Below are 55,611 nucleotides of genomic sequence, written 5' to 3'. Positions count from 1 at the left end.
CCGACGAAGTCGAACGGCAGATGGCGCGCCGGGTCGTGGACCTGGTGGCGATGGCGCGCAAGGCGGGCTTGGCCGTCTGCGGCTTCGAGAAGGTGAAGGGCTGGCTGGCCGGGGGCGCGCGGGTGCGGGTCCTCATGCAGGCCTCCGACGGGTCGGAGCGCGGCAAGACCAAGCTCTGGACGCCCGAGGGGGCGCGATATTTCGGTTGTCTGACCGGGGCCGAACTTGGTTTGGCCTTCGGGCGGCAAAGTGTGATACACGGCGCGCTCGCCGCTGGCGGATTGAGCGACCGTGTAGTAATGGAGGCCGCAAGACTGCGCGGCCTGCGCGAGATTGACGACAGCGATCCGGCTGTCGGGAAGGATATGTAGCTAGATGAGCGATAACGACGGCAAGAAACCCCTCGGCCTTGGTGGCTCTCGTCCCAGCAACGTGAAGCAGAGCTTCAGCCACGGACGGACGAAGAACGTCGCGGTGGAGGTCAAGCGCAAGCGCGTCGTGGTCCCCAAGCCGGGTGCCGCGAAAGCCTCCGGCGGGGCCAACCCCAAGCTGGGCGGCGATCCGTCCAAGCGGCCGGCGGGGATCTCGGACGTCGAGCTGGAGCGCCGGATGAAGGCGCTCGCGATGTCCAAGGCCCGCGAGGTCGAGGATGCCGCCAAGCGCGAAGCCGAGGAGAAGGCCCGCGCCGAGGAGCGCGAGCGTCGCCGCGCGGAGATCGAGGCCAAGGAAGCCGAGGACCGCGCCCGCGAGGAGCGCGCCAAGGCCAAGGCCGCCGAGGAAGAGGAAAAGCGCCGCCGCGAGGAAGCCGCGAAGAACGCGCCGCCCGAGCAGCCCGCCGCGGCCGCCGTCCCGGGCGAGGCCGCCGTGTCGCGCCCCACGTCCGCACCGCGCAAGACCGATCGCGACCGCGATCAGAAACCGCGCGACAACAAGCCCGGTCGGGGCGACGACGGACGCCGCAGCGGCAAGCTGACGGTGAACGATGCCCTGCGCGGTGGGGCCGGCGGACGCCAGAAGTCCATGGCCTCGATGAAGCGCAAGCAGGAACGCAACCGCCAGAAGGCGATGGGCGGCCAGGTCGAGCGTGAGAAGGTCGTGCGCGACGTGCAGCTGCCCGAGGCGATCACCGTGGGCGAACTGGCCAACCGGATGGCCGAACGCGTCTCGGACGTCGTGAAGCAGTTGATGACCAACGGCATCATGGCGACGCAGACGCAGACCATCGACGCCGACACCGCCGAACTGGTGATCGAGGAATTCGGCCACCGCGTCGTCCGCGTCTCGGACGCCGACGTCGAACAGGTGATCGAACAGACCGAGGACAAGCCGGCCGATCTGAAGCCGCGTGCACCGATCATCACGGTCATGGGTCACGTCGACCACGGCAAGACCTCGATCCTGGACGCGATCCGCAACGCGCGGGTCACCGCCGGAGAGGCCGGCGGGATCACCCAGCACATCGGCGCCTACCAGGTGACGACGAAGGGTGGCCAGGTGCTGAGCTTCCTCGACACGCCGGGCCACGCGGCCTTCACCTCCATGCGGTCGCGCGGGGCGCAGGTCACCGACATCGTGGTGCTGGTCGTGGCCGCCGACGACGCGGTCATGCCGCAGACGATCGAGGCGATCAATCACGCCAAGGCCGCCAAGGTCCCGATGATCGTGGCGATCAACAAGATGGACAAGCCCTCGGCCAATCCCGACAAGGTCCGCACCGATCTGCTTCAACACGAAGTCATCGTGGAGAAGCTCTCGGGCGACGTGCAGGACGTGGAAGTCTCGGCCCAGACGGGCGCGGGTCTGGAAGAACTGCTGGAAGCGATCTCGCTTCAGGCGGAAATCCTGGAGTTGAAGGCCAACCCCGACCGCGCCGCCATGGGTGCCGTGATCGAGGCGCAGCTCGACGTGGGTCGCGGTCCCGTGGCCACCGTGCTGGTGCAGAACGGCACCCTGCGGCAAGGCGACATCTTCGTCGTCGGCGAACAATGGGGCAAGGTCCGTGCCCTGATCGACGACAAGGGCGACCGGGTGAAGGAAGCCGGACCGTCCGTCCCCGTCGAGGTGCTGGGCCTGAACGGCACGCCCGAAGCGGGCGACGTGCTGAACGTGACCGAGACCGAGGCGCAGGCGCGCGAGATCGCCGATTACCGTGCGCAATCGGCCAAGGACAAGCGCGCAGCACTCGGTGCCGCCACGACGCTGGAACAGCTGATGGCGAACGCCAAGGCCAACGAAAGCCTGTCGGAACTGCCCATCGTGGTGAAGGCCGACGTCCAGGGCTCCGCCGAGGCGATCGTCCAGGCGATGGAGAAAATCGGCAACGAGGAAGTGCGCGTCCGCGTGCTGCACTCGGGCGTCGGTGCCATCACCGAGACGGACATCGGCCTGGCCGAAGCCTCCGGCGCGCCGGTTTTCGGTTTCAATGTGCGGGCCAATGCCAGCGCGCGAAACACGGCGAACCAGAAGGGTGTCGAGATCCGGTATTATTCGGTGATCTACGACCTCGTGGACGACGTGAAGGCGGCGGCTTCCGGCCTGTTGTCGGCGGAGATCCGCGAGAAGTTCATCGGCTACGCCAACATCAAGGAGGTCTTCAAGGTCACCGGTGTCGGCAAGGTCGCGGGCTGTCTGGTCACCGAAGGGGTCGCGCGCCGCTCCGCCGGTGTCCGCCTGCTGCGCGACAACGTGGTGATCCACGAAGGCACGCTGAAGACGCTCAAGCGCTTCAAGGACGAAGTATCCGAGGTGCAGTCGGGCCAGGAATGCGGCATGGCCTTCGAGAACTACGAGGACGTGCGCGAAGGCGACGTGATCGAGATCTTCGAGCGCGAGGAGGTCGAGCGCACGCTCTGATCCGAATGCCCTGAATTGGAACGGCCCGCGGGAGAGATCCTGCGGGCCGTTTTGCGTTTACCGGGCCGACCGCATTCGGCTGGCGTTGCGTCGTGAGTTTATCTTGCCAGATGAAGGGGGAGGTAGCGCATCATGGCCCGCGGTGGGCCTGCGACGGGCGTCGTGTTCAAGTACTTGGAAAAAAGCGAGGAGGGGCGGCGCGCTTCTAGAGCCAGTCGCGCAGAATGGGGATCAGGGGGATGTCGGCGGGGGGCATCGGGTAGTCCTTGAGGTCGCGCGCGTGGACCCATTTGAGGGTCTGACCTTCCCGGGGCTGCGGCGTGCCTTCCCACTTGCGGCAGGCGTAGAGCGGCATCAGCAGGTGGAAGTCGTCGTAGGTGTGGCTTGCGAAGGTCAGCGGTGCGAGGCAGGACGCCCAGGTGTCGATGCCCAACTCTTCCTGAAGTTCGCGGATCAGCGCGACCTCCGGGGTTTCGCCGGGATCGACCTTGCCGCCGGGAAACTCCCACAGGCCGGCGAGGGATTTTCCCTCGGGGCGTTGCGCCAGCAGGATGCGGCCGTCGACGTCGATCAGGGCGACGGCGCTGACGAGTAGCAGCTTCATGGAGTCTCCGACGAAAGGTGACCCCGGCGCGGGGCCGGGGCGGGGCGTTTCAGGACCGGTAGTCCGCGTTGATGCGGATGTACTCATGGGTCAGGTCGCAGGTCCAGACGGTGCAGGCCCCGTCGCCCAAGCCGAGGTCGATGCCCAAGATCAGGTCCTGCTGCTTCATGTAGGCGGCGCAGGCCTCTTCCGAGTAGTCGGGGTCACGCCAGCCGTCGCGGGCCAGCGTGAGGTCCCCCAGCTTGATCGTCAGGCGATCCCGGTCGGCTTGCGCGCCGGACTTGCCGACGGCCATGACAACGCGTCCCCAGTTGGGGTCCTCTCCGGCGATGGCGGTCTTGACCAGCGGAGAGTTCGCGGTGGCCATCGCGACGAGACGCGCGTCGGCGTCGCTCGCCGCCCCGGTCACGGCGACGGTGACGAACTTGGTCGCCCCTTCGCCGTCGCGCACGACCTGGTGGGCGAGGTCCAGCATGACGGAGTGGAGCGCCTCCTCGAACGCCGCGTTGTCCGCCACGTCGACCCCGGATGCTCCGGTCGCGGCCAGCAGCAGCGAGTCCGAGGTCGAGGTGTCGCTGTCCACGGTGATGTTGTTGAACGTCCGGTCCGTCAAGCGCGCGAGCATCGGCTGCAGCGCGGCGTGTTCGCAGACGGCGTCGGTGAAGATGTAGACCAGCATCGTCGCCATGTCGGGCGCGATCATGCCGGAGCCCTTGGCGATGCCCGCGATGTTCACCGCCTTGCCATCGACCTCGATCGTGCGGGTGGCGCCCTTGGGGAAGGTGTCGGTCGTCATGATGGCACGGGCGGCGGAGGCGAGGCCCGTTTCGGCCTGGGCGTCGCGCAACTCTTCCAGTTTCGCGACGATCCGGTCATGGGGCAGCGGTTCGCCGATCACCCCGGTGGAGGCGGTGAAGACACGGGCCGCGTCGATGCCCGTCGCCCGGGCCACCGCGTCGCAGATCGCCTTGACGGAAACCTCGCCCGCGCGCCCGGTGAAGGCGTTGGAATTGCCCGAGTTCACCACGATCGCCGCCGGATCGGTGCCGGAGCCAAGCTTGGCCTGGCAATCCAGCACGTTGGCCGAGCGCGTGGCGGAGCGCGTGAAGACGCCCGCCACGGTCGTGCCTGCGGCCAGCAAGGCCAGCATCACGTCGGTGCGGCCCTTGTACTTGATCCCCGCTTGCGCCGCCGCGAAGGTGACGCCCGCGATCACGGGCAGGTCGGGAAAGCTGGCCGGCGCCAGCGGGGAGAGGGCCATGGCTCAGTCTTCCAGAAGCGTGAGGTCGTTGACCAGCGCGGGATCGAGGTCCTCGGTCACGGTGACCTCGGTTTCGGCGCGCAATTCCTCGATCCGGGCGTTGATCGCTTCCTGCTGAAGGGTGGCCGCGATCTCGTCGCTGACCTCGGCCAGCTCGGGCGGGGCGACGGGGCGCGTCTCGTTCAGCTTGATGATGTGCCAGCCGAACTGGGTCTGCACCGGCTCGGAGATGGCACCCACCTCCATTTCTGCGACGGCGGTTTCGAACTCGGGCACCATCATGCCCGCGCCGAACCAGCCCAGCTCTCCGCCATTGGGGGCGGAAGGACCGGTGGAGACTTCGGTCGCGACGGCGGCGAAATCCTCGCCGCCCTCGATGCGCTCGGCGGCGGCCTGCGCCTCTTCCTCGGTTTCGACCAGCAGGTGGCTGGCGTTGTATTCGGTGGCGGGCTCGGCCTCGCCCCCGGCGGTCATCTCGTCGAAGCGGGTCTGGATCGCCTCTTCGGTGACGGCGGCCTCGGACAGGTCGGTGACGACCTCGCCGGCCTTCAGCGACCGTTCCTCGTTGGCGAGTGCGAGATCCACGCGGGCGGGCACGTCTTCCAGCGTCTCTGCCAGAAGTTGCTGCTGCACCAGCTGGTCGATCAGCCCCTGCAGCAGGACGTCGTCGGGCAACTGGGCGTATTGCTGCGGCAGCTGGGCGCGGGCGATGATCAGCTCGCCCAGGGTGATGTCGGTATCGCCCACGGTGACGACGACGGTGGAGGCATCCTGTGCCTGGGCCGTGCCGGCCGTCAGCGCGATGGCGGATGCGCCGAGAAGGGTGGTCAATCGGGTCATGTCTTTGTCCTTGTGCGAAGCAGCCCGGGGGGCCTGCGTTGACTTGGCTTACCTGCGCCCTTACATCGGCTGCTCAAAGCCCGGAGAGGCAGGTCTTGGTTCCTAACTAGGGGCGCAAGCCGTGGCCGACAAGCAGCCTCCTTGGACGACGGATCATACGAGCGGAAGTGCTCTGAGCGGGGAAGTTATGCTGGGTCTTGGAACCATCGCGAAAAAGGTCTTCGGGACCGCCAACGACCGGAAGGTGAAATCGGTCCGCTCCCTGATCGAGAAGATCAACGCGCTGGAGCCCGAGTTCGAGGCGCTGTCGGACGACGAGATCAAGGCGCGCACAGGCGATCTGCAGGGGCGCGCGCGCACCGGGGAAAGCCTGGACGACCTGCTGCCGGAAGCCTTCGCCAACTGCCGCGAGGCCGCGCGCCGCGCGCTGGGTCTGCGCGCTTTCGACACGCAGCTGATGGGCGGGATCTTCCTGCATCAGGGCAACATCGCCGAAATGAAGACCGGCGAAGGCAAGACGCTCGTCGCGACCTTTCCAGCCTACCTGAACGCGCTGTCTGGCAAGGGCGTGCATATCGTCACCGTGAACGACTACCTGGCCCGCCGCGACGCGGAATGGATGGCCAAGGTCTACGGTGCGCTGGGTCTGACCACCGGCGTCGTGGTGCCTCAGCAGCCCGATGACGAGAAGAAGCAGGCCTACCAGTGCGACGTGACCTACGCCACGAACAACGAGCTGGGCTTCGACTACCTGCGCGACAACATGAAATCCGAGCTGAACCAGATGTATCAGCGCCCCCATAACTTCGCGATCGTAGACGAGGTGGACTCCATCCTCATCGACGAGGCGCGGACGCCGCTCATCATCTCGGGCCCCGCGCAGGACCGCAGCCAGATGTATCGCGACATCAACGAGATCATCCCCGGCGTGCAGGACGATCACTTCACGCTGGACGAGAAGACCCGGCAGGCGACCTTCACGGAGGAAGGCAACGACTACCTCGAAGAGGTGCTGGCGCAGCGCGGGCTGCTGCCCGAGGGGCAGACGCTCTACGATCCCGAAAGCGCCACGCTGGTCCACCACGTGAGCCAGGGGCTGCGGGCGCACAAGCTGTTCACCCGCGACAAGGACTATATCGTGCGCGGCGACGAGGTCGTGCTGATCGACGAATTCACGGGGCGCATGATGACGGGCCGCCGCCTGTCGGACGGTCTGCACCAGGCGTTGGAGGCCAAGGAAGGCGTGGCGATCCGCCCCGAGAACGTGACCTTGGCCAGCGTGACCTTCCAGAACTATTTCCGCCTCTACGACAAGCTTGCCGGCATGACCGGCACGGCGCTGACCGAAGCCGAGGAATTCGACCAGATCTACGGCCTGGGCGTGGTCGAGGTGCCCACCAACCGGCCCATCGCCCGCCAGGACGAGCACGACCAGGTCTACCGCACCGCGGGCGAGAAGTTCGTCGGCGTGGTCGAGGAGATCAAGCAGGCCAACGCCAAGGGCCAGCCGGTGCTGGTCGGCACCACCTCGATCGAGAAATCCGAGTTCTTGTCGCAACTGCTGACCAAGGAAGGCATCGCGCACAACGTGTTGAACGCCCGCCAGCACGAGCAGGAAGCGCAGATCATCGCCGACGCCGGCAAGTTCGGCGCGGTCACGATCGCCACCAACATGGCCGGTCGCGGCACCGACATCCAGCTGGGCGGCAACGTCGAGATGAAGGTGCAGGACGCCCTAGCCGCCGACGAGGCCGCCGACCCCGAGGACCTACGGGCCCGCATCACCGCCGAACACGAGGGCGAAAAGAACCGCGTTCTCGAAGCGGGCGGCCTGTTCGTCCTTGCCACCGAGCGCCACGAATCCCGCCGCATCGACAACCAGTTGCGCGGCCGGTCGGGCCGTCAGGGCGATCCGGGGCGGTCGGTCTTCTTCCTCAGCCTTGAGGACGACCTGATGCGGATCTTCGGGTCCGAGCGTCTGGACAAGGTGCTCTCCACCCTTGGCATGAAGGACGGCGAGGCGATCGTGCACCCTTGGGTGAACAAGTCGCTCGAACGCGCGCAGGCCAAGGTCGAGGGGCGCAACTTCGACATCCGCAAGCAGCTTTTGAAGTTCGACGACGTGATGAACGAACAGCGCAAGGTGATCTTCGGCCAGCGCCGCGAGATCATGGAGGCGCAGGACCTGTCGGAAATCGCCAGCGACATGCGCCACCAGGTCATCGACGATATGGTCGACGCGCATATGCCGCCGAAATCCTACGCCGACCAATGGGACACCGAAGGCCTTTACGCCGAGGCGATCCGCGTCCTCGGCATCGACGAACCGATCATGGCCTGGGGCGAGGAAGAGGGCGTCGACAACGCCACCATGCGTGAACGCCTGGAAGAGGCGAGCGACAAGGCCATGGCCGAGAAGGAAAGCTCCTTCGGGGCCGAGACCATGCGCAACGTCGAAAAGCAGATCCTGCTGCAGACCATCGATGGCAAGTGGCGCGAGCATCTGCTGACGCTGGAACACTTGCGTTCGGTCGTCGGCTTTAGGGGCTATGCGCAGCGCGATCCGCTGAACGAATACAAGACCGAAGGTTTCCAGTTGTTCGAGCGTCTGCTGGACGGTCTGCGCATCGACGTGACCGAGAAGCTGTCGCAGATCAAGCCGATGGACCCCGAACAGCAGGCCGAGATGCTGGCGCGCCTGAAAGCGCAGGCCAAGGCGCAGCAGGACGCGGCGACGGAGCGCGCGACATCGGCCCGGACGCCGGGGGATGCCTCTCCGCGCGAGGGGTTCGTCGAGGACGATCCCTCCACCTGGGGCAACCCGGGCCGCAACGATCCCTGTCCCTGCGGGTCCGGCAAGAAGTTCAAGCACTGCCACGGGCAGGTCTGACGCGCGCCGGGGCGGGAGGGCCTTGACCATGCCCCGCCCCAATTCGGTCATAGGATGACCTTGCGCGCGTCCCGGCGCCGACACGGGCAGGTGGCACGATCCGCCTGATCGCACTTGTGACGAGGGATCTGCCGTGAAGCCGAAGACCAGAAAATTCCTGACCGCCGGGACCACCTTCTGCGTGGCGCTCGGGATCGGGTCGGTGATGCAATACGGCGATGCCCTCGCCGACCGGATCGGGTACGACGCCGAGGCCGCGCCGCAGCCCGCGACCGGCTCTCCGCAGCTTTCCGTCGCGGGTGGGCCGCTGAAGGGGGAGGGGGTCTCCACCTTCGCACCTGCCGCGCGCGTGCCTGTGGCCGACACCGGAGCGACCGAGGTCCAACTGCCGGGCGATCCCGCCGCGCCACGGCTGGACGCGCCGGTGCCGGAGGCCATGACCGTCGCCTACACCGAAGCGCCCGCCCCGCAGGACACCGCACGGATCCCGCGGCCCGTGACGATCACGACGCCCGCGCCTGCGAAGACGGCTCCCCCGGTCTGCAAGGCGCGGATGACGGCCGAACCGCAACCGCTTGCCATGGTGCAGGTCACCGTCGAGGACGGCTGCCGCGCGGAGGCCGTCGTGACGATCCATCACCAGGGCATGATGTTCCAGGGGATCACCGATGCCGAAGGCGTGTTCACCGCCCGCGTGCCGGCCCTGTCGGAGGATGCGCTGTTCCTGGCGGATTTCGGTGAAGGTTCCGGCGCGGTCGCGACCGCCTCGGTCCCCGAAGTGGCAGAGGTCGACCGCGCGGTCCTGCAGTGGCAGGGCGATGCGGGCGTCGAGTTGCACGCGCTTGAATTCGGGGCGGCGTATTTCGGTGAAGGACACCTTTGGGCGGAAACGCCCGGCGACACGCAGGACGCTCTGGCGGGGACCGGCGGCGTCATCACGCGACTGGGTGACGGCGCCATCAGCGACGGATTGATGGCAGAGGTCTATACCTATCCCAGCGGCACCTCGCAGCGCGACGGAACAGTCGCCCTGTCGGTCGAGGCCGCGGTGACGTCCGGCAACTGCGGTCGCGAAGTGGCGGCGCAGAGCATCCAGGTGAATGTCGGTGCCGAGGCCGAGGCGGTCGATCTGGTGATGACAATGCCGGGATGCGAGGCGCAGGGCGAATATCTGGTGTTGAAAAACATGTTCGAGGACCTGACACTCGCTGCCAAATGAAACGCGCTTTGACACGCTGGTTACGGATCGGTGCGGCAACCCTGGTTGTCGCATCTTTTCTGTTGGGCGGGACCGCCCGCGCGCAGGAGATCACGCTGACCTCCCGGCAGGGGGACCTCGTGCTGACCGGCCGACTGGTCAGCTTCGACGGACGCTTCGTGCGGATCGAATCGGACTATGGCCCGCTGACGGTGGATTACGACGATGTCGCCTGCGCGGGCGACGGGTGCCCGGATGCCGCGGACTACGTGCCGACCTTGCGTGTCTCTGGCACGCCGCGGATTGCGCAGGTGCTTTTCCCGGCGCTTCTGGACGGGTTTGCACGCGCCCGAGGATGGTCGACCCTGCAGCAGGAGACGGACCTGACGCACCAGACGTTCCGGCTGATGGACGAGGCGGAGGTGGCGCAATTGATCGTCTCGATCCGGGCGTCGAGCAGTTCGGAGGGTTTCGCGGATCTCGTCAGTTTCGAGGCGGACGCCGCCCTGTCCTACCGCGAGGCCAGCGCCGACGAACGCGCCCGCGTGCAAGAGGTGGGCCTGGGCGATCTGCGCGGGTTGGGGCAAACGGCGATCCTCGGCATCGACGCGCTGGTGCCGATCGTCTCGCCGCTGAACCCGGTGCGCACGATCGATCCCGCATTGCTCGACGCGGCCTTCACGGGGGCGCGCACGGCGTGGGAGGACGGTACGCCGATCACGCTGCATCTTGGCCCCTCCGGCGACGGGCAGGCGCAGGCGTTCATCACGGCCCTGTCGGACGAGGTGGCGGGCGTGACGCGGCACGCGGACCCCGATGCGCTGGCGGCGGCCGTGGCGGCGGACCCCGGTGCGCTGGGCCTGACGGCACTGGGCGACACGGGCGTGGCCCAGCCCCTGAGCTTGCGCGACAGTTGCGGGCTGACCGCCGCGCCCTTGCTGACGGGGATCAAGACGCAGGATTATCCACTGACCACCCCGGTCTTCGTCACGCTGTCGCAAACCCGGCAGGCCCCCGTGGTGCGGGAATTCCTGCGCTTCCTGCGCGAGCCCGAAGCGCATCTGATCATCCGCCGCGCGGGGCTGGTGGACCTGGGCGTCGTGCCGATCCCGCTGGATGCGCAAGGTGGGCGATTGGCCCATGCGATCGGCATCGCCGGTACGGACACGCCGCTGAGAGAGTTGCAGCGCATGGTGCGCCTGATGCGGGCCCATGCCCGCGCGTCCCTGACCTTCCGGTTCGAGATCGGGCAATCGACGCTGGATCCCGTCTCCTCGGCCAACCTGCTGACCTTGGCCCATGACATCCGGGCGGGGAATTATGCCGGGCGCGATATCCTGCTGATCGGCTTTTCCGACGGGGCGGGACCGGCGGATGCGAACCTGGATCTGTCGCGTGACCGTGCGGCGCGCATCCGCGAGCGCCTGATGGAGTTGCTGGGGGCCGTGCCGGAGGACGTGCGCCTGCGAACGGCCGCCTTCGGGGAGGCCTTGCCGATGGGTTGCGACGACACCGCCTGGGGGCGGCAGATGAACCGCCGGGTCGAAGTCTGGATCGGCGATTAAAGCAGCCCTTCGGCGCGGAACGACAGTTCCTGCGACTTGCCGATGATCAGGTGGTCGTGCACCTGCACCGACAGGGCATTGGCGGCGGCCTCGATCTGGCGGGTCATGGCGATGTCGGCCTCGCTGGGGGTGGGATCGCCGGAGGGGTGGTTGTGCACCAGGATGATCGCCGCGGCGTTGAGTTCCAGCGCGCGCTTGACGACCTCGCGCGGGTAGACGGGCACGTGGTCGATGGTGCCCGTGGCCTGCGCTTCGTCGGCGATGAGGGTGTTCCGGGTGTCGAGAAAAAGGATGCGGAACTGTTCGGTGTCGCGATGCGCCATCACGGTATGGCAATAGTCGATCAGCGCGTCCCAGCTCGAGACGACCTGCCGTCGTAGCACGCGACCGCGGGCCATGCGGTGGGTCGCGGCCTCCACCAGCTTGAAATCGAGCGCGACGCCCTCGCCCACCCCCTCGACCGCGCAAAGCTTGTCGATCGGGGCAGAGAGGACGCCCGCGAAATCCCCGAACCGGTCGATGAGGGCCCGCGCGAGCGGTTTGACGTCCTTGCGGGGGATCGAGCGGAACAGCAGAAGTTCCAGCATCTCGTAGTCGGGCAGGGCGTCGGCGCCGCCGTGCCGGAACCGGTCGCGAAGCCGGGCGCGATGGTCGCGGATATAGGACGGCAGGCGCCCCGCGACCGGCACCTCCGGCGCTTCGTCGGTCTGGCCGAACATCGGAAGGCTGTCCTGGAAACCCTGGCTCATGCACAAGCCTAGACTCGCCATGGTGAACGAAAGATTAACCTGATATCGGCGTGAGGAGCCACGTAACCCCTTCTCGGGGTGCGGCTTGGCTGGGAGGCCCGAATGCAAGGTGTCACGCGATATTTTCTGTGGTCGTTCATCGTCACGGCGGTGGGCCTAGTGCTTGCCGCCTGGCTTGGGTTCACGATGGAAGGCGGCACCGCGGGGATGTTGTCCTTCCTGCTGATCGGCGCCCTGCTGGCGGTGCTGGAAATCAGCCTGTCCTTCGACAATGCCATCGTGAACGCAAACACGCTCAAGACCATGTCGGAGGTCTGGCAACGCCGGTTCCTGACCTGGGGCATCCTGATCGCCGTCTTCGGCATGCGGCTGGTCTTTCCGCTGCTGATCGTCGTACTCGCCGCCGGCGTCGGCCCGTGGGAGGCGCTGCGCCTCGCCGCGACCGAGCCCGCGCAATACGCGCAGATCATCGAAGGCGCGCACCTGTCCATCGTGGGCTTTGGCGGGGCCTTCCTGATGATGGTGGGCCTGAAATTCTTCATCGACGCCGAGAAGGACGTGCACTGGATCGGAGTCGTTGAGCGTCCGCTGGCCCGCTTGGGGCAATACGAGGGGATCCCCTCGGCCGTCACGCTGATCGCGATCCTGACCGTGGCCACGATCCTGCCCGGCGCGGCGGTCGCGACCTTCCTCTATGCCGCCGTCGCGGGACTTGTGACCTACATGGCCGTCCACGTGCTGGGCAGCGTGCTGGACAACCCCGCGAAGCTCGCCACGGGGGCGGCCAAGGCGGGGCTGGGGGCGTTCCTCTACCTCGAGGTGCTGGATGCGTCCTTCAGTTTCGACGGTGTCATCGGGGCCTTCGCGCTGACGCAGAACCTGTTCCTGATCGGCATCGGCCTGGGGATCGGCGCGATGTACGTCCGGTCGATGACGATCATGCTGGTCGAGAAGGGGACGCTGACGGAGTTCGCCTATCTCGAACACGGCGCGTTCTGGTCGATCGTCACGCTGTCGATCATCATGTTCGCGCAAACGATGGTGCACGTGCCGGAATACGTGACCGGCCTGCTGGGGGCCGCGTTCATCGGTCTGGCCTTACGGTCGTCGCTGAAGGCCAGACGGACGATCGGCGCCCACGGTCGGGCGCCGATCAAGGACGTCGGGTTGAGCCGGGACGAGCCGATCTGAGGCGCGGGCGCGTCAGCCCTTCATCGAATCCCAGAATCCCTTGACGCTCTTGAAGAAGGACGAGCCCTGCGGATTGTTGTCCTTCGACAGGGTGTCGAATTCGCGCAGGATCTCCTTCTGGCGGGAGGTCAGGTTCACGGGTGTCTCGACCGCGAGTTCGATGAACATGTCACCGGTCGCGCCGCCGCGCAGGGCGGGCATTCCCTTGGAGCGCAGGCGCATCTGGCGGCCCGATTGCGATCCTTCGGGGATCTTCACGCGGCTGCGTCCGCCGTCGATGGTCGGCACCTCGATCTCGCCGCCCAGGGCGGCGGAGGCGATGGAGACCGGCACGCGGCAGAAGAGGTTCGTCGACTCCCGCTCGAAGATCTTGTGATCCTCCACCTCGATGAAGATGTATAGATCGCCCGCGGGACCGCCACGCATACCGGCCTCTCCTTCGCCGGCAAGACGGATGCGGGTGCCGGTCTCGACCCCGGCGGGGATGTTGACCGACAGGGATTTCTCCTTCTCGACCCGGCCCGCGCCGTGGCAGACGTGGCAGGGGTTCTTGACCGTCTGGCCCGCGCCGTTGCAGGTCGGGCAGGTGCGTTCGACGGTGAAGAATCCTTGCTGCGCGCGCACCTTGCCCATGCCCGAGCAGGTGGGGCAGGTCACCGCCTCCGACCCGTCGTCGGCGCCGGTGCCGTGGCAATTGCCGCAGGTGACGGCGGTGGGCACGGTGATGGTCTTCTGCAGACCGGAGTAGGCGTCCTCGAGCTTCACGCGCAAATTGAAGCGCAGATCGGCGCCGCGGGCCGCGCGGGTGCGCCCGCCGCCCGCCCGTTGTCCGCCCATGAAGTCGCCGAACAGATCGTCGAACACGTCGGAGAAGGCCGAGGCGAAGTCACCCTGACCCTGGGGGCCGCGCGGTCCACCGCCGCCGCCGCCCATGCCTCCTTCGAAGGCCGCATGGCCATACCGGTCGTAGGCGGCCTTCTTGTCGGCGTCCTTGAGAACCTCGTAGGCCTCGTTGGCTTCCTTGAACTGTTCCTCGGCGCGCGGGTTGTCGGTGTTGCGGTCGGGATGCAGTTCCTTGGCCTTCTGCCGGTAGGCCTTCTTGATCGCTGCCGCGTCGGCCCCTTTGGCAAGGCCGAGCGTTTCGTAATAATCGCGTTTTGCCATGGTGTCCCCCTTGGGAAAGGAAAAAGACCGGCCCGGTTAAGGGGCCGGTCCATGTTCCGAAGGCGGATGCCTCAGTTACGCTTCTGGTCGTCGTCCAGGTCCTCGAAGTCGGCGTCGAGGATGTCGTCGTCGCCCCCTTCGTCGGCGGGTTTCGCCTGCGGTTCCGCGTCACCCTCTTCCTGGCTGGCCTTGTAGATCGCCTCACCCAGTTTCATGGACGCCTCGGTCACGTTCTGGATGCCCGACTTGATCTTGGCGCTGTCGTCCTTCTCGAGATCGTCCTTGAGCGCGGCGATGGCCAGTTCGATGGCTTCGACCGTGGTCGGGTCAACCTTGTCGGAATGCTCTTCCAGCGACTTCTCGGTCGAGTGGATGAGGCTTTCCGCCTGGTTCTTCGCCTCGACCAGCTCGCGACGGTCGCGGTCGGCGTCGGCGTTGGCTTCCGCGTCCTTCACCATCGCTTCGATGTCCTCGTCGGACAGACCGCCGGAGGCCTGGATGGTGATCGTCTGCTCCTTGCCGGTGCCCTTGTCCTTGGCACCCACCGACACGATGCCGTTGGCGTCGATGTCGAAGGTCACCTCGATCTGTGGCATGCCGCGCGGTGCGGGCGGGATGCCTTCAAGGTTGAACTGGCCCAGCATCTTGTTGTCCGACGCCATCTCGCGCTCGCCCTGGAAGACCCGCAGGGTCACGGCGTTCTGGTTGTCCTCGGCGGTGGAGAACGTCTGACTCTTCTTCGTCGGGATCGTCGTGTTGCGGTCGATCAGGCGGGTGAAGACACCGCCGAGCGTCTCGATGCCCAGCGAAAGCGGGGTCACGTCGAGCAGGACCACATCCTTGACGTCGCCTTGCAGCACGCCGGCCTGAATGGCCGCACCCATGGCCACGACCTCGTCGGGGTTCACGCCCTGATGCGCGTCCTTGCCGAAGAACTTGGCGACCTCTTCCTTGACCTTGGGCATGCGGGTCATGCCGCCGACGAGGACGACCTCGTCGATGTCACCGACCGACAGGCCGGCATCCTTCAGCGCTTCCTTGCAGGGCTTGATCGAGTTCTTGATCAGGTCGCCCACGAGGCTTTCCAGCTTCGCGCGGGTCAGCTTCATGACCATGTGCAGCGGCTGGCCGTTGGAGCCCATCGAGATGAACGGCTGGTTGATCTCGGTCGAGGAGGAGCTGGAAAGCTCGATCTTCGCCTTCTCGGCCGCCTCCTTCAGACGCTGCAGGGCCATCTTGTCCTGCGTCAGGTCGACCTGGTGCTCTTTCTTGAACTCGTCGGCGAGGTAGTTGACGATGCGCATGTCGAAGTCTTCGCCGCCCAGGAACGTGTCCCCGTTGGTGGATTTCACTTCGAAGAGGCCGTCGTCGATCTCGAGGATCGTGACGTCGAAGGTGCCGCCGCCAAGGTCATAGACGGCGATGGTCTTCGTGTCCTTCTTGTCCAGACCGTAGGCAAGGGCGGCCGCGGTCGGCTCGTTGATGATGCGCAGTACTTCGAGGCCCGCGATCTTGCCCGCGTCCTTGGTGGCCTGGCGCTGGGCGTCGTTGAAGTAGGCGGGCACGGTGATGACGGCCTGCGTCACTTCCTCGCCGAGGTAGCTTTCGGCGGTTTCCTTCATCTTGCCCAGGATGACGGCGCTGATCTGGCTGGGGGAGTACTTCTCACCCTTGGCCTGGACCCAGGCGTCGCCGTTGCCGCCGTCGACGACGGCGAAAGGCATGTTCTTCTTGTCCTTGGCCAGGTCCTGGTCGTCGAACCGGCGACCGATCAGGCGCTTGACGGCGAAGATGGTGTTTTCGGGGTTGGTGACGGCCTGGCGTTTCGCCGGCTGGCCCACAAGGCGCTCGTCATCGGTGAAGGCGACGATAGACGGCGTGGTGCGGGCACCTTCGCTGTTTTCCACGACGCGCGGTTTGGAGCCATCCATGATGGCGATGCAGGAGTTCGTCGTACCGAGGTCGATACCGATCACTTTTGCCATTGATCAAATCCCTTTAGCTTCAGGCGGTTTGAAAGGCGCAGACCCGTTCCGGCACCCGCGCCCAGATTGATGAATAGGGTGCGACGATCTGGCCCTCGCACCGACTGGCCTCATATAGGGAGGGGTTCTGAGGGCTGCAACAGGGGCGTGAACCCCTTTTTGGCCGAATCAGCGGGTGGCGTTCCACGAGGCCGAGGCGTGGCGGCGGGTGTAGAATTCGCCCAGCATGCCCAGCACCAGAAGCACAAGCGCGACCTTCAATGGGTACCAGACGTTCGAGTTGTAGGGCACGTAGTTGAGGAAGACGAAGCCGCGGGTCTGGTCGATGATGTGGAACAGGGGGTTCCAGTCGAACATCATCAGCATCGAGGCGGGCAGCGTATTGGCCAGGAACATCTTGCCGCTGGCGATCATGTTGACCCGCCCGTAGATCGAACTGCCGATCTTGGCGAATTCGGGAAACCACGGCTTGATCGCAAGGAAGATCGTGCCGACGGCACAGCCCGAGAACCACGCCAGCACCAGCATGCCCATCGCCCCCACGGGATCGTCGATGGTCACGGGGTTGAAGCCCACGTGGTAGATGAAGAGCACCACGAAGATCGACAGCACCTGCAGGTAGAGCGCCGACAGCGCCGCGGCCGAGATCGCGACGGCCGTGTTCATCGGCGCGTGCTGCATCATCGGGCTGGCCGGCCCTTCGGAGTTGACGATCGCCATCATCGACTTGGTGTGGCAGATATAAAGGAAGATGCCCGACATCAGGTAGAGCAGGAAATCCCCCCGCACCGAATTTCCGCGCATGCCGAGGATCGCGTACATGGCATAGAAGCTCATGACGAACAGCACCGTCTGGAAGATGTTCAGCAGCAGGCCGATCAGGGCGTTTCGGTGGCTCTTGCGGATATCGCGGACGGCGGAGTGATAGATCAGTTCGACCAGCCCCAGGAACGAGCGCGCGCGCGACTGGTTGAGGTTCGGGTGATACATCCGTCGGAATCCGTTTCGCCTGGGGTCGCGCATTTTCTTGCCCATGCGCCACGGTGCCAGCATAAGGGCTGCGATGCAGGGCGACAATGACATCGACGTGTGCCCGATGATTGAGATGAAAGTATGACCATGGACTTCGACAAGCTGACACAGGTGATGCGCCGCCTCGCGCTGGAAGCGGGCGACCGGATCATGGAGATCTACGACAGTCCCGATTTCGAGGTCCGCTCGAAATCCGACGACAGCCCGGTGACCGCCGCCGACGAGGCGGCCGACGCCATCATCAGCGAAGGCCTCCGCCGCGCCTTTCCGGACGTGGCGCTCGTCACCGAGGAACAGTCGGGCACCCACGCCGAGACGGCGAATACCTTCCTGATCGTCGATCCGCTGGACGGCACCAAGGAGTTCATCAAGCGGCGCGGCGATTTCACCGTGAACATCGCCTACGTCGTGGACGGCGAACCCGTGCGCGGCGTGGTCTACGCCCCCGCCAGAAGCCGCATGTTCTTCACCCGTGCCGACGGCGCCTCGGTCGAGGAGCAGGGGCCGTTCGACAAGGACAACCTGGGCACGCTCGAGGAGATCTCGGTCTCGCGTCCCGACAACAACGCGCTTCTGGTCGTGGCGTCGAAGTCCCACAGGGATCAGACGACGGACGATTACATCGACCTCTACTCGGTGAAGGACATGAAGTCGGCCGGCTCCTCGCTGAAGTTCTGCCTGATCGCCACCGGCGAGGCCGATCTCTACCCGCGCCTGGGGCGGACGATGGAATGGGATACGGCGGCTGGCCATGCCGTCCTGAACGGGGCAGGGGGCCGGGTGGTGCGCTTCGACGATCACAACCCGCTGACCTACGGCAAGGACGGTTTCGCCAACCCGTTCTTCATCGCCTATTCGCCCGAAGTCGACTTGCTGCGCGAATGAGCGTCGCCATCGTCATCCCCGCCCGCTACGCGTCCCAGCGGTACCCCGGCAAGCCGCTGGTGAACCTGCGCGGCGCCTCGGGCGTGTCGCGCAGCCTGATCCAGCGAAGCTGGGAGGCCGCGATCGAGGTCGGTGGCGTCGACCGGGTGGTCGTGGCCACCGACGACGACCGCATCCGCGATGCCGCCGAAGGTTTCGGCGCGGAGGTCGTGATGACGCCTGACACCTGCCGCAACGGGACCGAACGCTGTGCCGCCGCGCTGGACGCGCTGGGCAACCCCGAGATCGTCGTCAATCTGCAGGGCGACGCGCCGCTGACCCCTTCGTGGTTCGTCGAGGATTTGATTGCGGGCCTGCGCGCCGCCCCGGACGCAGGCATGGCGACCCCGGTGCTGCAGACCGAAGGGGTCGCCTTGCGCGGGTTCCTCGAGGATCGCGCCGCGGGCCGTGTCGGCGGGACGACCGTCGTGTTCGGCTCCGAGATGAACGCGCTTTACTTCTCGAAGGAGGTGATCCCGTTCCGCCCCGGGACCTACGCCGACGATGCGATGACCCCGGTCTGGCACCACGTGGGCGTCTATGCCTACCGCCCAGAGGCGTTGCGGGCCTACAACGAATGGCCGATGGGGCCGCTGGAACAGCTCGAAGGGCTCGAACAGCTGCGCTTTCTCGAACGCGGCGAACGGGTGCTTTGCGTCGAGGTCGACGCGCGTGGACGCCAGTTCTGGGAGCTGAACAACCCCGAGGACGTGCCCCGGATCGAGGCGATGCTGCAAGCGATGGGCGCGGACTGATGCGCCCCGCCAGCGTCGTCGTCGTGAGCCAGGGCCGCGCCGAGATGCTGGAGCGCTGCCTGAAGGGCCTCGCCCAGATCGATCACCCCGATGTCGAGGTCGTTGTGGTGGCCGATGCCGCTTCCACCCCTGCGGTGGCGCGCTCCGGGCTGGGGGATGTGGTGAAACTCGTGCCCTGCGAGGTGCCCAACATCTCGGCCGCGCGCAACGCGGGTATCGCGCAGGCCAGTGGCGAGATCGTGGCCTTCATCGACGACGACGCGGTGCCGGAGCCACGCTGGCTGAGCCACCTGACCGCCCCCTTTGCGGACGATGACGTGCAGGCGGCGGGGGGCTTCGTGCGCGGGCGCAACGGGATCGGCTTCCAGTGGCGCGGGCGCATGGTTTTCGATGACGCGGAGACGGCGGATCTTCCGATCGACGGTGATGCGCCGGTGAAGCTGCAGGGGGCCAAGGGCCGCGCGGTCAAGACGGAGGGCACTAACATGGCGGTTCGGCGGGACACGCTGGTGGCGCTGGGCGGCTTCGACGAGGCCTTTGCCTTCTACCTCGACGAGACCGACCTGAACATGCGCCTGGCCGCGCGGGGGGCGGTGACGGCGCTGGTGCCGCTCGCGCAGGTCCATCACGGCTATGCGGCGAGTGCGCGGCGCACCGGGGACCGCGTGCCGCGCACGCTGTTCGAGATCGGCGCCAGCCTCGCGGTGTTCCTGCGCAAGCACCACGGGAGGGCGGTGAAGGGTGCGCATCGCGCGGCCCAGCGCAGGCGGCTGCTTCGACACATGATCGCGGGGCGGCTCATGCCGGGCGACGTGGGTCGCCTTTTGTCCACCTTCGACGCGGGCTGGAACGACGGCCTGTCGCGCAGCCCGCGTCTGGCCGGGGATCTGGGCACCGTGCCGGACCGGCTGATCTTTCCGACGAAGGTCCGACCGCACGAAATCGTCTTCGGTCGCTCCTTTGAGCGCAAGGCGGCGATGGAGCGCGCCCGGGCAAAGGTGCGCGAGGGGGCGGTCACCACGCTTTACCTGTGGTCCTTCACGGCGCTCTATCACCGGGTGCGCTTCACGAAGGACGGGGTCTGGGTGCAGTCCGGCGGCCAGTTCGGCCGCGCCGAGCGGTCCGAGCCCCTGTTCCGGGTGATCCCGGGCGGGGCGCGTGTCCAGGCCGAGGCGCTGCGCGTACGTGCGCTTCGTGTGCCACGCCCAACGCCCGGTTGAGTCGATCATGCGTATCGTCTTGGTTTTTTAACCATCGTGGCTTAGGACGAAGCAAGTTCGAGAAACACTCAGTCGAGGCAGCAATGCGCAACAAAGTCAGCAAGGCCATCTTTCCCGTCGCAGGCATGGGCACCCGTTTCCTGCCGGCCACTAAGGCCGTCCCGAAGGAGATCATGACCCTGGTCGACCGTCCGCTCGTGCAATACGCGATCGACGAGGCGCGCGAGGCCGGGATCAAGGAATTCATCTTCGTCACCGCGCGCGGCAAGAACGCGCTGGAGGACTACTTCGACAACGCGCCCGAACTCGAGACAAAGCTGCGCAAGGACGGCAAGACCGAGTTGCTCGAGACCCTGAAGTCGACCAATATGGAAAGCGGGGCGATCGCCTACATCCGTCAGCACAAGGCGATGGGCCTGGGTCACGCGGTCTGGTGCGCGCGCCGTCTCGTCGGCAACGAGCCCTTCGCCGTCATGCTGCCCGACGACGTGATCGCCGGCGACCGGTCCTGCCTCGCGCAGATGGTCGAAGCCTACGAGGAATCGGGCGGCTCCATGGTGGCCACGATGGAAGTGAGCCCCGAGCAGACCAAGTCCTACGGCGTGCTGGACATCGACGAAAGCGATCCGACCGGCGACGACCGGCTGATGCGCGCGAAGGGAATGGTCGAGAAACCCAATCCCGGAGAAGCGCCCTCGAACCTCGCCGTCATCGGGCGCTACATCCTGACACCCAACGTGATGCAGAACCTCAACAAGATCGGTCGCGGCGCCGGAAACGAGATCCAGCTGACCGACGCCATCGCCGCCGAGATCGGACAGGACCGCCCGGTCTATGGCTACAAGTTCGACGGCAAGCGCTACGATTGCGGGTCGAAAGCGGGCTACCTGGAAGCGACGGTCGCCTTCGCGCTGGCCAACCCGGAGCTGGGCGACGGTTTCCGCGACTACCTGCGGCAGGTCGTGGCCAACGATTGACAGGCGTGTCGCGGGCGCGATTGCTCGATGTCACGCGTCTGACCTCCCGGGCGGGGCTGAAGCCGACCGGGGTGGACCGGGTCGAATTCGCCTACCTCGACGGGTTCGTTCGGGACAGCTCGGCAGAGCCTTTTGGGCTTTGCCGGACCGCGCTGGGCTTCGTCCTGATGGACCGCGCGGGCCTGATCGCGCTGCGCGACGCGATCGAAGCGGGCCCGTTCCTCCCGCCCGACATCCTCAGCCGGTGGAACGCGCGCCTGTCGCCCGCCGCCCGGCGCGGCCAGAGTTTTGCGCGACGGCACGCCGCGGCGCGGGCGCGTCCGCGCGCGCTGGGCCAGCTGCTGGGACGCCTGCCGCGGGGGTTCGTCTATTTCAACGTGGGCCACAGCAACCTGACCGGGCGGGTGTTTCGCGCGATGAACGAGGCCGGCGCGTCGGACATTGCCGTGCTGATCCACGACACGATTCCGCTGGACTGGCCGGACATGCAAAGGCCGGGCACCGTGCCCCGGTTCCGCAAAATGCTGACGGTGGCGACCCGTCATGCGACGGTGCTGATCTGCTCGACCCGGGCCGTGGCCGCGGACATTGGACGCCATACCGGCACCACCCCCAACGCCCCGCGCCGGGTGATCGCCCCGCTGGGGATCGCGCCGCTGACGCCGACCCCCGAGGCGCTGGCCCCCGGTGCGATCCCGCTCAGGCCCTTCTTCGTCGTTCTGGGCACGATCGAGCCGCGCAAGAACCACGCGCTCTTGCTGGATATCTGGGAGGATTGGGGCCCCGGCGCACCGGAACTGCTGATCTTGGGCCGCCGGGGCTGGCGCAACGAGGAGGTCTTTGCCAGGCTCGACGCGGGCATCCCCCACGTGGTGGAACACGCGGACCTGTCAGACGGCGCGATCGCGGCCTTGCTGGAACGCGCGCAGGGGCTGCTCTTTCCGTCTTTCGCGGAAGGATACGGCCTGCCACCGGCAGAGGCGGCGGGCCTGGGCGTGCCGGTCGTCTGTGCCGATCTTGCCGCGTGCCGGGAAGTGATGCAGGACTGGCCCGTTTACGCCGATCCGACCGACCGCTATGCATGGGAGACGCAGATCAGGCGATTGTCGCGCGCTCCGGACCCGCACCGCAGATCCCCCATGACTCTGCCGGACTGGGACGCGCATCTGAGGACTGTCCTGGCGTCCATCGGCCAAGACGAACCGGTGCAGCAGTGAGGTGAAGGGCAGGAAGTGGGCGTCTGGCAATCCTACAAGCTGAGGATCCAGCGGCGGCGCTGGCTCGTGCGGGCCTTCCGCAAGCGCCGGCAGCTTTCGGTCGTCGTCGATCGAACGAACCAGATCGCGCGGAGCGATATCCTCGTCTTCTCGACCTTCCGGAACGAGAACCTGCGGCTGCCCTATTTCCTGGAATACTACCGCAACCTGGGCGTCGACCATTTCATCATGGTGGACAACGAAAGCGACGACGGCGGGCCGGAATTCCTGAGCGAACAGCCGGACGTCACGCTTTACCGCGCACGGGGGAGCTACAAGCGGGCGCGCTTCGGGGTCGATTGGCTGAACTGGCTGCAGCGCAGGCATGGCCACGGGCACTGGACGCTGGTGGTCGATCCCGACGAGCTTCTGGTCTACCCGTTCTGCGACACCCGGCCCCTGCGGGCGTTGACCGACTGGCTGGATGCCTCCTCGATCCGGTCGTTCGGCGCGATGATGCTGGACATGTACCCCAAGGGGCGCGTCGACGAGGTGCCCTACGAACGCGGCACCGATCCGCTGGCCATCGCCGAATGGTTCGACAGCGGCAACTACACGATCCAGCGCAATCACATCATGGGGAACCTGTGGATCCAGGGCGGGCCGCGCGCGCGCGCGTTCTTTCCGACCGATCCCTGGCGTGCACCGGCGCTGAACAAGGTGCCCCTGGTCAAGTGGAACCGGCGTTATGCCTACGTCAGCTCGACCCACATGCTTCTGCCGCGCGGGTTGAACCTGGTCTACGACGAATGGGGTGGCGAGAAGGCCAGCGGCGCGCTGCTGCACACCAAGTTCCTGTCGTCCTTCGCCGACAAGGCCAAGGAGGAGATGCAGCGCAAGGAGCACTACGCCAACAGCTACGAATACCGGGCCTATGCCTCGGACGACAGTCCGGACCTGTGGTGTCCCTGGTCGGAGCGCTACATCAACTGGCGCCAGCTCGAGATCCTGGGCCTCATCTCCAAGGGGAACTGGGCGTGACGCTGGGGGTCGTGATGCTGGTGCACGACGCCTTCGACCGGGCCGAGCAGGTGGCGCGGCATTGGGTGGCAGGCGGATGCCCCGTGGTGATCCATGTCGACCTCAATGTGGAGGATGCGACATGCAAGGCGTTCCGGTCCCGGTTCGAGGACACCGATCGGGTGCTCTTTTGCAAGCGTCATCGTTGCGAGTGGGGGGCCTGGGGGATCGTGGCCGGCACGCAATCCGCATGCGAGCTGATGCTGGACCGGTTTGCGCAGGTGCGCCATGTCTACCTGGCCTCGGGGTCGTGCATGCCGCTGCGTCCCGTGGAAGAGCTGCGCAGCTACCTTGCCGAACGCCCGCGCACCGACTTCATCGAAAGTGCGACGACCGCCGACGTGCCCTGGACCGTGGGCGGGCTGGATCACGAGCGTTTCACGCTGCGCTTTCCCTTCTCTTGGCGGAGGAACCGACGCCTTTTCGATGCTTATGTCGAGTTCCAGCGCCGGATCCGCTTTCGGCGCCGCATTCCCGAGGGGATCGTCCCGCACTTGGGCTCGCAGTGGTGGTGCCTGACGCGCCAGACGCTTTCGGCCATTCTGCAAGACCCCGACCGGCCTACCTACGACCGTTACTTCCGGCGGGTCTGGATTCCCGACGAGTGCTATTTCCAGAGCCTTGCGCGCAGCTATTCGGTCAACATCGAAAGCCGCTCGCTGACGTTGTCGAAGTTCGATTTCCAGGGAAAGCCGCATATCTTCTACGACGATCACCTGCAGCTTCTGCGTCGGTCCGATTGCTTCGTGGCGCGCAAGATCTGGCCGCGGGCCGATCACCTCTACGCGACCTTCCTGGGCGGCGACGGAACCGCCATGGCGATTGCCGAACCGAACCCCGGGCGGATCGACCGGATCTTCTCGAAGGCGGTGCAGCGCCGGACGCAAGGGCGGCAGGGGCTTTACATGCAAAGCCGCTGGCCGAACCGGGACTGGGAAAACGGGATCACCGCGGCGCCCTACTCGGTGTTCCAGGGCTTTACCGAGCTGTTCGAGGATTTCGAGCCTTGGCTTGCGAGTGTTTCCGGCGCGCGGGTGCACGGGCATCTCTTTGCCCCCGACCGGGTCGAATTCGAGGGGCGCAGCCGCACGTTCCAGGGCGCCTTGACCGACAGTGCCGCAATGCGCGATCACGCGCCACAGATGTTCCTGACGAACCTGATCTGGAACACCCGTGGCGAACGGCAGGCGTTCCAGTTCGGGCCGATCTCCCAGCAGTCGATCGACTGGATGCTCGCCAAGGATTCCAATGCGCAGATTTCGGTCATCAGTGGCGCCTGGGCGGTCCCGTTGTTCTTGTCGAACAGGGACTTTGCCGACCTGCGCAAGGATGCGGCCTGGCTGCAGAAAGTCGAAAGCAACTTCCTGAACGTTCTGCGCTCGCCCTGGACGAAAGCCCGCATCCGGGTCTGGTCGATGGCGGACTTCGTGCAAAACCCGGTGGAGCCCATTCAGGCGATCCTGCAAGAGATGACGGACCGCAGCGGTCCCCCCGTGATCGAGACACCGCGCATGCATGACCTAGCCGGCTTCGGACAGTTTCTGCAGAACCTGAAGAACCAGGGGATGCACCCCTACCTGATGGGCGATTTTCCGGCGGCCCCGCCGCCGTTGTCACAAACCCCCAAACCGCGCAAACCCTACCTGGTGAAATGAAGATGGCAAAATTCGACTACTTCGTCCTGTTCGCCGAGATGCGCACCGGGTCCAATTTTCTGGAGGCGAACCTGAACCTCTTCGACGGGGTGGCCTGCCTGGGCGAGGCATTCAATCCGCATTTCATCGGCTATCCCGATCGCAACGACGTGCTGGGCATCACGCAACCCGAGCGCGAGGCCGATCCCCAGGCGCTGATCGATGCGGTCAAGGATGCCCCCGGTCTGAACGGCTTTCGCTTCTTCCACGACCACGATGCCCGCGTCCTGGACATCGCGCTGACCGATCCACGCTGCGCCAAGATCGTGCTGACCCGCAATCCCGCCGACAGCTTCGTCAGCTGGAAGATCGCCACCCAGACCGGCCAGTGGAAGCTGACGAACGCCACTCACGCCAAGACCGGCCAGGTGACATTCGACGCCGATGAATTCGACGGCCATCTTGCCGGATTGCAGGACTTCCAGGTCCGGATCCTCAACACGCTGCAGCGCACCGGGCAGACGGCCTTCTACGTGGCCTACGAGGATCTGCAGGACGTCGAGATCATGAACGGGCTTGCAACCTGGCTGGGGGTCGAGGCGCAGATCACCGCCCTCGACAAGAAGCTCAAGAAGCAGAACCCGATGCCGATGGCCGAGAAGGTCCAGAACTTCGAGGAGATGTCGCAGGCCTTGGCCCGTGCCGACCGGTTCAACCTGACGCGTACCCCGAATTTCGAGCCACGGCGCGGTCCCCTGATCCCGACCTGGGTCGCGGCTGCGCGCAGCCCGCTGCTTTACATGCCGCTGAAGTCCGGGCCGACGGCGGCGGTCGAGCAGTGGATGGCGGATACCGACGGCGTCGCGCCATCGGAGCTTATGCGCAAATTCAGCCAAAGATCCCTGCGCGACTGGCTGCGGGACACTCCCGGCCATGCGAAGTTCACCGTTGTTCGTCATCCGGTCGCCTGGGCCCATACGGCTTTTTGCGAACGTATCGTCGCGAACGGCCCCGGCACCTTTGCCGAAATCCGCAGGACCCTGGGCAGGATCCACAACGTCGCCGTCCCCGACGGCGGGCCGATCCCCGAGACGGATGCCACCTACGACATGGCCGCCCACAAGGCGGCCTTCCTCGCGTTCCTGAAATTCCTGCGCAACAACCTCTCGGCGCAGACGGCGGTGCGCCTTGACGCGGCATGGGCGTCGCAGTCGACGCTGTTGCAAGGCATGGCCGACTTCGGCCTGCCGGACGTCATCGTGCGGGAGGGTTCCCTGGACAGGGATCTGGCCTGGATCGCAGGGCGGGCCGGGATCGAAACGCCGCCACCGGTGCCTGCGCAGACCGACCCCTTGGCCGGGCGGCTGGCGGCCATCTACGACGACGCGATCGAGCGTGCGGCCCGGGACGCCTACGGTCGCGATTACGAGTCCTTCGGATTTGGCGACTACGCCTGACCCGGACCGAAGCGGCGGCGGAGATCCCTCTCGGGACGGACTGCGGGGCCGGTGTCGTATTCACGAAGTGGTCTTTCGTCCGTGCGAGGCGATGCGAGTTCGACCTTGACGGACGGGCCGGACGGGTCGCGCCATTTCACGGCGGACACGGGTTTCAAGGTGACCGGCCTCAGGCCGCCTGGCTTGCGGAGACTTCCGTCAGGATCGTGTGCAGCGTGGCAGGATCGCTGTTCGCGCGCAGCTTGGCGCAGATATCCGCGTTGCGCAGCGTGCGCGAGACCAGCGCCAGGGCGCGCAGATGTTCGACCCCCGCCTCCAACGGCGCGAGAAGGGAGAAGACGAGGTCCACCGGCTGCCGGTCGACGGCGTCGAAACTGACGGGTCGTTCAAGACGCAGGAACAGCCCGCAGACCTGGGTCAACCCGTCCAGTCTGGCGTGAGGCAATGCGATGCCGTGACCGACGCCCGTGGGACCGAGGCCTTCGCGTTCGATTAAGGCCTCGGTCACGGTGCCGGCGGGAACGTGGTAGGTGATCTCCGCCAACTCCCCGAGATCGTGGAACAAGCGCTTCTTGCTGGAACACCCCGCCAACGTTTTCACGGCGCTGGCTTTCAGGATATTGCCCAACTGCATCGCATGCTCCTCTTTACGGTCAGACGGTATTGTCCCCCGTATGGGGGTCGATCCATCCGATATTGCCGTCGTCCCGTCTATAAACCACGTTAATGCGGTCTTGTTTTTCGTTGCGGAAGACAAGGACGGGGCTGCTGGCCAGTTCCATCTGCATGACGGCTTCCCCGACCGAGATCGCGGGGATCTTCGCCTCGTCCTCTGCCACGATGATCGGAGTGTCGTCCGGCTGCTCTGCCTCGTCGCTGTCGTCCACTGTCGGTGCGAGGATATACGACCCGCCTCCGGAGATTTCAACCGGGTCGGGCCGGTCGCGGTGATGGTCCTTCAACCTGCGCTTGTAACGACGCAACTGCTTGTCCATCTTCTCGCCGCAGGCGTCGAAGGCGGCGTAGATTTCGGGGTCCCGCGCCGTGGCCTGGACCGTCAGACCGGTGGACAGGTGCACAACGGCCTCCGCCGCGTATTCGTGACCGGTCTTGGAGAAGACGACCACCGCCTCCGTCGGGCGACCGGCGTATTTCGAGAGAATCTCCGACAATTCGGTCTGCACATGCGTCTGCAGCGCCTCGCCGATGTCGATCTGTTTTCCGCTGATCTGGTAGCGCATCAATCTCTCCCTCGATGTTATTTGCAACGCCAAACAAACGCGGGACGGGCCCGGTTGGTTCGATGGGGCGGTGCGGGTGAAGGATGACGGGCGAAGGATTGCCGAAGGGTTAACGCCGCCGGGGCCCGGGGGGCCAAGGCTGCGAAGGGATCGGGACTTTCGGTCGTCATCCCCCTGATTGAGCGCCCAAACGGCCTGCGAGTCAATGCCGCGACGTCAGCCGCGAAAGCCCTCGCCCAGGTAGACGCGGCGCACGTTCTCGTCGCGGACGACCTCTTCGGCAGTGCCGCTCATCATGACGGAGCCGTCGTGCAGGATGTAGGCACGGTCGACGATCTGAAGTGTCTCTGAGACGTTGTGATCGGTGATCAGAACGCCGATGCCGCGGGTCTTGAGGTCCGCGACCAGTGCGCGGATGTCCGACACCGCGATGGGATCGACACCGGCGAAGGGCTCGTCGAGCAGGACGTATTTCGGTCCGGCTGCCAGGCAGCGGGCGATCTCGGCGCGGCGGCGTTCACCGCCCGAGAGCGCCAGGGCGGAGGCGCGGCGCAGGTGGCTGATCGAGAACTCGCTCAGAAGTTGCTCCAGCCGGTCGCGCCTGCGCTTGCGGTCGGGTTCGGTGATCTCGAGCACCGCGCGGATGTTGTCCTCGACCGAGAGGCCGCGGAAGATCGACATCTCCTGCGGAAGGTAGCCGATGCCGCGGTTGGCGCGTCGGTACATCGGCATGAGCGTGACATCCTCGCCGTCCACCGTGACCTGGCCGCCCTCCAACCGGATCAGCCCCGCGATCAGATAGAAGCAGGTGGTCTTGCCCGATCCGTTGGGTCCCAGGAGGGCCACGGCCTCACCCCGGCCCAGGTCGAGGCTCACGTCGCGGATCACCGGGCGCTTGCGGTAGCTCTTGCGCAGGTTGCGCACGCGCAGGCCCGCGTCGCCGTCGGTGACCGTCAGGTCGGCCATCAGTTCCCGCCTTGCCCGAAGACCGTGCTGACGCGCCCGGTCATCTGCGCCGTCCCGTCGTCGAGGTTCACGACCATCCGGTTCGCCGACAGGGCAGATGGACCTTGTGTCAGCAGCACGTCGCCTTCCAGCGTCAGAAGACCCGCGCCGAGGTCGTAGTCGGCGGTCTCGGCCTCCGCGGCTTCGGTTTCGGTGACGAAGGTGACCCCGCCGGAGGCCTGCATCCGCGTGATGTCGCCGCCCGCCTCCGCATAGGTGACCTGCACCTGCGGGGCCGAAAGGCGCAGCGCGCCCTGACCGATCACGACGTTGCCGGTGAAGACGGCGGTGCCCGCGTTCTGGTCGACCTCTAGGCTGTCGGCGGTCACTTCGACCGGCGCGCCGGAATCGGCGGACAGCCCGCCAAGGTCGATGCTGGTCTGGGCCTGAAGCGGGGCCGCCAGCAACAGCGCGGCAGTCAGGTAAACGGCTTTCATGGTCACTCCTCCGGGATCCGGGCGGGCTGGAAGACCAACCGCACGCCCTCTTCGAACCGCAAGGTCGCCCCACCGGTCGCCTTGCCTAGATCTATCGTCGCCTGTCCCGCGGTCAACTGGCCGAAGGGGGCCTGGATCTCCAGCGCGCCGTCCGAGACGATCACGCCGCTGGCCAGGTCCGCCGTCAACGCGGAGGTTTCCATCTGGTAGCCGGTGGACAACTCGGCCCGGGCCAGGCCCGAGAGCACGGCGCGATTGGCCTGTCGTTCCACCCGTCCCTGGCCCGAGGCGATCGTCAGCGTGCTGCCGTCGGTGGCGTCCAGCGTCAGGCGGGGTCGGTCGATCTGCAAGGTCGCGGCATCCTGCGCGTCGGGCCGGGCGGCTTCGGCGCTGATCTGGATCGTGTCGCCGGTGTCCGTCAGCCCCGACAGCCGCGGGGTGCCGATGCGCTGCTCGCGGGCGGCGACGTCGATGTCGGCGAAGGGAATGTCCGTGGACGATGCAGGCGCGCGCGCGAAGAGAAACAGGGTCGAGAGCAGCATGAGCGCCCCCAACGGCAGCAGGATCTTCAGCCAGCCGACCAGTTGCGAGTGCAGGTTGACCTCGCGTGCCATGGGATCACGCGACGCCCGCGCGCAGGCAATCGTGGATATGCAGGATGCCGGCGATCCGCCCGACCTCGTCCAGTGCGAAGAGGCAGGTGATCTTGCGTTCGTTCATCAGTCCCACGGCGCGCTCCGCCAGGGCAGAGGCGGGCACGGTGGTGGGCGTGGTGGTCATCACCTCCTGCGCGGTATGGTCCAGCAGCCCGGTCATGTGCCGCCGCAGGTCGCCGTCGGTGATGACACCGGCCAGCGTCCCGTCGGGCGCCGCGATCCCCGCGACGCCGAAGCCCTTCTGGCTGATGGTCAGCAGGACCTCTGCCATCGGCGTCTCGCGCGCCACGAGTGGCATGGCGTCGTCGCCGTGCATCAGGTCGGAGACTTTCGCCAACCGTGCGCCAAGCTTGCCGCCGGGATGGACGTCGCGGAAGTTCTCGGGCGTGAAGTTGCGGTGCTCCATCAGGGCGATGGCCAGCGCATCGCCCAGGGCCAGCGTCATGGTGGTCGAGATCGTGGGCACCACGCCGGTGCCGCAGGCCTCTCCCAGTCGGGGCAGAAGGAGGATCACGTCGGACTGCCGCGCGAGGGTGGAGCCTTCGCTGTTGGCGACCCCGATCAGCGGGATCGAGAAGCGGCGCGAATAGGCGACGAGGTCGGCCAGTTCCGGCGTCTCGCCCGAGTTCGACAGCACCAGAAGCACGTCGTCGCGGGTCAGCATGCCCAGATCGCCGTGGCTCGCCTCGGCGGGGTGGACGAAATGGGCGGGCGTGCCGGTGCTGGCAAGGGTGGCCGCGATCTTGCGCGCGATATGACCCGACTTGCCCATACCAGAGACGATGACCCGGCCGCGGGCCTTCAGCAGCAGATCGACCGCCTGCGTGAAACGACCGTCCAGCGTGCCCGACAGATGGCTGAGGGCGGCGGCTTCGGCCTCGATGACGCGGCGGCCTGTGTCGGCGAAGGCGTTGGTCATCAATGCGCGAAGATGTCTGTATCCGGCCAGCCCGCAAGATCCAGGCGCGCGCGGGTGGGAAGGAAATCGAAGCAGGCCTGCGCCGTGTCCGTCCGGCCTTCGCGGTCCAGCATTGCGTCGAGCGCATCGCGCAGCTTGTGCAGGTAGAGCACGTCGGAGGCCGCGTAGTCGAGCTGCGCCTCGGTCAGGGTCTTCGCGCCCCAATCGCTTTGCTGCTGTTGCTTGGAGATGTCGGTGCCGACCAGTTCCTGCAACAGGTACTTCAGCCCGTGCCGGTCGGTGAAGGTCCGTACCAGCTTCGAGGCGATCTTCGTGCAATAGACGGGTGCGGCAAGGGTGCCGAAGGCATGATCCATCGCCGCGATATCGAAGCGGCCGAAGTGAAAGAGCTTCAGCACCTGGGGATCGGCCAGCATGCGGCACAGGTTCGGCGCCTCGGTCTGGCCCTTGGCGACCTGCACCAGGTGGCAGTCGCCGTCGCCGCCCGACATCTGGATCAGGCACAGGCGGTCGCGGTGCGGGTTGAGGCCCATCGTCTCGCAGTCGATGGCGACGACGGGACCGAGGTCAAGGTCGTCTGGCAGATCGCCTTGGTAGAGGTGGTTCGTCATGCTGTTCCTCCGCAGGCGGGACTGGCTTTCAGATAGGGGGGACGACGCTTGCGCTCAACCTCTTTTCAGGCGGGTGGCTAAACGGCGCTGCTTTGGCCCGGCGCGCCGTCTGCGATCCAGCGGCGAAAGCTCTGCGCGTCCATCGGGGCGGTGATGAGGTTGCCCTGCACCCGGACGCAGCCGACATCGGCCATGTGGCGCGATTGCTGGTCGGTCTCGATTCCCTTGGCCGAGGCGGGGATCTCGAGCTCGTCCAGCAGTGTCATCATAGCGCGGATCGAGCGCGCCCGTCCCGGCGTGGGGGTCGCGCAGGACAGCGCCTGATCCAGCTTGACCCCGCTGACCCCGCGCTCCGGCAGGTTGGCGACCGACGTCAGGTTCGGGCTGAGCCCGTCGAGTTCCACCCGGATCCCCGCGGCCATCAGCCGTTCGACGTTCAGCGCGGCCTCGGACCCGTCGGTGGTGCCGAAGACCTGTTCCGGCACCTCGACCACGATGTCGGAGGCGGACAGCCCCAGCCCCGACAGTTGCGCCAGCAGACGGGTCAGCAGGCCGCTGCAGGAGATCGTCTCGAGCGAGGCGTTCAGGGCGAGGTGCGGGATGTTGAAGTCCTGCGCACGCCAGTCGGTGAGCTGTCGCAGCGCGTGGGACCAGACCTGGCGGTCGAGATCATAGGTGAGACCCGCGCGGCGAACGGTGGGAAAGAAGGTGCGGGGTTCGAGCTCTCCCAGCGCGGGGTGCTGCCAGCGGGCCAGCGCCTCCACCGCGGTGAGCCGGCCGGTGGACAGGCAGATCTGCGGCTGGAAGGCCGCGGTGATCTGCCCGTCGAAGAGCGCGTCCGGCAGGTCGCGCAGCAGCTGGGCGCTGGTCGTTTCGGTCGCACGGAAGTCGTCGCAATAGGCCACGACGTGTCGGCTGGGATGGGACCGGGCCTGTTGCAGGGCCTTGCGGGCCGCCGTGATGAGGTCCGTGCTGTCGCAGGGACGCTGGACGGCGTAGCCCGCCCGCACGCGGGGCCTGTACGTGGTGCGATCCGCGACCACGGGCTGTTCGAGGATCGTCAGGATCTGCGTGATCAGCGGATCGGGGGCCTTCCGTGTCGCGATTCCGAACTCGGTGTCCGAAAGGCGGGCCAGCAGCGGATCGCCTTCCAGCGCGTCGTCCAGGGTCGACGACAGGCTGGTCACGATTCCTTCCGGAAGGCGGTCGCGGCCGCCATCGGCGCTCAGATCGAGCACGATCACGGCAATCGGATCGCCCTCCACCGCGAGCCAGCGGTCCAGGGCGGCGCGGAACCCCGGACCGTTGGGCAGGCCGGTGCGATCGTCGTGCAGCGCCGTGTCCGACAGTTGCGCCATTTCCGCCCGCAGCCGGGTCAGGGCCAGCCGAGCCCGGTCGAGCGCGCGATCGGATCGCCGCTGTTGCCGTGCGGCGGACAGGTAGGCCGGCAGCTGGACCGTCAGCGCGGCCAGGAGCACGATGGCCACCACCGAAAGCTGGAAGGTCCGCCGTCGCGCATCCATGTCCTGGGCCGCCGCCTCGATCCCGCGGGCGATCTCGATCCCGGCCCCGTCGGAGACGGTCTGGACCCGGACGAGCCGCGCGGCCGCCGTGCGCATCTCCTCCAGGTCGACCGCGGTCATTCCCGCATAGAGGGCAAAGGCCGCCCCCAGCGCGCTCACGCTGAGAAGCACGCCGATCCAGAGCCGGTCGAACGCATTCGGGGGCCGGCACAGGCCGGAAAGCGAAGCAAGGCGCATGAGGTCATCCTCGGTTTAGGGGGTGACCCGAACATGCGCGCTGTGTGTTAACGTCCGGTTTATTCAGGTTTCCGGGTGTGCGCCCCGGTCCGGCGGTCCGGGCAGATCGAGGTCTGCGAAGACCGGCAGGTGATCCGAAGCGCGGCGCCCCAGCGGGGTCTCGTGCACGCCGCAGCGGCGCACGGCAAGGTCCCGCGTGCCGATCCGGTCCAGCGCCGCCATGGGCATCCGCGCGTGGAACGACCGGCCGGGGGCGTGCAGGTCCAGCCACCGGTCCAGAAGTTCCAGCCCGCGGTGGCCGGACCATTCGTTGAGATCCCCCGCCAGCACGGTGGGCAGCGGCGCCCGCAGCTCCAGCCAGGCCACGAGCGCGCGCTGCTGGGCCAGCCGGGAGCGTCGCAGCAGGCCAAGATGCGTGCCGACGACCCGCAGTGCCCCGTGCGGCGTCTCGATCCGGGCGGCGATCGCGCCGCGCGGCTCCAGCCCCGGCAGGTCGATGTGCGCGAGCTCGGTCGCGGTCCAGTCCGCCCGCAGGAGCATCGCGTTGCCGTGCCAGCCCATGCTGACGCCCGACCGGTCGAAGTCGAGCGGCACCAGCCCCGCCTCGCGGACCGCCGCCAAGGGCACCGCGGAGGGGCGCCGTCCCAGCCGCAGATCGGCCTCCTGCAGGAGCACCACGTCGGGTCTGAGAGAGGCCAGCACGCTCAGGCAGCGGTGCGGGTCGCGACGGCGGTCGGTGCCCATGCCCTTGCGGATGTTGTAGCTGGCCAGCCTGACGTGGCCTTCCTTGGCGGGGGTCATAGCATCGGTGCTCCGATCCGGAAGAAGCCTTCGGCGATGCGGCGCAGGGTGCTGTATTCGCCAATCCCCTCGGTGCAGGCCTTCGACCGGGCGATGAACCAGTCCGACAGGCAGGCCACGCTGTCTTCGTCGTGCACGACCAGCGCATCCTCAAAGTTCAACAGCATCGAGCGGACGTCGAAATTGGTCGATCCGACGTAGCCCGCCCCGTCGATCACCCCCATCTTGGCGTGCATCATCCGGTCCTCGAACAGCAGGATCCTGCCGCCCGCGGCCTCCAGTTCGCGCAGATAGGCGCCGCGGGCGAAATCGGCGGTCTTCTGGTTCGAGGTCCGCGGCAGGATCAGGCGCACGTCCACGCCGCGACGGGCCGCGATCGCCAGCGCCTCGGACTGGCCGTCGGTCGGCAGGAAGTAGGGTGTCGAGATCCAGATCCGGTCTGTCGCCCGGTGAAAGGCGTTCAAGAGCGCATCGTGAAAGCCGTCGTGCGGCAGGTCGGGGCCGGAAGCCACGAGCTGCGCGGTGCAGGTCCCGGTGTAGACCGGCGGCTGGTCGTGGTCGCGCGTCCGGCCCCCGGCGCCGGACCAATCCGATTCGAAGACATCCGTGAAACTGCGGACCGCGGGGCCGGTCAGGGTGAAGGACAGATCGACCCATGCATCGTCCGACCCCGACAGGTAGACGTCCGCCACGTTGCGCCCCCCCGCGAAGACCCGAGCGTCGTCCACGATCAGCATCTTGCGGTGATTGCGCAGGTTCAGGTGCCCGCGCTGGGGCCGTTTCACGAAGGGAGAGAAATACTCGATCTTCCCTCCCGCCTTCCGGAACTGCCGCAGGGTCCGGACCGGGGTGATGAGCGAGCCGAGCCGATCCATGAGCAAGCGCACCTCGACCCCTTCGCCGGCCCGCCGCGTCAGGGCCTCGATGAAGGCACGCCCCTCGTCGTCCCGGCCGACGTGGTAGAACACGGTGTCGATCCGCTCCTCGGCGCCGTCGATCAAGGCGTGCAGCGCCGCGCGGGCCTGGCCCGGTGTGACCTGCAGATCGAAGGTATGGCCCGCGGCGGCGGGCGGCAGATCGTAGCTGCGCAGGACGCGGTCCAGCGTGCAGACCGGTTCGACCGCGTCGATGTCGCGGAAGGTGATGGCATTGTCGGAGCCGGGACGCTTTCGGAACCCCACCATGACGAAGATCGGAACCGCCACGTAAGGCAGCACAATCAGTGCCAGCAGCCAGGCCGCCGTCGACTGCGGAGACCGGCGTTGCTGCAACATGAAGGCCGCGGCCACGATCACGAGCAGGCTGACGACGAAGATCTCTAAGTGCGTTGACAGCAGTCCGAAAAGCAATGCGCGTCTCCACTCGGTGTCGCAAGGTTAGCCCATGCGTCTACCGCGTCCAGATGTCGCGGGGTCATGCGTATCGCCTGATCTTTTCGGGGGAAATCGTGGTGCCCAGGAGAGACGACAAACGGATGGCTCACCGCGTCGCTACACGTCCCCGCACCATATGAAAACCCATGTTTTTAAGGCTCTGCGATTCCCAAGGTGTTGCAGGATGCCCCAGCGCATCGCATAGGGAGGTGAGGGACAGAATGTGGGACAGGTGAGGGACGGCGCCGACCTATGGCAAATCAGCTGACAGCGATCCAGATCAAGAACGCCGGCGACGGCAAGCTCTCGGACGGCCGCGGGCTCTTCCTGCTGAAGAAGGGCCCCGCCGGCCGGTGGGTCTATCGATACCAGTTTCAGACCCGGCGCCGCGACATGGGCCTCGGCTCATACCCGGAGATGAGCCTCGCCGCCGCGCGCAAGGAACGCGATCGCTGGGCGGCCGTCGCCGCCGCTGGCCGAGACCCGATCGACACCCGCCAGGCCGAACGCGAGGCTGCTGACGTTTCCGCCCAGGCCGACGATCCGACATTTGCCGAAGCCGCCCAGCGCGTCCTCGAATCCATCAAGTCGACGCTGAAAGACGACGGCGCGGCCGGCCGGTGGATCAGCCCGCTCACGATCCACATGAACCCGAAGATCGGACGCAAGCGCATGTCGAAGATCCAGCCGCTCGACCTGGCGAACGCGCTCCGGCCGATATGGAGGACAAAGCACCCGACGGCCATCAAGGCGGTGAACCGCACCCGCATTACATTCCAGCGCTGCCGACGCATGGGGATCCCGTGCCACGAGGAAACGGTCGAGATCGCGCTGCAGCACCTTGGCGACCACGTCCATCACGCGGAGTCGATCGTCGCGACGGAATGGCAGCGGATCCCCGAAATCTACGCGCAACTCGAGGACGGCGGGACCGGCGCCAAGGCGCTGCAATGGATGATCCTGACGCTGGTCCGGAGCGGCGGCTGCCGCGGCGCCCGATTCGACGAGATCGAGGGCGACGTCTGGACGGTGCCGGCAGAACGGATGAAGGGCCGCAAGGGACGGACGAAACCCTTCCGCGTCCCGCTGTCCGACGAGGCGCTGCGGATCCGCGACCAGATGGCGGAGATGCACGAACGGCTCCTGTTCGAGGGCCAGCGACCAGGCCGGCCGATCACCGATGTGGCGATCGAGAAAGTCATGAACCGCCTGAAGGAGCCCGGCCGCCCGCACGGCTTCAGGACCAGCTTCAGAACCTGGGTGCAGGATACCGACGCGACTAGCTACGACGTGGCGGAGACCGTGCTGGCCCATACGATCGGCAACACGGTGGAAAGGTCCTACGCTCGGTCCGACCTGCTCGAGAAGCGCCGCGTCGTCATGCAGACATGGGCCGACTATGTGACCGGCGCCAGCTCGAAGGGCAACGTTGTCCCGATCAGATCACGATAGCTTTTCAGGCCACTCCGGCGGGCGGTAGCCAGCCTTCATCCATTCGAGGACGCGGGCCGCAATGGGGTTGGGCGGGCGGCTGCCATCCTCAGCCTCCCAGCGCCGCACGGTGCGCCCGTCAACGCCCAAGATCGTGGCAAGGTCGCCTTGCGTCAGGCGCAGGGCGATGCGGGCGGCTTTGAATTCAGATGGCGACATGGCCAGCTCCTATAGCGAAGGCCCCGCCGGAGCGGGGCCGTGGTTTCATTCCAGATCCAGCAGCGTGTAGGCCGCATCGAGCATTGAAGCGAGTACGGCCGAGCGGGCGGCAGTCTCGCCCGGGTCGCCTAGCCAATCCCGAGAGAGCCGGTCCAATGCCTCCAGCTTCTCGACATCCCGCTCTTCGAGCGCGGCTGCGGCTGCATTCCAGAGATCCCGTTCATAGTTGATGCCTTCCATGATCACGCCTCCTCTTTCTCGAGGACGGCGAAAATCACCGCAGCCATGCCACCAATGAACTCCGACTTGCGGAACAGAGCCTCGTCGATGTGGGAGGCGGTGGTGGCCCACTCGGGCAGGTCCTGCAACTCGTCCATGTGCGGCATCAGCTCTTGAGCCTTGGCGAGGAAGCGGGTGCGGAGAGAAGCGCTGGTCATTCGAAAGTCCTTTCAGTGGCGGGCTTCATTGCCCATGAATAGACGTTAGGGCCAATGGCCCTATAGCGCAACAGGGTATTTTCGGAAACGCCTTATTTTGTTGGCTCGAACGGCGCGGGCGGTCGATCATCGCCGATTACCAGCGGCCACCAAGGCGACATGCGCACGATGGGCTCGCCGACGCCGGTGCAGGACTCGTAGAGTTGCAGGGACCGCCAGGTATAGACGCCATCCGGAACGTACGCCGGGATATCGAGCGGGACCGAGAAGGTCACCGGGGTGCGCCGGAGCTCGGTCGGGATCCAGTCGGGCTCGAACGCGATGTCGAACATCCGCCCGTCGACGCCGCGCAGCTCGACGCGCACGATCGTGGGCTTGCCGCAGGTTTCGCCATAGGCGGTGCGCGACCCACCCAAGATGTACTCGCACTGAGGCGAGATGCAGGCGCCGTCCTGCCGGGCCACGGACTCGTCCCACTCAACCACCTTGGGAGGCGGCATGTTGCGCAGGATGAAGGCGACGTCGGAGGCGAGCGGATCGATCTTCTCGTCGATGCGCTCGAACAGGCGATCCTCGAGACCACCGAGGCCGCTGATCTGCCAGAGCCCGGGCCCGAGGAACTGCGCCCAGGCGGTGACCGCGACCGTGCAGATGACAGACAACGCGCCGATGACCTTGCCGACCGACACCGTCAGATCGGCACCGCGCCGTGCGTTTTCACCCATAGACATAGACTGCTCCTTTCCCGGCCACCCATCGGCCGATCATTCCTGCGGTGCCAGACGCTCGGCCGAGAACGAGGTCGTGAATCCGGACCCGGACAGGAAGTGCTGACAGCCCGCGATGACCCAGCGACCGGCGCTCGCGGCCGCGAACACGGGCAGCACCACCGACTCCACCGTGACCAACGCATTGCCCGGCATGCTGACCTCGAGCGCCTCGGAGGTGCGCCCAGCGCGGGCAAGCTCGCTTTCGGCCGCGGCCTGCGCCGACGCCGCGTCGATGAACACCCCGCGCAGCCGGCGCTCCGGTTCGGCGTCGCCCGCTTTGACCTCGACCTCCTCGGCCGAGACCAAGTCGCGATAGGTGGCCACGACCGCACCGACCTTCTCGCCGGCCGAGCGCCGCACCGACCATCGCGACACGTCAGCCTCGAGCAGCGGGATGGCGGGCATCGGCTTGCCCGAGGCGGTGACGCCGGATCCGCGCGGGCCCACGAACAGGCGCGCCGCCACCGGCTTTACTAGGAGGTCGAGCTCGGACCCGATGCGGGTGAGCAGCGCAATGTCCGACTCGTCGATCTGATCCAGGTGTCCGACCAGAAGGCCGGCGACCAGATCCGAGACCACCGGCTCGAGCCCCGCCTCGCCGGCGATCTTCTCGACGATTGCGCCCAGCGACAGATCCTCGTCCCAGCTCCGGCTCTTCTGGACATGGAGCGGCGCCAGCCCACCGCCGGTCGCCGTCTGCGGTTTCGCCAGGCCGCGCACCCGGATGGTCAGGGGCGGGTTCGACACCTCGCACTCGTCCGCGACGAAGACGCCGAAGTCGCGGAAGAACAGCCCGGCACCGAGGCCCACGCGGATCTCCGCCCCAGGCTCGGGCAGCGCGATCCGACCGAAGACACCGGAGCCGGCGAACTCGAGGTCGATCGCGTCGGATTCGATGCCCGAGCCCTCGTAGACCGCGATCGAGCTGAGCTGGTTGAACAGGATCCCCGACAGGGGAATGCCGTTGATGGTGACCACGGCGAGGGGCGCATACTCGGCTAGTCCCACAGCGAGACCTCACGCCGCTCCGGAGCCGACACGATCGTCGGCAACAGCACCACCGTCCCGATCGGCAGCCGTTCGGCCACGGCCGCAATGCCAGGGTTCGCCTCGAGGACCAGCTCGAGCTCGCGCCCATCTCGGCTGCCGTAGTGGCGGAACACTACGTCGTCGAGGACGTCGCCTTCAGACGACCGGTAGGAAAAGGCCGAGACCGCCATCATACCTCGCAATCCGCAGGGTGAACTCTTGCCAGCGGGCCGCGCCGCCGACGTCGAAGGTTTCGTTCGTTTCGGACATCGACTCCGCGACCCAGCTGCCGAGGACGTCACCGAGACCGCTGACCAAGGACAGCGGCCGACCGCGCGTGACCAGCGCCCGCAGCTCGTCCACCTGCGACAGCCCGCCCCGGAAGAACGGGGCCACGTAGCCGGTGAGCTCCACGCTTTCCGGCATGAACCCGGTCAGCTGCATCTGATCTGTCGTGCCGATCCGCGTCTGCCGCGCCCAGCGCGCCTCGGCCGAGCGGGTGAGCCGCTGATAAGCCGCCGTGTCGATCCTGAACTGGAACGAACCGAGCTGCATCATCACGTTCGCCATGGCCTACCTCCCCGCCAGGCCGGTGCGCGGCACCCGGTCGTAGAGAGCACCCGACGCAGCCTGGCGCTCGCGGCGCTTGAGCTCCGCGATCAGCTGCTCGACGGAGAGCCCGGCCGCGTTGATCTGGTGCGTGATGTTCTGGACGATCGAGGGCGCAGACGATGCCGACGGCGCCGGCGACGCCGGCGCTGACCTCTCCCGCGGCGCGGCCGCGGCTCGATCCGACATTTCCGCCAGATCACGCAGCTGCCGGTTGGTGGCCACGAAGCCCGAGCGCGTCTCGAACTTCAGCTCGGGCCCGTGCTCGCCCGTCAGGTGCCACCCGCGCCCGTAGGAACCGCCTCGCGCGTTCGGACGGATCCCGGCCTCTTCAGGAGTGACCTGTGTCGGGGCGACCAGCTCCATGAGGGACGTTTCCGAGCCGCCGGAGTCCAGCGTCTTGATGTTGCCCAGCGCCCGCGAGGTGCCGGTCTCGCCGCCTTGGGTCGCGCCCACCGTGGGAACGCGATCGACCACCGACCCGCCGTCTCCGATGCCCAGCGCCGCCACCGCGGCCGAGCCCTTCTCCTGAACCCATTTCAGCGCATCGATCACCGGCTGGAAGCGCGCCATCGCTTCCTCGAACTTCTCGCCCAGCCAGTCCAGCGCCGCACCGACGGACGTCTTTACGGTCTCCCAGCCGGCGACGATCGCGGAGGTGTATCCGAGGCTGTTCATGATCGGACCGATCGTCGAATCCCAAGCCCAGCGGAAGGCATCGCCGATCCCGGTCAGATAAGTGCTGAACTGCGCCCCCACCCCGGACCAGGCCTGCAGGATCCCGGCCTTCGCCCGCTCCATGTCGAGCGTGAACACGCCCACGATGAAGTCCCTGACGCCGCCGAAGGTCTGTTCGACCCCCTCCCACAACTTGCCGAACCAGGGACCGACCTTGTCCCACTTCTTGTAGATGAGGTAGGCGCCGCCGGCGATCGCCGCGATGGCCAGGCCGACGGGATTCAGCAAGGCGACAGCGCCGCCCAACCGAACGAGGTTCGCCCCCAGTAGACCGACCGACAGGATCGTCTTGCCGAAGGCCAAGCCCCCAAGGAGGACGCCGAAGTTTTCCCACCCGCCGACCAAGTCCGCCACACCTGACGCTGCCTCGAACGTGACGCCGGCCACCTCGCCGAGACCGCTGGCCAGCTCGACCAGGATGGGCAGCGCATCGCCGACGCCGGTGGCAAAGGTCTTTGCCCAGACTTCGACCTGGTCGCGGTTCTCGATCATGTAATCGGAGAATTGCGTCATCGCGTCCGACACGACCGGCATCAGCTCGGCGCCCACCGTGTTCTTCAGGCCCTGCATGACCAGCTGCACGTCGAGCAGCCGGTCCTGGAACACTTCGGCATCACGCGCCGCCTTTTCAGACAGGACGTAGCCGGTACGGCTGCCCTGCCGGGCCAGATCCCGCATGCCCTCGCTGCCGAGCCGCAGCATGTTGAGCATTTCGACACCGGACCGGCCCAGCAGGTCGTTCGCCAGGATGGTCTGCTCGGCTTGCGACTCGACACCGAGCATGGCGTCGGCGATAGCGCCCAACGCCTCCTCGGGCTCCATCTCGGACAGCGAGCTCGCGCTGAGGCCCAGACGTTCGAGCGCCTCCGCCGCGGGACCCGTGCCTTCGGCTGCTTCGCCCAAGCGCTTCTGCATGCCCTGGATCGATTTGTCGAAGGTGCCAATGTCCACGCCCGACCGCTCGGCCGCGTAGCGATACTCCTGCAGCGCGCCGATACCCATGCCGAGCCGATCGGCTGTCTTGGCGACATCATCACCGAGCGACGCGGTGGAGCTCGCCAGGCCGAAGACCGCGGCCGATGCCAGGCCGACACCGACCGCGACCCGACCGGCATCCCGGCGCAGATTGCTCGAGACGTCTCGGAACGACGCGCCGACCCGGCGCGAGGCTGCGGCCGCGCGGTTGTAGCGCTCCTGCTTGCGTTCGAGCTCCTGCAGCGTTCGGCCGAGCTCTTCGTATTCCCGATCGAGCGCCTCGACGGACCGCCCCTGGCGTCGGAGGACGTCGCGCTCGCGGTCCAGCTCCTTCTGCCGGTTGGTGACGCCCTTGATCTCGTTCCCGACGCTCTTCAGCCCGTTCTGCAGGAACGACATGCTCGAACGGACGGACCGCTCGAGCGCTGCACCGATGGTGATCGTGGATTTCAGTTTCTGCTCGCGGCTCATTTTTTCGGCAGACCTTCCAGTAGCCAGAGGAAGCGGGACACCGGCAGCCGCATCAGCTCCTCGAGGCCCCAGCCGGTGTAGCGCGCGAGCTGCAGGAGCCCGCGCCGCACCCCGTCACGGGTCAGGCCAAAAAACTGCCGTAGGCCTCCTGCAGCCGCCCGTAATGCTTCATGGACAGCGAGGAGACGGTCTCGGGATCGAGGTCGCAGAGGTTCGCAAACATCGCGACCTCGGCCCGCATCGCGGACTTTCCCTCGACCGCCAGCTGGTCCCCGACGGTCGGCTCGCGCATGGTGATCGTCTTGACCGCGGTCCCGTCGATCTTCGGCCCAGCGCCGTCGAAGGTGATCGCGATCGTTTCGCCGTCACGGACCAGGTAGTCGGGCAGCGCATCGGCTTTCGATTGTTTCGCGGCCATGATCAGATCCCGATGTTCTTGCGGTGCTCGGCGAGCTGGTCGACGCCATCGACCACGCGGATCATGTTGAGCGCGTCGATGAGGTGGATTTCGCGGCCGTTGACCACCTCGCGGTAGAAGACCAGCGACAGGTTGAAGGTCAGCGCCGGCTCGTTGCCCGGGCCCCAGGTCCCGCGCTCGAGCGAGATCATCTTGCCGGTCATGTTGTGCACGATCGGCTTCGTGGTGCCGTCGAGGCTTTCCATCGAGCCGCGGGCGGTGAGCTGGACGCCGGCGCCCTTCTTCAGCCCCCAGAGCGCCAGGACGTTGTCGTCGTAGGAGGTCAGCACACCCGAGCAGGTCAGCTTCTCCATGCCCATGTCGAGATCGACCGCGGTGTCCATGCCGCCGGCGCGAAAATCCTGGGTCGCCAGCGTGAGCGCGGGCGGCGACCATTCCTTGATCTTGCCCGCGTAGCCCCGGCCGTCGACGACCAGGTTCAGATACTTGATGATGTCCTCGGCAGCCATTACGCGAGCACCTCCTCGATATAGTCGTTGACCAGGATCGACCGGAACGTGATGTGCTCCGCCGGATACACCGGAGTGAAGTCGAAGTTGAAGTAGACCTTGCCGTCGGCGATCGCGGACGGGGTGTTCAGATCCGGATCAGCCCAGCAGCGACCACCCAGGATCGCCCCCTGCGCCTGCAGATCCCGCAGGAACCCGTTTGCGGAATCGACGACATCGTCGACGTAGGTCCGGTTGATCCCGCGATCGACCGCCCAGAGGTGGGCGCGCTGCAGCGAGGTGTTCAGCACATCGGCCGTGCGGCGCACGGACAAGAAGGCGAACTTCGCGTCGGCCGAGAGCGAGCGGTTGCCCCAGAGGCGGAAGCCGTCGTGCCGGATCGTCGTGGCGACGCCGGCCTCGTTCAGCAGGTTCGCGCGGGAGGCGCGATCGCCCAGCGTGAAGTCGACGGGGCGGGACAGACCGACGATGCCGTTAATGAACCGGTTCGACGGCGACGCCCAGAAGCCCACGTCGTTATCGGTGCGCGCGATCACACCGGCGACGCGCGCGGAAGGCGGCTGCGCGACGGTGACGCCATCGACGAACACCAGGTGCCAGGGATCGACCAGGTAGACGCGGTCCGAGCCGTAGTCCTCGGTCGCGGCGATCACGGCATCATCGGTGGTGTTGGGCCCGTCGGCGATGACCACCGCGCGCATCCGGCCGGCGATGCCCTCGAGCTCCGCGATCACGGGGTTGGCGAGATCGTCGGGACGCTGATGGGTAAAGCCCGGCGCGATCAGGATACGCGGGGCGAAGCCCACGACGCTCTCGGCGCCGGCCAGGGCATGCACCCCCTCAAAGGTCCCGTCGTTGGCATTCACGCCCCCGATCACGTTTGCCAGCGTTTCGGTCTCGTCCACGCCCTCGTCGACACGAACCACGACGACGACGGCGCCGATCTGGTCGAAGATCCCGTCGAGCGCGGCCGGCAGGGTGCCGTTGCCATCGCCGACCGTGTCCAGCTTCGCCGCTTCGGTGCGCGAGCCGGCCACGAGAACCGGCTTGTTGAGCGGGAACGCCTCGGCGTCGGCATCCGGCGCCGTGCCGACGATGCCGATCACCGACGTGTTCACGACACGGATCGGACGGGTCCCGGACTCGACTTCGAGAACCTCGACCCCATGAAGGAAACTGCCAGCCATGATCACCTCGCTATGGATTTGCAGGCAAGATCACCGGATCGACGTCCGCATTCCTCTGGCGGGTTCCCCGGGCTTCTAGCCGAAGCGCCACAAGGCGACGGCCAGGAGCATGGCCAGGCGAGCGAGCCGGCCGACACCGTCGGCTTTCAGAGCCTGATGGAACGGACCGGCCGCACTTACCCGATCCCAACCGCGCTCAAGCAGATTGTCGTGGACCGCGGCCGCTTTCAAGAACCGCGCGTCGTGCGGGTCAAATGCCCAGCGCAGCCCGCGCGGAATCGAAACGTCGAAGGTGTAGCCTTGCGGGATCGGAACAAGCAGCCCGGATCCCTCGCAGCCCAGCTCCCAGGCAAAAGCCGCGCCCACTCGGTACCGGATCGAACCGGGCAGGCGGGCAAACGCCGGATCGGCTGCGGTGTAGTCGCTCAAGTCAGGACGCCGAAGCGGCCTGCTCGGCCAGCGCCGCCATTTCGACCAGCGCCTGGGAGAGAACCGCATCAACCGCATCTTGGTCCTGCGCGGCCGCGAGCTCCTTTCGGACGCGACGCTGAGTGCCCGTCACCGTAGCGACCAGCGCCTCGAAGGCGTCGGCCTTCGCCACGATCACCGCTGCGAGCGTCGCGAGCTCTTCGCCAGACGATGCGGCCTCATGCAAGATAATCGGGTCAGGGTTGAGGGGATCGAACGACCGCGCTGCGTCAGCCTTGCGGCCCCAAGAAGCCATTTCTTCAGTGGAATACCCGTCGGTCAGCGGTGCCATGATGGCTTGCGACACGGCGGACAGCTTGGCCATAGCCGAACGACGCGATGACACCAGCTCTTCCGTCCCGGCGCGTTCGGCCAATCCGACCAAGAGCGCCTCGGCCGCAGCCGCGTCGGCCGGCCCGGACAGATAGACCGTCCCGCCGGCCACCCGATCAACTGCGGCCCCGCCCTCTTCGAGCATTGCGACGGCGGCGGAGAGGTGCGCCTTATCGACTTCGATGGAAATCATAGCTGTGGATCCTTCGGTTTAGTTGGGGTCGAGGTAAGGCAAGAGGCGAACCATATAGGCGTCGGAACCGTTGTTCAGCACGGGCGAGCCGGTCCGGTGCTCGTGATAGAATTCGATGACGTCGCCCGGCTCGGTGAGATAAGCGAACACCGTCACGGCGCAGACGTTCGAAGGTCCGACCTGCGAGCCTAGCTGGTAATGACCGATCCGCTCGCCGTTCTTGAAAACATACGCACCTTCGCCCATTTCGCCGTTCGTATTAAGTGAACAGAAGATGCCCCAGACGCCGAGCGTGTCTGGGGTGACCACCATCTGCTGACCGTTCCACAGGCCCTGCGCATTGCCTTCGACCGCGACCATGTTGTCGCAGCGCGTGACAATCGTATGAGGTATGGACTGCGACGGCTGGTCCTTGTTCGAGACCTTAAGGTTCAGCGGCAAGCCATCACCGGTCTTTCCTAGGGCAAATGCCAGGTTTTGCGGAGTGACGACTCGGCTGTTATCTTGCCCCGCTAGAACTTCCGGCTTCGAAGCTAATTCAACCGGACCAGCGGCCCCAAAATTCGCAAGCCACGGCGATGCAATGCCACCGGTCATCATATAAACCGACCCGCCCCCGACCATGATGATCTGCCCCTCCTGCAAGGGATAAATCTGCCAAGACGATCCAGACCAGACCGCGATGTTCTCGGAGAAGCCTGCCCAAAGCCCAGAAGCGCCCGAAGCGATGAGATAGGCGTCACCAGCGGTCGGTGGGATCGTGGGCGGAGACGTTCGGCGGGAAATCACCGCGCGAGCAGCACCGCGTGACAAGGTCAGCAGGAACTGCGTCCGAGCGGCGAGGGCTGCCGCCTGGACGTTCGCATGCCCCTCGCTGTTGTCGAGATCAGGCGGGCCCCCGTTGAAATCGTCCCCGTTTTGGATTTCGTGGATGTCCGCAGGCCAGAGACCCTGCTCGGCCAGTTTCACCAATTGCGTCATGCTGCCACCTCTTGCGTGATTGTGTCGCCGTAGGCCTGCCCAGTGCCGGCCACGAGATCGTCACCGTATTGCAAAGCCACACGGCGGAAGTTGACGGACACGAGCCGGCAGCGCACCGGCGCGATCCGCTGCGCCCGGGCGAACACGGCCGCGACGTCTGCGCGGCTGACCGTTTCGCCCAGCTCGATCCGATAGTCGGCCCAGGACTCCCACTGCTCTGCCGAGCCGATCGTCCCATAGGTCGCGCCGTTCCCGTAGCGCGGCCGGTCGCGATATTCGCGGATGACCGCGGCACCATAGCCCATATCGGCGAGCGCCCGACGCAGAGCCCCAAGCGTCCCCTTGCGGCGGTGGACCTCGACCGCGCCCGAAACGACCTGCCGCTTCACGGCTTCCGGCCAAGACGGGTCCCAGGTGTCGGCCGAGAACGCCCAGGCGAGAAACGGCAGGTGATCGGGCGCGGCCGTTTCAGCGCGCGAATTCATCGCTTCCGGCAAAGCGACGAGACCAATGCGCGACACGGCACCCTCGAGTGCCCGCTCGGCTTCGGTCGCACCGGAGGGCAAGAGCGATCGCGGATCAGACACCAGCGCCTCCGTCCGTCAGCTGCACGGCCGTCCATCGGGCCGACTGACCGTCTCCGACCACCACGTCGGCAGCCGGAGAGGCCAGAGCGATATTCTGAACGCCCGCCTGGTAGAGAGCCGCGATGATGCCGGCGCGCGGAACGTTACGCCCGACCAGCCGTCGAGTTTCGAGGAAGGCCAGGAGCGCAGCCTTGGCCGCGGCGATGACCACCGACGAATCCGGCCCGTCGTCGATCGTGAGCGTCGCCTCGATCGAGAAATCGACCAGGTCGACAGGCAGAACTTCAACACGGTCGGACAAAGGCCGCACATCCTCGTCGTCCAGCGCCGCATCGACGCCGGCCAACAGATCAGCGTCCGGGACGCCGTCGCCTTCTTCGGAGAGGACAAAGACCCGGACCAGGCCGGGCTCGGGATTGAGGATCTGCACGTCGCGCACCAGCGCCGATGCGGACAGAGCGAAGAACCGATAGCCGCCATAAGTCCCGGCCGTTGAAAAGCCTTCGAGCGACAGCTGGATCCGGGTGCGGAGCCGCTCGTCGTCTTCGAGCACCGCCTCGACAGGCGGAAAGGCGTCAGGATCTGCAGTCACGACCACAAGCCGCTCGACACCGAACAGCGCCCCGATGTGGTCGAGGTCGCTGCTGGTTGCGAAAGCGAGCATGGTTGCGCGGACAGCCTCGTTGATCCGTTGACGGATGAGCAGCTCGCGGTAGGCCGCGACCTCAAGGATTTTAACGGCCGGCTCGCTTTCGAGCGCGAGCGCATCCGCGAGGGACGGATCACGCGCGAGCGCCTCGGCCTTCATTTCCGACAGGATCGTCTCCACGTCGAGCAGATCGACAGCTGCAGGTGCCGGCAGCTTCGGCAGATTGATTGCAGAGAAACCGCTCACGACACCACCACCCCGTCCAGAACCAGATCGCGCTCCTCGGCCACGAGCGTCATGGTCAGCGACACGACCAGCTCGCCCAGCGCGAGCCGATCGATGCGGACCCGCTTGACCACCACCCGCGGCTCCCAAGCGGCGATCGCCTCGGCCGTCGCAGCGATGAGCTGCAGCCGGAGGCCGGCCGAATAAGGACGGTCGACCAGCTGATAGAGGCGAGACCCGTAGTCGCGCCGCAGGACCCGTGAGCCGATCGGTGTGGACAGGATATCGCGGATGGACTGCCGCAGATGCGCCATGCCACCGATCGCCCGCCCCGTTTCTGAATTCATACCGCGCATGCCGGCAAGTTGGACGCGCGCGCGGCGCCGCGCCTCTGGCGGGTTCCCCTTACGACGGCCCGCCCGTGTTCGAGCCGCCGCCGGTCACGCCGCTGTGCGTGTGGCCGGTCAGGCTGACGCCGGAGGCCACCACATCGCCGTCCACGATGATGTTGCCCTTCACGTTCATCGTGCTGAGCTCGATCGTCGCGACACCACCGACCACCGACAGATCGAGACCCGGCATCGACAGGCTGACGGCGCTGTCCCGATCGTCCGGAGCAACCCCATCGTAGGGACCGGGATAGACGATGCCGCGGGCGGTGTTGCCGCCAGGCGAGAACACGACCACCTGCGACCCCTTCACCGGCGGGACCCAGATCCGCACGTCCTTTGACCCGAGCTGCGCAAACGGCAGCCAACCGGAGACGACACCCGGCCCCAGGGAGACCTTCACGCGCGCGGCCGTCGGATCGAGCTCGACCACGGTGCCGATGATCACCATCCGCTCGACGATGCGCATCAGCTCGGAGACAGCGAGGCTCACGGCTGCGCCTCCTCGTAATCCGCCTCATGCGGGATCCCGACGCGCGGCGCGTGGGACACCAGGACCTCGGACGGCAGGAACTCCGGCGGCAGCTCGAAGGCATCGCCGAGGCGAGCCGCATGCACCCACTCAACCAGCCAGACGTCGAACCGCGCCGCGGCCGGTGCGAACTCGTCCGGTTCCACCGCGATCACCGTCGCCGCGCCCCACTTCACCCCGAACCGCTCCGCATGCACCTGGGCGGCGACGGCGCCCGCCAGCTTCAGCGTCTGCATGCGGACCGCCGGTGTGCGCCTCCCCAGGACGATCCGCGCCTGCACCCGGACCAGGCATGGGAACTGTCCGGTGAGCGGATCGCCGTCCGGATCCGGCTCGATTTCCGAGATTTGGCAGACCAGCGCCGGCACCGGCAGCTCGTCGTCTTCGGCGTCCTCGGCGATCACCACGTTCACGCCAGGGAAGCGCTCCGCGAAGCCCGCCCGGACGGCCTCGAGGGCCGCGTCCAGATCAACGTTTTCCATTTCCCACTCCGAAGATTGTGCGAGCCCGGATCTCGGACTCGAAGTTGCGGAGGAACAGCGTGTCGATATCGACGAACACCTCGTCCTCCAGGTAGATCATCATCCGGTCCGCGACCGGCATCCGCGCCTCGACGATCGGAAAGCGCCCGTCCCCGGCCCGGCGGTAGACACCGCGCTTCTTGCCGCCCGGGCGCGCGAAGAACGCACCGACCAGCGTGGTCCCGTTCATCTCGATCCCACCGGCCACCTCGCGCGGCCGACCCTTGAAGGCCGACACCGGCAGATCGTTCGCCCCATACCACAGCACGACGGACTGACCCCGGCCCTTGCGGTAGCGATACTCCTTCAGCCGCCGGCGCAGAGCCGTCGCGTTCCGCAGCCCCAGCTCGCTCTTCAGACCCTTAGACGAGAGCCGGCGGATGTTGCTGGCGGTGCGGCGAAGCGCGGCACCATAGGCCTTCTCCACCTCGCTAGGCGACGCGGCGAACTCGGTCGCAAGCCGCTCGAGCGCGTCGCCATCGAGGTCAAAACTGAGCACGATAGGCCTTGGTGGGCTTCGAGAGACGGATCCGCGCGAGGCCGCTGCCGTCGTGCTCCGGATCCGAGACGACGTCCCAAGTCTTCCCGTCGACCACGGCCACATCGCCATCGTCGACCGCGGCCGCGTCGGCCGACGGGAGCAACAGGTGCGGCTCGGTCAGATCATGCTGCAGGTCGCCCAGCGACGAGGGCCCGTTCTGCTCCTCAAAGATCGCGGAGCCCTCCCACAACACGACATCGCCGCGCCGGATGGTGACCGGCACGGCGAACTCGTCGGGCGAGAAGAACTCGCCAAGGTTTTCCCAATCGGGCGCGGGCATAGCTTACTTCTTGGCGCCCTTGCCGCCGGCTGCCTTCGCCCCGGTGCCGCCGGTGGCTTTCGCGTCCGTGCCGGAGGGAGCGCCGGAGCCTTCACCGGGCGTCTCGTTCGCGCCCTTCTCGGGCACGTTCGCGCCGTTGTCGAGCGGGCTGCCGGAGCGGTTCTGGGCGTCCTTGCCGGGAGGCGGGAAGCCCTCCTTCGCGCCCAGGTCGACACCGACCGCGGAGCCGTCCGGGTTGGTCTCGACCCCTTCGAGCTCCTCGTCGCCAAAGAGCTTCGCCTTGCCGCGCTGCAGGAGGTTGCGCGCGACGGTCTCGGAGACCACGACGTCGGGCTTCGCCTTGTCCTTGCCGGGCGTCACGAGCTTGCCATTGATGCCGACGGCCGAGGTCAGCTTCAGCTCGATCTTCTTCTTGTCTGCCATGTTCACACCTTCGAGTGATGAGAGGGAGGGAGGAACTCGACCCGGCTAGATCCGGATCGAGGGAGGATCAGACGCCCTGACGGCCGAGGCAGAAGGACTCGACGTGGCGGTAGGCGATATCGGCGTCCTGGAAGGCGACGATCGCGACGCGGCCGCGCTTCGATTCCGAGTAGGGATCGACCGTCAGGTCGAGACCGCCCCACATGCCGAGCAGCATGTCGGCGAAGTTGCCGAAGAACACGTCGCCTGCTTGCACCTGGTTGGTGATCTCGGCGCGGTAACCGTTCACCGTGCCGCCGGCCTCCCAGACGGGCGCACCGTTGGTGCCCGCGAACTTCTGGGAGGTCTTCATCGCGCCGCGGAAACCCGAGGTGCCGATGTAAGCCATCGCGTCGACGTCGGCATTGTCGGCCGCGATCTCGCTCTCCATCTGCACCAGCTCGGCATAGGTCGGCTGAACGCCGGCGAAGGGCACCGCGTTGATCCCGGTCAGGTTGGCGAGGCCGAGCGGCATGGTGGCCGAGCCGGTGCCGTAGAAGCCGGCATAGTCGAGCGTCAGGGCCAGCGACTGCGCCAGATCACGGCGCACAAGCGCCTCACCGTCGATCGAGGTCTGCTTCAGGAACGAGCGGGTCATTTCCGAATAGGCCCCGACGGTCTTCATCGAGAGCTGCACGTTGCCCAGATCGATGTTGCTCTCGCCAGCCTCCTGGTCCTCGCCGAGCCAGTAGCCCTGGCCACCGTTGGTCTGCGTCGGGATATCGACGTTGCCAACCAGGCCACCGAGCGGCGTCGCCATGCCCAGCAGGACCGAGCGGTTGCGGAACATGTCGATGAAGGACTGCGACAGCAGATCCGTGGCGATCGCATAGCCGCCGGTATCGCCGGGCGTCGCGCCGGAGGTGCCGGTGTTCAGCGCACGGCGCAGAACGTCGGCCGGGACCATGATCCCCTGCGCCTCACGACCCGAGGCCCGTGCGGCGGCCGCGGAGGCCTCGCGCTCGAAGGCGGCGTTTTCTTGCGCGCGCCGATCGTTCGGGTTCGCCAGAGCCCGCAGCGCCCGCAGAAAACTGAAGCGGCCCGCCTCGGCCTCGGACATGCCAATCACGCCGGCGTCGTCATCGAGGGCGCCGGTGCCGCCGGAGCGGGCGCCTTCACCGCCGCGGCGCTCGGCATGGGTGTCGAGCAGGTGGCGGGTAAAATCCGAGACCGACTGATTGTCGCGGATGGCGCGCTGCGCATCCTCGACCGCGCCGTGCTGGGTGCCCAGCTCGAGCAGCGCCGCGACGCGGGTGCGCTCGGCTTCGGTGCCGGAGCGGACAAGCGCCTGCGTCTCGGCTGCGCGCTCGAGCATTTCGAGAACTTCGACGATCTTGCCGTCCTCGTCGACCTTGGCGCGCACCAGGTTACCGGCTGCGTCCCGGAGAATCCGTTCCATAAATTCGCGTCCCTCTTGTTGACGGGCGCCGGGCTCGGCGCTGGTTTGACTGGCGCCACTATCGCCACCGGGCGCAGGCCCCGCCTCTGGCGGGTTCCCCGCAGGATCTTTTGCCGAACGGCCGACCCCGACCGTGGCGTCGGCCGGGACCGACACCATCGAGATCTCGAAAGGCTCCCACTCGGTAACCGTGACCTGATCCGGCTCGCCGTCCTTCTCCTCGGTGCGGATCGCCTTGATGCGGTAGCCGACCGAGACATGGCGGATCACCTCGTCGAGAATGTCCTGGAAGATTTCAGCCGCGCGGCCGCTGCGCCCGAACTTGAGCGTGGCGCGACCGCGACGATCCCCGCCGATCGTCGCCGACAGCACCACCCCGATCTGGACGTCGTGGTTATGGTTCCAGAGCACGGCCGCGCCATCGCGCAACCGGCCGAGGTCCACCGCCTGGGCCGAATGATCCAGGACCTCGAAGCCGAACCAGCGCTCGACCGGCTCCTCCGACGAGAAGGCCACCTCGACCGTGCGCGCCTCCTCGTCGACGTTGCGCACCGCCACGGTCCGGTGCAGGGCCCCGGCCCCGCGGTTGCCGTTCAGCTGCTCGGGCGTCAGCGAGCGGACCATCGCACAGCCCACAAGCGCCGACGCGAGAAGCGCCTTATTCATCTTCACCATCGTCGGTCTCCTTTTCTTCGGTTTCGCCGCCTTCGCCCGCCGGCGCCTTAGGCATCCCGGCCTTCGGGTTCGACGCCGGCGCGACGCCCAGCACCGCGGCCATGATGAATTCCTCCGGCATGCCGGCTGCGCGCATCGCCGCGATGTCCTGGGCGTATTGCCGCCAGACCGTGTCGGGATCGCCGCCGCGGCGCTGGATGATTTCGGACGGCGAAGTCAGCAGGTTGTCTTTCGCCGAGATCTCGGCCGCGATGTCCTTGGTGGGATCGACCCAGGGCCAGCGCCGCGGCTGCCAGCGCACCGCCTGATACCGCTCGAGGTTTTCCGGCCCGAGGCGCACCCCGTCGCCGACCACGATCCCCATCAGCAGGGCAGGCTCGAGCGCGCCGCGGTAGACGCGATCGACCAGGACCTCGATCAGCCACTCCTGCAGATCCATCCAGTGATCGCGCTCGTCCACGACACCCTGCCGGATCGACGAGAAGTTGACCCCCTCAAGGTCGTTGGCGAAGGACACGTAGGACACGCCCATGCCGGCACCGGCACCGCGGAGCATCGCCTTATGGAAGGGCGTGAACTCGCCCGTCGGATACTGGCTCGGCACGTTCTTGACCCGCGCCCCAGGCGGCAGCTCCTGATAGAGCCCCTCTTCGGGTTCGAAGTAGAGCTCTTCGTCCTCGAGCTCCTCGTCCCGATCGGGACCCTCGCCGGTCTCCCATTCGATGAAGCCCCCGAGCGAGGCCGCGGTCCGCGCATTCTTCAGAGCCGCCTTCTCGAAGCCGTCCAGCATGCCCAGGCGCCAGAGCGCCGTCGCCGCCCAGGGCAGCCCCCGGCGCTGGCCCAGCACATCCTCGACGAAGCCGTGAATGATCTGCTCGGCCGGGATGCGATCGAGAGACCGCCCGCCAAACGAATAGCCGGCCACGGACGGATCGTCCGAGGCGAAGTAGTAAGCCAGCGGACGGCCGGCCCGGTTGAACTCGATCCCCTGCCGCACGAAGCGGCCGTTCGGCATGCGATCGACGTTGTAGTCGACCGGACACCGCTGGGGATCCAGGACCTGCAGCGCATACCGCATCGGCCCCGCGTCGCGGCCGCGCACCTCCCGCACCATGAACTCACCGTCGCGCGCGGCACCCCCGACGATCGCCTTGCAGATCCGGCGGAAGCTCCGCTTGCCGGTCACGTCGCAATGCTCGGCCCGGCACCACTTCGCCCACCAGGCCTCGAGCGCGTTGTTGGCCTCGACATCGAGCGTCCCATCGCGCTTGCGGGTCTGCGCCTGAAGGATGATCCCGTTAGCCCCAACGATCGACCGCTCGGCGATGCGCAGGAAGGACTTCATGTAGTCGTTGACGGTCGACTGCTCGCGCGACTGCGCCACCAGCACCCGCTGGTTGCGATCGACGATCGCGTCGGCCGACATCGGCGTCGACGACATGAAGGACACGGCCGGACCCGCGTCCCGGGCAGCCGGTCCGAGGCTGCGCACCCGGCGGATCCGGAACGAGCCCGGGCCCGCCTTCGCCGGCGCCTCCGCAGTCGTGGCCAGGGGAGGCTCCGAGCGGACCGTCGGCTGCGCGCCTTTGCGTTTCCCGAACCCCAGCATCAGCGACCGAACCTCACCGACACGCGCCGGCCCAGCAGCCGCCGGGCCTTGCCGTCACCGGACAGCTTCTGGACCTCGCGCCGATAGGACTCGCGCAGGCTTTTCAGCTCCCCGATCGGCGTCCGGACCAAGGACCGCCCGCCGATGGTGTAGGATTCCTGGTCGAGCGTTGCCCGGCGCTCGAGGACCGCCTCGATGGCATCCAGCATGCGCTGCGCATGCGAGCGCGGATCGAGCGCGCCATCGACCGACGCCAGATCCTGCGAGACCTTGAGCTGCCCCGCCTCGATCTCGAGCACGTCGCCGTTCGAGAGCACCCGGAGCGTGAACGCGTAGAGACCCGGCGCCCAATCCGCCGTGACCGCTGGCGGCTCGGCGAAGCGATGCAGATCGCCGAACGGCGAGGACTGGAGCTCGATCTTCTCGGGCCCGGACAGGATCACCACCGCGGCCCATTCGGGCGCGGGATAGTCGACGAGGTCGAGATCGAGCGCGAACGTCAGGCCCGCCTTGATCGATGTGGGGATGTGCCGCAAACCATACTCCGCGTCAGAGACCAGGCGCGCGCCGCCTCCGCCGCCTTTGAGCCGCAACATTCCGCTTCGAGCGCTTCTTTCCCTCTGGCGGGTTCCCCGGCGGCTCGTCGTCGGTGACCGGAGCCGGCGCCTCGTCCGCGTCCTTCGGTCCAAGCCGCGCCAGGCGATGCACCAGGTTCGGGTTCGCGATCTTCAGCGCCGCATAGGCGTAGACCCGGCAGTCGAGCGCCTCGTTGCGCTCCCGCGTCTTGTGCCAGGCGCGCACCGGGAAGCCGCGCCGGTGCTTGGTCACCAGCTGCTCGGCCGTGAGCTGCAGGAAGAACTCCGGATCCCGATCGGCCGGGAAGTGACAGTAGCCCGGGCCGGGCGTCTCGAGGTTCACCCGGCGCATGACCACCAGCTTCGCGTCGTTCACCCCGACCGAGAACAGCATGACGGGCCGCGAGCGCCGACCGCTGCGCGCCTTCGAAGGCGCCGACACCACCGGCTTGTTCCAGGTGCCACCGCCTTTCAGCGCGTAGAGCCCGCGCCGCTGCTTGCCGCGCAGCTGCTCATACGCCGCCTGCGTCAGACCACCGGAGCCGCCCGTGTCGAAGCCGCCGGCCGAGCAGCGCAAGGTCGCGCCGGTCTCCGTCTCCCAGGTCTGGCCCAGGTAGTCGAAGACCAGATCCCAGACCTCGTCCTTCATCGGATCACCCCAGAACACCTGGTAGTCGAGCGACCAGCTTTCCTCGCCCAGCCCCCAGCCAACGAGCTCGAGCTCGAGGCGGTCCTCCTGCATGTCGACGCCGGCGGTGATGCAGGCGACGCCGGCCGGGACCTTCTGCCCCCAATCCTCGACCCGGGCCATCACGTCGTCGGCCGCGACCCGCTCCGCCTCCTCCTCCCAGCATTCGGCGAGCGAGACGTTCACGAAGGTCTGCAGATCGTCGCTGGCCTTCTTCTCGAGGAAGGACTGCACGACATCGCCCAGCCGTCGGAAGCACGAGTAGAGCTCCGAGAGGTGATAGCTGGCGTGGCCAAGAAACGGCTTCTGCGCCTTCCAGCCGAAGCCGAGCCG

General features: G+C 66.8%; 58 protein-coding genes (2 of these 58 only partly in view). 15 read left to right on the top strand and 43 right to left on the bottom strand.

From position 1 onward, the window contains the following. Positions 1-371, top strand: the 3' portion of a protein-coding gene (locus EU805_RS02030) for an RNA-binding protein (protein WP_129762274.1). 256 nt of this gene lie to the left of the window's left edge; 371 of the gene's 627 nt are visible here — the last part of the coding sequence; the start codon falls outside the window, past its left edge; it ends in the stop codon at positions 369-371. A gap of 4 nt (positions 372-375) precedes the next feature. Next, positions 376-2,853, top strand: a complete 2,478-nt coding sequence (infB, locus tag EU805_RS02025; RefSeq protein ID WP_129762273.1) for a translation initiation factor IF-2 — start codon at positions 376-378, stop codon at positions 2,851-2,853. A gap of 205 nt (positions 2,854-3,058) precedes the next feature. On the opposite strand, the gene mutT is transcribed toward infB, so the two are convergent. Genes mutT through EU805_RS02010 form a run of 3 tightly spaced genes read right to left on the bottom strand, consistent with a single transcriptional unit; the run spans position 3,059 to position 5,558 of the window. After that, on the bottom strand, positions 3,059-3,457 hold the full coding sequence (mutT, locus tag EU805_RS02020; RefSeq protein WP_129762272.1) for an 8-oxo-dGTP diphosphatase MutT: 399 nt from the start codon (positions 3,455-3,457) through the stop codon (positions 3,059-3,061). Positions 3,458-3,506: 49 nt separating this feature from the next. Then, entirely contained in the window at positions 3,507-4,718 is a 1,212-nt protein-coding gene (gene argJ, locus EU805_RS02015) for a bifunctional glutamate N-acetyltransferase/amino-acid acetyltransferase ArgJ (protein WP_129762271.1), read from the bottom strand. Positions 4,719-4,721: 3 nt separating this feature from the next. Then, the gene (locus EU805_RS02010) at positions 4,722-5,558 is read right to left on the bottom strand and encodes a peptidylprolyl isomerase (protein WP_129762270.1); all 837 of its coding nucleotides are present in this window, start codon (positions 5,556-5,558) and stop codon (positions 4,722-4,724) included. 187 nt (positions 5,559-5,745) lie between these two features. Here EU805_RS02010 and secA point away from each other — a divergent pair, with 187 nt between their 5' ends. The 3 genes from secA (at position 5,746) to EU805_RS01995 (ending at position 11,211) form a co-directional block, all read left to right on the top strand. Next, positions 5,746-8,448, top strand: coding sequence for a preprotein translocase subunit SecA (secA, locus tag EU805_RS02005; protein ID WP_129762269.1), 2,703 nt, complete (start codon positions 5,746-5,748; stop codon positions 8,446-8,448). Positions 8,449-8,581: 133 nt separating this feature from the next. Beyond that, on the top strand, positions 8,582-9,667 hold the full coding sequence (locus EU805_RS02000; RefSeq protein ID WP_129762268.1) for a hypothetical protein: 1,086 nt from the start codon (positions 8,582-8,584) through the stop codon (positions 9,665-9,667). 8 nt (positions 9,668-9,675) lie between these two features. Continuing rightward, on the top strand, positions 9,676-11,211 hold the full coding sequence (locus EU805_RS01995) for a phosphate ABC transporter substrate-binding/OmpA family protein (protein ID WP_165351866.1): 1,536 nt from the start codon (positions 9,676-9,678) through the stop codon (positions 11,209-11,211). Here the strand turns inward: EU805_RS01995 and radC are convergent. Further along, entirely contained in the window at positions 11,208-11,960 is a 753-nt protein-coding gene (radC, locus tag EU805_RS01990; RefSeq protein ID WP_129762266.1) for a DNA repair protein RadC, read from the bottom strand. The two genes, EU805_RS01995 and radC, sit on opposite strands and share 4 nt — an antisense overlap. A gap of 102 nt (positions 11,961-12,062) precedes the next feature. On the opposite strand from radC, the gene EU805_RS01985 reads away from it, so the two are divergent. Then, entirely contained in the window at positions 12,063-13,151 is a 1,089-nt protein-coding gene (locus EU805_RS01985; protein WP_129762265.1) for a DUF475 domain-containing protein, read from the top strand. A 12-nt stretch (positions 13,152-13,163) separates the two neighbouring features. On the opposite strand, the gene dnaJ is transcribed toward EU805_RS01985, so the two are convergent. The 3 genes from dnaJ to EU805_RS01970 form a co-directional block, all read right to left on the bottom strand. After that, complete coding sequence (gene dnaJ, locus EU805_RS01980; RefSeq protein ID WP_129762264.1) at positions 13,164-14,315, bottom strand: molecular chaperone DnaJ; 1,152 nt, start codon at positions 14,313-14,315, stop codon at positions 13,164-13,166. 71 nt (positions 14,316-14,386) lie between these two features. Further along, positions 14,387-16,300 (bottom strand): molecular chaperone DnaK, encoded by a 1,914-nt coding sequence (gene dnaK, locus EU805_RS01975; protein ID WP_129762263.1) that lies wholly within the window; start codon positions 16,298-16,300, stop codon positions 14,387-14,389. 168 nt (positions 16,301-16,468) lie between these two features. Then, on the bottom strand, positions 16,469-17,290 hold the full coding sequence (locus EU805_RS01970) for an ABC transporter permease (RefSeq protein ID WP_129762262.1): 822 nt from the start codon (positions 17,288-17,290) through the stop codon (positions 16,469-16,471). A gap of 129 nt (positions 17,291-17,419) precedes the next feature. Between EU805_RS01970 and cysQ the strand changes: the two genes are divergently transcribed. The 8 genes from cysQ (at position 17,420) to EU805_RS01930 (ending at position 26,575) form a co-directional block, all read left to right on the top strand. Then, positions 17,420-18,217 carry a 3'(2'),5'-bisphosphate nucleotidase CysQ gene (gene cysQ / locus EU805_RS01965; protein WP_129762261.1) on the top strand — a complete coding sequence of 266 codons (798 nt, stop codon included), beginning with the start codon at positions 17,420-17,422 and terminating at the stop codon, positions 18,215-18,217. After that, the gene (locus EU805_RS01960; protein ID WP_129762260.1) at positions 18,214-19,011 is read left to right on the top strand and encodes a 3-deoxy-manno-octulosonate cytidylyltransferase; all 798 of its coding nucleotides are present in this window, start codon (positions 18,214-18,216) and stop codon (positions 19,009-19,011) included. Before cysQ ends, EU805_RS01960 begins: the two co-directional genes overlap by 4 nt. Continuing rightward, positions 19,011-20,231, top strand: coding sequence for a glycosyltransferase family 2 protein (locus EU805_RS01955; RefSeq protein WP_129762259.1), 1,221 nt, complete (start codon positions 19,011-19,013; stop codon positions 20,229-20,231). The genes EU805_RS01960 and EU805_RS01955 overlap by 1 nt, the downstream gene beginning before the upstream one ends. Before the next feature lie 83 nt (positions 20,232-20,314). Then, positions 20,315-21,208 carry a UTP--glucose-1-phosphate uridylyltransferase GalU gene (galU, locus tag EU805_RS01950; protein ID WP_129762258.1) on the top strand — a complete coding sequence of 298 codons (894 nt, stop codon included), beginning with the start codon at positions 20,315-20,317 and terminating at the stop codon, positions 21,206-21,208. Positions 21,209-21,213: 5 nt separating this feature from the next. Then, positions 21,214-22,425, top strand: coding sequence for a glycosyltransferase (locus tag EU805_RS01945; RefSeq protein ID WP_129762257.1), 1,212 nt, complete (start codon positions 21,214-21,216; stop codon positions 22,423-22,425). Between the two features lie 15 nt (positions 22,426-22,440). Beyond that, the gene (locus EU805_RS01940; protein ID WP_129762256.1) at positions 22,441-23,445 is read left to right on the top strand and encodes a glycosyltransferase family 2 protein; all 1,005 of its coding nucleotides are present in this window, start codon (positions 22,441-22,443) and stop codon (positions 23,443-23,445) included. Beyond that, entirely contained in the window at positions 23,442-25,139 is a 1,698-nt protein-coding gene (locus tag EU805_RS01935) for a beta-1,6-N-acetylglucosaminyltransferase (protein ID WP_129762255.1), read from the top strand. Before EU805_RS01940 ends, EU805_RS01935 begins: the two co-directional genes overlap by 4 nt. A gap of 2 nt (positions 25,140-25,141) precedes the next feature. Then, positions 25,142-26,575, top strand: coding sequence for a sulfotransferase family 2 domain-containing protein (locus tag EU805_RS01930; protein ID WP_129762254.1), 1,434 nt, complete (start codon positions 25,142-25,144; stop codon positions 26,573-26,575). 169 nt (positions 26,576-26,744) lie between these two features. On the opposite strand, the gene EU805_RS01925 is transcribed toward EU805_RS01930, so the two are convergent. The 10 genes from EU805_RS01925 to EU805_RS01880 all read right to left on the bottom strand — a co-directional run bounded on the left by EU805_RS01925 (position 26,745) and on the right by EU805_RS01880 (position 35,354). Continuing rightward, positions 26,745-27,209 carry a PTS sugar transporter subunit IIA gene (locus EU805_RS01925; protein WP_129762253.1) on the bottom strand — a complete coding sequence of 155 codons (465 nt, stop codon included), beginning with the start codon at positions 27,207-27,209 and terminating at the stop codon, positions 26,745-26,747. A 19-nt stretch (positions 27,210-27,228) separates the two neighbouring features. Further along, positions 27,229-27,816 carry a ribosome hibernation-promoting factor, HPF/YfiA family gene (gene hpf / locus EU805_RS01920; protein WP_129762252.1) on the bottom strand — a complete coding sequence of 196 codons (588 nt, stop codon included), beginning with the start codon at positions 27,814-27,816 and terminating at the stop codon, positions 27,229-27,231. A gap of 216 nt (positions 27,817-28,032) precedes the next feature. Next, on the bottom strand, positions 28,033-28,782 hold the full coding sequence (gene lptB / locus EU805_RS01915) for an LPS export ABC transporter ATP-binding protein (protein WP_129762251.1): 750 nt from the start codon (positions 28,780-28,782) through the stop codon (positions 28,033-28,035). Beyond that, positions 28,782-29,258 (bottom strand): lipopolysaccharide transport periplasmic protein LptA, encoded by a 477-nt coding sequence (gene lptA / locus EU805_RS01910; RefSeq protein WP_129762250.1) that lies wholly within the window; start codon positions 29,256-29,258, stop codon positions 28,782-28,784. The genes lptB and lptA overlap by 1 nt, the downstream gene beginning before the upstream one ends. Positions 29,259-29,260: 2 nt before the next feature. Then, positions 29,261-29,872 carry an LPS export ABC transporter periplasmic protein LptC gene (gene lptC / locus EU805_RS01905; protein WP_129762249.1) on the bottom strand — a complete coding sequence of 204 codons (612 nt, stop codon included), beginning with the start codon at positions 29,870-29,872 and terminating at the stop codon, positions 29,261-29,263. Between the two features lie 4 nt (positions 29,873-29,876). Further along, complete coding sequence (locus EU805_RS01900) at positions 29,877-30,833, bottom strand: SIS domain-containing protein (protein WP_129762248.1); 957 nt, start codon at positions 30,831-30,833, stop codon at positions 29,877-29,879. Further along, a complete protein-coding gene (locus tag EU805_RS01895; protein ID WP_129762247.1) occupies positions 30,833-31,444 on the bottom strand; it encodes a ribonuclease D in 612 nt (203 codons plus the stop codon). The genes EU805_RS01900 and EU805_RS01895 overlap by 1 nt, the downstream gene beginning before the upstream one ends. A 77-nt stretch (positions 31,445-31,521) precedes the next feature. Next, the gene (locus tag EU805_RS01890) at positions 31,522-33,204 is read right to left on the bottom strand and encodes a GGDEF domain-containing phosphodiesterase (protein ID WP_129762246.1); all 1,683 of its coding nucleotides are present in this window, start codon (positions 33,202-33,204) and stop codon (positions 31,522-31,524) included. Positions 33,205-33,267: 63 nt separating this feature from the next. Continuing rightward, entirely contained in the window at positions 33,268-34,005 is a 738-nt protein-coding gene (locus EU805_RS01885; RefSeq protein ID WP_129762245.1) for an endonuclease/exonuclease/phosphatase family protein, read from the bottom strand. Then, entirely contained in the window at positions 34,002-35,354 is a 1,353-nt protein-coding gene (locus tag EU805_RS01880) for a phosphatidylserine/phosphatidylglycerophosphate/cardiolipin synthase family protein (protein ID WP_242494026.1), read from the bottom strand. The genes EU805_RS01885 and EU805_RS01880 overlap by 4 nt, the downstream gene beginning before the upstream one ends. A 276-nt stretch (positions 35,355-35,630) precedes the next feature. On the opposite strand from EU805_RS01880, the gene EU805_RS01875 reads away from it, so the two are divergent. After that, positions 35,631-36,830, top strand: coding sequence for an integrase arm-type DNA-binding domain-containing protein (locus EU805_RS01875; protein ID WP_129762244.1), 1,200 nt, complete (start codon positions 35,631-35,633; stop codon positions 36,828-36,830). Here EU805_RS01875 and EU805_RS01870 read toward each other — a convergent pair. The 26 genes from EU805_RS01870 to EU805_RS01745 all read right to left on the bottom strand — a co-directional run. Then, entirely contained in the window at positions 36,822-37,028 is a 207-nt protein-coding gene (locus tag EU805_RS01870) for a DNA-binding transcriptional regulator (RefSeq protein ID WP_129762243.1), read from the bottom strand. The genes EU805_RS01875 and EU805_RS01870 overlap by 9 nt on opposite strands. Positions 37,029-37,073: 45 nt before the next feature. After that, positions 37,074-37,268 carry a hypothetical protein gene (locus EU805_RS01865; RefSeq protein WP_129762242.1) on the bottom strand — a complete coding sequence of 65 codons (195 nt, stop codon included), beginning with the start codon at positions 37,266-37,268 and terminating at the stop codon, positions 37,074-37,076. 2 nt (positions 37,269-37,270) lie between these two features. Further along, positions 37,271-37,465, bottom strand: a complete 195-nt coding sequence (locus tag EU805_RS01860) for a hypothetical protein (protein ID WP_129762241.1) — start codon at positions 37,463-37,465, stop codon at positions 37,271-37,273. A gap of 92 nt (positions 37,466-37,557) precedes the next feature. After that, positions 37,558-38,196 carry a hypothetical protein gene (locus EU805_RS01855; protein WP_129762240.1) on the bottom strand — a complete coding sequence of 213 codons (639 nt, stop codon included), beginning with the start codon at positions 38,194-38,196 and terminating at the stop codon, positions 37,558-37,560. 33 nt (positions 38,197-38,229) lie between these two features. After that, entirely contained in the window at positions 38,230-39,213 is a 984-nt protein-coding gene (locus EU805_RS01850) for a phage late control D family protein (protein ID WP_165351865.1), read from the bottom strand. A 20-nt stretch (positions 39,214-39,233) separates the two neighbouring features. Further along, complete coding sequence (locus tag EU805_RS01845; RefSeq protein WP_242494025.1) at positions 39,234-39,458, bottom strand: tail protein X; 225 nt, start codon at positions 39,456-39,458, stop codon at positions 39,234-39,236. Beyond that, on the bottom strand, positions 39,421-39,834 hold the full coding sequence (locus EU805_RS01840) for a phage tail protein (RefSeq protein WP_129762238.1): 414 nt from the start codon (positions 39,832-39,834) through the stop codon (positions 39,421-39,423). Before EU805_RS01840 ends, EU805_RS01845 begins: the two co-directional genes overlap by 38 nt. Positions 39,835-39,837: 3 nt before the next feature. Then, the gene (locus EU805_RS01835; protein WP_129762237.1) at positions 39,838-42,057 is read right to left on the bottom strand and encodes a phage tail tape measure protein; all 2,220 of its coding nucleotides are present in this window, start codon (positions 42,055-42,057) and stop codon (positions 39,838-39,840) included. Between the two features lie 121 nt (positions 42,058-42,178). After that, positions 42,179-42,475 carry a phage tail assembly protein gene (locus tag EU805_RS01830; protein ID WP_129762236.1) on the bottom strand — a complete coding sequence of 99 codons (297 nt, stop codon included), beginning with the start codon at positions 42,473-42,475 and terminating at the stop codon, positions 42,179-42,181. Between the two features lie 2 nt (positions 42,476-42,477). Beyond that, complete coding sequence (locus EU805_RS01825) at positions 42,478-42,984, bottom strand: phage major tail tube protein (protein WP_129762235.1); 507 nt, start codon at positions 42,982-42,984, stop codon at positions 42,478-42,480. Further along, complete coding sequence (locus EU805_RS01820; RefSeq protein ID WP_242494024.1) at positions 42,984-44,102, bottom strand: phage tail sheath C-terminal domain-containing protein; 1,119 nt, start codon at positions 44,100-44,102, stop codon at positions 42,984-42,986. Before EU805_RS01820 ends, EU805_RS01825 begins: the two co-directional genes overlap by 1 nt. A 144-nt stretch (positions 44,103-44,246) precedes the next feature. Continuing rightward, positions 44,247-44,600 (bottom strand): DUF1353 domain-containing protein, encoded by a 354-nt coding sequence (locus tag EU805_RS01815; RefSeq protein ID WP_242494023.1) that lies wholly within the window; start codon positions 44,598-44,600, stop codon positions 44,247-44,249. A gap of 1 nt (position 44,601) precedes the next feature. Continuing rightward, a complete protein-coding gene (locus tag EU805_RS01810; protein WP_129762232.1) occupies positions 44,602-45,165 on the bottom strand; it encodes a hypothetical protein in 564 nt (187 codons plus the stop codon). Positions 45,166-45,183: 18 nt separating this feature from the next. After that, entirely contained in the window at positions 45,184-46,146 is a 963-nt protein-coding gene (locus tag EU805_RS01805) for a DUF2793 domain-containing protein (protein WP_129762231.1), read from the bottom strand. Then, the gene (locus tag EU805_RS01800; protein ID WP_165351864.1) at positions 46,143-46,733 is read right to left on the bottom strand and encodes a phage tail protein I; all 591 of its coding nucleotides are present in this window, start codon (positions 46,731-46,733) and stop codon (positions 46,143-46,145) included. The genes EU805_RS01805 and EU805_RS01800 overlap by 4 nt, the downstream gene beginning before the upstream one ends. Next, complete coding sequence (locus tag EU805_RS01795) at positions 46,726-47,628, bottom strand: baseplate J/gp47 family protein (RefSeq protein WP_129762229.1); 903 nt, start codon at positions 47,626-47,628, stop codon at positions 46,726-46,728. Before EU805_RS01795 ends, EU805_RS01800 begins: the two co-directional genes overlap by 8 nt. Then, on the bottom strand, positions 47,625-47,954 hold the full coding sequence (locus EU805_RS01790; protein WP_242494022.1) for a GPW/gp25 family protein: 330 nt from the start codon (positions 47,952-47,954) through the stop codon (positions 47,625-47,627). The genes EU805_RS01795 and EU805_RS01790 overlap by 4 nt, the downstream gene beginning before the upstream one ends. Positions 47,955-48,012: 58 nt before the next feature. Beyond that, positions 48,013-48,489, bottom strand: coding sequence for a phage baseplate assembly protein V (locus EU805_RS01785; protein ID WP_129762227.1), 477 nt, complete (start codon positions 48,487-48,489; stop codon positions 48,013-48,015). Beyond that, positions 48,486-49,010, bottom strand: a complete 525-nt coding sequence (locus EU805_RS01780; protein WP_129762226.1) for a hypothetical protein — start codon at positions 49,008-49,010, stop codon at positions 48,486-48,488. Before EU805_RS01780 ends, EU805_RS01785 begins: the two co-directional genes overlap by 4 nt. After that, positions 48,997-49,548 carry a phage tail protein gene (locus tag EU805_RS01775; RefSeq protein WP_129762225.1) on the bottom strand — a complete coding sequence of 184 codons (552 nt, stop codon included), beginning with the start codon at positions 49,546-49,548 and terminating at the stop codon, positions 48,997-48,999. The genes EU805_RS01780 and EU805_RS01775 overlap by 14 nt, the downstream gene beginning before the upstream one ends. After that, entirely contained in the window at positions 49,535-49,870 is a 336-nt protein-coding gene (locus tag EU805_RS01770; protein WP_129762224.1) for a hypothetical protein, read from the bottom strand. The genes EU805_RS01775 and EU805_RS01770 overlap by 14 nt, the downstream gene beginning before the upstream one ends. Positions 49,871-49,873: 3 nt before the next feature. Continuing rightward, complete coding sequence (locus tag EU805_RS01765; protein ID WP_129762223.1) at positions 49,874-50,293, bottom strand: hypothetical protein; 420 nt, start codon at positions 50,291-50,293, stop codon at positions 49,874-49,876. Between the two features lie 67 nt (positions 50,294-50,360). Further along, positions 50,361-52,406, bottom strand: a complete 2,046-nt coding sequence (locus EU805_RS01760) for a phage major capsid protein (RefSeq protein ID WP_242494021.1) — start codon at positions 52,404-52,406, stop codon at positions 50,361-50,363. Next, positions 52,390-54,015, bottom strand: coding sequence for a phage portal protein (locus EU805_RS01755; RefSeq protein ID WP_165351863.1), 1,626 nt, complete (start codon positions 54,013-54,015; stop codon positions 52,390-52,392). Before EU805_RS01755 ends, EU805_RS01760 begins: the two co-directional genes overlap by 17 nt. Then, positions 54,015-54,611 (bottom strand): hypothetical protein, encoded by a 597-nt coding sequence (locus tag EU805_RS01750; protein ID WP_129762221.1) that lies wholly within the window; start codon positions 54,609-54,611, stop codon positions 54,015-54,017. Before EU805_RS01750 ends, EU805_RS01755 begins: the two co-directional genes overlap by 1 nt. Further along, positions 54,565-55,611: the 3' portion of a phage terminase large subunit family protein gene (locus tag EU805_RS01745; RefSeq protein ID WP_129762220.1), read on the bottom strand. It continues 861 nt past the right edge of the window; only the last 1,047 of its 1,908 coding nucleotides appear in the window; its start codon lies off the right edge, out of view; it ends in the stop codon at positions 54,565-54,567. The genes EU805_RS01750 and EU805_RS01745 overlap by 47 nt, the downstream gene beginning before the upstream one ends.

The organism is Salipiger sp. IMCC34102 (assembly GCF_004145405.1).
GTDB lineage: Bacteria > Pseudomonadota > Alphaproteobacteria > Rhodobacterales > Rhodobacteraceae > Loktanella.
Note: the sequence above shows the minus strand (reverse complement) of the source record. Positions and strands in the feature narration are given on the sequence as shown.

Excerpts from the sequence above, each read along its gene's own strand:
- infB (WP_129762273.1), top strand. The coding sequence starts at position 376 with ATGAGCGATAACGACGGCAAGAAACCCCTCGGCCTTGGTGGCTCTCGT.
- mutT (WP_129762272.1), bottom strand. The coding sequence starts at position 3,457 with ATGAAGCTGCTACTCGTCAGCGCCGTCGCCCTGATCGACGTCGACGGC.
- argJ (WP_129762271.1), bottom strand. The coding sequence starts at position 4,718 with ATGGCCCTCTCCCCGCTGGCGCCGGCCAGCTTTCCCGACCTGCCCGTG.
- EU805_RS02010 (WP_129762270.1), bottom strand. The coding sequence starts at position 5,558 with ATGACCCGATTGACCACCCTTCTCGGCGCATCCGCCATCGCGCTGACG.
- secA (WP_129762269.1), top strand. The coding sequence starts at position 5,746 with ATGCTGGGTCTTGGAACCATCGCGAAAAAGGTCTTCGGGACCGCCAAC.
- radC (WP_129762266.1), bottom strand. The coding sequence starts at position 11,960 with ATGAGCCAGGGTTTCCAGGACAGCCTTCCGATGTTCGGCCAGACCGAC.
- EU805_RS01985 (WP_129762265.1), top strand. The coding sequence starts at position 12,063 with ATGCAAGGTGTCACGCGATATTTTCTGTGGTCGTTCATCGTCACGGCG.
- dnaJ (WP_129762264.1), bottom strand. The coding sequence starts at position 14,315 with ATGGCAAAACGCGATTATTACGAAACGCTCGGCCTTGCCAAAGGGGCC.
- dnaK (WP_129762263.1), bottom strand. The coding sequence starts at position 16,300 with ATGGCAAAAGTGATCGGTATCGACCTCGGTACGACGAACTCCTGCATC.
- EU805_RS01970 (WP_129762262.1), bottom strand. The coding sequence starts at position 17,290 with ATGTATCACCCGAACCTCAACCAGTCGCGCGCGCGCTCGTTCCTGGGG.
- cysQ (WP_129762261.1), top strand. The coding sequence starts at position 17,420 with ATGGACTTCGACAAGCTGACACAGGTGATGCGCCGCCTCGCGCTGGAA.
- EU805_RS01960 (WP_129762260.1), top strand. The coding sequence starts at position 18,214 with ATGAGCGTCGCCATCGTCATCCCCGCCCGCTACGCGTCCCAGCGGTAC.
- EU805_RS01955 (WP_129762259.1), top strand. The coding sequence starts at position 19,011 with ATGCGCCCCGCCAGCGTCGTCGTCGTGAGCCAGGGCCGCGCCGAGATG.
- galU (WP_129762258.1), top strand. The coding sequence starts at position 20,315 with ATGCGCAACAAAGTCAGCAAGGCCATCTTTCCCGTCGCAGGCATGGGC.
- EU805_RS01930 (WP_129762254.1), top strand. The coding sequence starts at position 25,142 with ATGGCAAAATTCGACTACTTCGTCCTGTTCGCCGAGATGCGCACCGGG.
- EU805_RS01925 (WP_129762253.1), bottom strand. The coding sequence starts at position 27,209 with ATGCAGTTGGGCAATATCCTGAAAGCCAGCGCCGTGAAAACGTTGGCG.
- hpf (WP_129762252.1), bottom strand. The coding sequence starts at position 27,816 with ATGCGCTACCAGATCAGCGGAAAACAGATCGACATCGGCGAGGCGCTG.
- lptB (WP_129762251.1), bottom strand. The coding sequence starts at position 28,782 with ATGGCCGACCTGACGGTCACCGACGGCGACGCGGGCCTGCGCGTGCGC.
- lptA (WP_129762250.1), bottom strand. The coding sequence starts at position 29,258 with ATGAAAGCCGTTTACCTGACTGCCGCGCTGTTGCTGGCGGCCCCGCTT.
- lptC (WP_129762249.1), bottom strand. The coding sequence starts at position 29,872 with ATGGCACGCGAGGTCAACCTGCACTCGCAACTGGTCGGCTGGCTGAAG.
- EU805_RS01900 (WP_129762248.1), bottom strand. The coding sequence starts at position 30,833 with ATGACCAACGCCTTCGCCGACACAGGCCGCCGCGTCATCGAGGCCGAA.
- EU805_RS01895 (WP_129762247.1), bottom strand. The coding sequence starts at position 31,444 with ATGACGAACCACCTCTACCAAGGCGATCTGCCAGACGACCTTGACCTC.
- EU805_RS01890 (WP_129762246.1), bottom strand. The coding sequence starts at position 33,204 with ATGCGCCTTGCTTCGCTTTCCGGCCTGTGCCGGCCCCCGAATGCGTTC.
- EU805_RS01885 (WP_129762245.1), bottom strand. The coding sequence starts at position 34,005 with ATGACCCCCGCCAAGGAAGGCCACGTCAGGCTGGCCAGCTACAACATC.
- EU805_RS01875 (WP_129762244.1), top strand. The coding sequence starts at position 35,631 with ATGGCAAATCAGCTGACAGCGATCCAGATCAAGAACGCCGGCGACGGC.
- EU805_RS01870 (WP_129762243.1), bottom strand. The coding sequence starts at position 37,028 with ATGTCGCCATCTGAATTCAAAGCCGCCCGCATCGCCCTGCGCCTGACG.
- EU805_RS01865 (WP_129762242.1), bottom strand. The coding sequence starts at position 37,268 with ATGGAAGGCATCAACTATGAACGGGATCTCTGGAATGCAGCCGCAGCC.
- EU805_RS01860 (WP_129762241.1), bottom strand. The coding sequence starts at position 37,465 with ATGACCAGCGCTTCTCTCCGCACCCGCTTCCTCGCCAAGGCTCAAGAG.
- EU805_RS01855 (WP_129762240.1), bottom strand. The coding sequence starts at position 38,196 with ATGTCTATGGGTGAAAACGCACGGCGCGGTGCCGATCTGACGGTGTCG.
- EU805_RS01845 (WP_242494025.1), bottom strand. The coding sequence starts at position 39,458 with ATGATGGCGGTCTCGGCCTTTTCCTACCGGTCGTCTGAAGGCGACGTC.
- EU805_RS01840 (WP_129762238.1), bottom strand. The coding sequence starts at position 39,834 with ATGGCGAACGTGATGATGCAGCTCGGTTCGTTCCAGTTCAGGATCGAC.
- EU805_RS01835 (WP_129762237.1), bottom strand. The coding sequence starts at position 42,057 with ATGAGCCGCGAGCAGAAACTGAAATCCACGATCACCATCGGTGCAGCG.
- EU805_RS01830 (WP_129762236.1), bottom strand. The coding sequence starts at position 42,475 with ATGGCCGCGAAACAATCGAAAGCCGATGCGCTGCCCGACTACCTGGTC.
- EU805_RS01825 (WP_129762235.1), bottom strand. The coding sequence starts at position 42,984 with ATGGCTGCCGAGGACATCATCAAGTATCTGAACCTGGTCGTCGACGGC.
- EU805_RS01810 (WP_129762232.1), bottom strand. The coding sequence starts at position 45,165 with ATGATTTCCATCGAAGTCGATAAGGCGCACCTCTCCGCCGCCGTCGCA.
- EU805_RS01805 (WP_129762231.1), bottom strand. The coding sequence starts at position 46,146 with ATGACGCAATTGGTGAAACTGGCCGAGCAGGGTCTCTGGCCTGCGGAC.
- EU805_RS01790 (WP_242494022.1), bottom strand. The coding sequence starts at position 47,954 with ATGAATTCAGAAACGGGGCGGGCGATCGGTGGCATGGCGCATCTGCGG.
- EU805_RS01780 (WP_129762226.1), bottom strand. The coding sequence starts at position 49,010 with ATGGAAAACGTTGATCTGGACGCGGCCCTCGAGGCCGTCCGGGCGGGC.
- EU805_RS01770 (WP_129762224.1), bottom strand. The coding sequence starts at position 49,870 with ATGCCCGCGCCCGATTGGGAAAACCTTGGCGAGTTCTTCTCGCCCGAC.
- EU805_RS01765 (WP_129762223.1), bottom strand. The coding sequence starts at position 50,293 with ATGGCAGACAAGAAGAAGATCGAGCTGAAGCTGACCTCGGCCGTCGGC.
- EU805_RS01760 (WP_242494021.1), bottom strand. The coding sequence starts at position 52,406 with ATGGTGAAGATGAATAAGGCGCTTCTCGCGTCGGCGCTTGTGGGCTGT.
- EU805_RS01755 (WP_165351863.1), bottom strand. The coding sequence starts at position 54,015 with ATGCTGGGGTTCGGGAAACGCAAAGGCGCGCAGCCGACGGTCCGCTCG.
- EU805_RS01750 (WP_129762221.1), bottom strand. The coding sequence starts at position 54,611 with ATGTTGCGGCTCAAAGGCGGCGGAGGCGGCGCGCGCCTGGTCTCTGAC.